Source organism: Agrobacterium larrymoorei (assembly GCF_037722385.1).
GTDB lineage: Bacteria > Pseudomonadota > Alphaproteobacteria > Rhizobiales > Rhizobiaceae > Agrobacterium > Agrobacterium larrymoorei_C.
Genome location: NZ_JBBKAQ010000001.1, coordinates 748,599 through 806,269, shown reverse-complemented (window position 1 = coordinate 806,269; position 57,671 = coordinate 748,599). Strand labels below are relative to the sequence as shown.

Annotated in this window: 51 protein-coding genes and 1 riboswitch (2 of these 52 cut by a window edge); of the genes, 29 read left to right on the top strand and 22 right to left on the bottom strand. The window is 57.4% G+C overall.

Going from position 1 to position 57,671, the window contains the following annotated elements; all coding sequences use genetic code 11:
• The 11 genes from WKI41_RS03560 to WKI41_RS03510 form a co-directional block, all read left to right on the top strand.
• Window positions 1-1,993, top strand: the 3' portion of a protein-coding gene (locus WKI41_RS03560) for a TonB-dependent siderophore receptor (protein ID WP_340192116.1). 200 nt of this gene lie to the left of the window's left edge; only the last 1,993 of its 2,193 coding nucleotides appear in the window; its start codon lies beyond the left edge, outside the window; its stop codon occupies window positions 1,991-1,993.
• A complete protein-coding gene (locus WKI41_RS03555; protein ID WP_340192115.1) occupies window positions 1,987-2,862 on the top strand; it encodes an ABC transporter substrate-binding protein in 876 nt (291 codons plus the stop codon). The genes WKI41_RS03560 and WKI41_RS03555 overlap by 7 nt, the downstream gene beginning before the upstream one ends.
• A 369-nt stretch (window positions 2,863-3,231) precedes the next feature.
• Window positions 3,232-3,963 carry a helix-turn-helix transcriptional regulator gene (locus WKI41_RS03550; protein ID WP_340192114.1) on the top strand — a complete coding sequence of 244 codons (732 nt, stop codon included), beginning with the start codon at window positions 3,232-3,234 and terminating at the stop codon, window positions 3,961-3,963.
• A 208-nt stretch (window positions 3,964-4,171) separates the two neighbouring features.
• On the top strand, window positions 4,172-5,860 hold the full coding sequence (locus tag WKI41_RS03545) for a putative bifunctional diguanylate cyclase/phosphodiesterase (RefSeq protein ID WP_340192113.1): 1,689 nt from the start codon (window positions 4,172-4,174) through the stop codon (window positions 5,858-5,860).
• 228 nt (window positions 5,861-6,088) lie between these two features.
• Window positions 6,089-7,879 (top strand): methyl-accepting chemotaxis protein, encoded by a 1,791-nt coding sequence (locus WKI41_RS03540; RefSeq protein ID WP_340192112.1) that lies wholly within the window; start codon window positions 6,089-6,091, stop codon window positions 7,877-7,879.
• A gap of 304 nt (window positions 7,880-8,183) precedes the next feature.
• The gene (locus WKI41_RS03535; RefSeq protein ID WP_340192111.1) at window positions 8,184-9,506 is read left to right on the top strand and encodes a solute carrier family 23 protein; all 1,323 of its coding nucleotides are present in this window, start codon (window positions 8,184-8,186) and stop codon (window positions 9,504-9,506) included.
• A 223-nt stretch (window positions 9,507-9,729) separates the two neighbouring features.
• Window positions 9,730-10,326 carry an aldehyde dehydrogenase iron-sulfur subunit PaoA gene (paoA, locus tag WKI41_RS03530; protein WP_425340972.1) on the top strand — a complete coding sequence of 199 codons (597 nt, stop codon included), beginning with the start codon at window positions 9,730-9,732 and terminating at the stop codon, window positions 10,324-10,326.
• Window positions 10,323-11,273 carry an FAD binding domain-containing protein gene (locus tag WKI41_RS03525; protein ID WP_340192109.1) on the top strand — a complete coding sequence of 317 codons (951 nt, stop codon included), beginning with the start codon at window positions 10,323-10,325 and terminating at the stop codon, window positions 11,271-11,273. Before paoA ends, WKI41_RS03525 begins: the two co-directional genes overlap by 4 nt.
• Window positions 11,274-11,276: 3 nt before the next feature.
• Window positions 11,277-13,475, top strand: coding sequence for an aldehyde oxidoreductase molybdenum-binding subunit PaoC (gene paoC, locus WKI41_RS03520; RefSeq protein WP_340192107.1), 2,199 nt, complete (start codon window positions 11,277-11,279; stop codon window positions 13,473-13,475).
• Between the two features lie 47 nt (window positions 13,476-13,522).
• A complete protein-coding gene (locus WKI41_RS03515; RefSeq protein WP_340192106.1) occupies window positions 13,523-14,449 on the top strand; it encodes an XdhC family protein in 927 nt (308 codons plus the stop codon).
• Between the two features lie 85 nt (window positions 14,450-14,534).
• Window positions 14,535-15,137: a nucleotidyltransferase family protein gene (locus WKI41_RS03510; RefSeq protein WP_340192105.1), complete on the top strand. Its 603-nt coding sequence runs from the start codon at window positions 14,535-14,537 to the stop codon at window positions 15,135-15,137.
• A gap of 108 nt (window positions 15,138-15,245) precedes the next feature.
• On the opposite strand, the gene WKI41_RS03505 is transcribed toward WKI41_RS03510, so the two are convergent.
• Window positions 15,246-16,856, bottom strand: a complete 1,611-nt coding sequence (locus WKI41_RS03505; RefSeq protein ID WP_340192104.1) for a phytoene desaturase family protein — start codon at window positions 16,854-16,856, stop codon at window positions 15,246-15,248.
• A 317-nt stretch (window positions 16,857-17,173) separates the two neighbouring features.
• On the opposite strand from WKI41_RS03505, the gene WKI41_RS03500 reads away from it, so the two are divergent.
• The 6 genes from WKI41_RS03500 to WKI41_RS03475 all read left to right on the top strand — a co-directional run bounded on the left by WKI41_RS03500 (window position 17,174) and on the right by WKI41_RS03475 (window position 23,054).
• Window positions 17,174-18,709: an ABC transporter substrate-binding protein gene (locus WKI41_RS03500; RefSeq protein ID WP_340192103.1), complete on the top strand. Its 1,536-nt coding sequence runs from the start codon at window positions 17,174-17,176 to the stop codon at window positions 18,707-18,709.
• 108 nt (window positions 18,710-18,817) lie between these two features.
• Entirely contained in the window at window positions 18,818-19,828 is a 1,011-nt protein-coding gene (locus WKI41_RS03495; RefSeq protein ID WP_340192102.1) for an ABC transporter permease, read from the top strand.
• Window positions 19,829-19,883: 55 nt separating this feature from the next.
• Window positions 19,884-20,729, top strand: coding sequence for an ABC transporter permease (locus tag WKI41_RS03490; protein WP_340192311.1), 846 nt, complete (start codon window positions 19,884-19,886; stop codon window positions 20,727-20,729).
• A complete protein-coding gene (locus tag WKI41_RS03485; RefSeq protein WP_340192101.1) occupies window positions 20,726-21,601 on the top strand; it encodes an ABC transporter ATP-binding protein in 876 nt (291 codons plus the stop codon). The genes WKI41_RS03490 and WKI41_RS03485 overlap by 4 nt, the downstream gene beginning before the upstream one ends.
• Window positions 21,598-22,443 (top strand): ATP-binding cassette domain-containing protein, encoded by an 846-nt coding sequence (locus WKI41_RS03480; protein WP_340192100.1) that lies wholly within the window; start codon window positions 21,598-21,600, stop codon window positions 22,441-22,443. The genes WKI41_RS03485 and WKI41_RS03480 overlap by 4 nt, the downstream gene beginning before the upstream one ends.
• 44 nt (window positions 22,444-22,487) lie before the next feature.
• Window positions 22,488-23,054 carry a VOC family protein gene (locus WKI41_RS03475; protein WP_340192099.1) on the top strand — a complete coding sequence of 189 codons (567 nt, stop codon included), beginning with the start codon at window positions 22,488-22,490 and terminating at the stop codon, window positions 23,052-23,054.
• A gap of 141 nt (window positions 23,055-23,195) precedes the next feature.
• On the opposite strand, the gene WKI41_RS03470 is transcribed toward WKI41_RS03475, so the two are convergent.
• The 7 genes from WKI41_RS03470 to WKI41_RS03440 all read right to left on the bottom strand — a co-directional run bounded on the left by WKI41_RS03470 (window position 23,196) and on the right by WKI41_RS03440 (window position 30,337).
• Window positions 23,196-24,062 (bottom strand): sugar phosphate isomerase/epimerase family protein, encoded by an 867-nt coding sequence (locus WKI41_RS03470; protein WP_340192098.1) that lies wholly within the window; start codon window positions 24,060-24,062, stop codon window positions 23,196-23,198.
• Window positions 24,063-24,150: 88 nt separating this feature from the next.
• Window positions 24,151-24,807, bottom strand: coding sequence for a nucleoside/nucleotide kinase family protein (locus WKI41_RS03465; RefSeq protein ID WP_340192097.1), 657 nt, complete (start codon window positions 24,805-24,807; stop codon window positions 24,151-24,153).
• Window positions 24,808-24,852: 45 nt separating this feature from the next.
• Window positions 24,853-25,710 (bottom strand): sugar phosphate isomerase/epimerase family protein, encoded by an 858-nt coding sequence (locus tag WKI41_RS03460; RefSeq protein ID WP_340192096.1) that lies wholly within the window; start codon window positions 25,708-25,710, stop codon window positions 24,853-24,855.
• A gap of 1 nt (window position 25,711) precedes the next feature.
• On the bottom strand, window positions 25,712-26,707 hold the full coding sequence (locus WKI41_RS03455; protein ID WP_340192095.1) for an ABC transporter permease: 996 nt from the start codon (window positions 26,705-26,707) through the stop codon (window positions 25,712-25,714).
• Window positions 26,704-27,717, bottom strand: a complete 1,014-nt coding sequence (locus tag WKI41_RS03450; protein ID WP_340192094.1) for an ABC transporter permease — start codon at window positions 27,715-27,717, stop codon at window positions 26,704-26,706. The genes WKI41_RS03455 and WKI41_RS03450 overlap by 4 nt, the downstream gene beginning before the upstream one ends.
• Window positions 27,710-29,200: a sugar ABC transporter ATP-binding protein gene (locus tag WKI41_RS03445; protein WP_340192093.1), complete on the bottom strand. Its 1,491-nt coding sequence runs from the start codon at window positions 29,198-29,200 to the stop codon at window positions 27,710-27,712. The genes WKI41_RS03450 and WKI41_RS03445 overlap by 8 nt, the downstream gene beginning before the upstream one ends.
• Before the next feature lie 159 nt (window positions 29,201-29,359).
• A complete protein-coding gene (locus tag WKI41_RS03440) occupies window positions 29,360-30,337 on the bottom strand; it encodes a substrate-binding domain-containing protein (RefSeq protein ID WP_340192091.1) in 978 nt (325 codons plus the stop codon).
• Between the two features lie 242 nt (window positions 30,338-30,579).
• Between WKI41_RS03440 and WKI41_RS03435 the strand changes: the two genes are divergently transcribed.
• Window positions 30,580-31,650, top strand: coding sequence for a LacI family DNA-binding transcriptional regulator (locus WKI41_RS03435; protein WP_340192090.1), 1,071 nt, complete (start codon window positions 30,580-30,582; stop codon window positions 31,648-31,650).
• Window positions 31,651-31,712: 62 nt separating this feature from the next.
• Here the strand turns inward: WKI41_RS03435 and WKI41_RS03430 are convergent, their stop codons facing one another.
• From WKI41_RS03430 to WKI41_RS03395, 8 genes are all read right to left on the bottom strand, one after another.
• Entirely contained in the window at window positions 31,713-32,516 is an 804-nt protein-coding gene (locus tag WKI41_RS03430; RefSeq protein WP_340192089.1) for an NAD-dependent epimerase/dehydratase family protein, read from the bottom strand.
• Window positions 32,513-33,385: an aldose 1-epimerase gene (locus tag WKI41_RS03425; protein WP_340192310.1), complete on the bottom strand. Its 873-nt coding sequence runs from the start codon at window positions 33,383-33,385 to the stop codon at window positions 32,513-32,515. Before WKI41_RS03425 ends, WKI41_RS03430 begins: the two co-directional genes overlap by 4 nt.
• 1 nt (window position 33,386) lies before the next feature.
• Window positions 33,387-34,574, bottom strand: a complete 1,188-nt coding sequence (locus WKI41_RS03420; RefSeq protein ID WP_340192088.1) for a galactarate dehydratase — start codon at window positions 34,572-34,574, stop codon at window positions 33,387-33,389.
• A 13-nt stretch (window positions 34,575-34,587) separates the two neighbouring features.
• Entirely contained in the window at window positions 34,588-35,805 is a 1,218-nt protein-coding gene (locus tag WKI41_RS03415) for a mandelate racemase/muconate lactonizing enzyme family protein (protein WP_340192087.1), read from the bottom strand.
• Window positions 35,802-37,550 (bottom strand): dipeptide ABC transporter ATP-binding protein, encoded by a 1,749-nt coding sequence (locus WKI41_RS03410; RefSeq protein WP_340192086.1) that lies wholly within the window; start codon window positions 37,548-37,550, stop codon window positions 35,802-35,804. Before WKI41_RS03410 ends, WKI41_RS03415 begins: the two co-directional genes overlap by 4 nt.
• An 8-nt stretch (window positions 37,551-37,558) precedes the next feature.
• Entirely contained in the window at window positions 37,559-38,680 is a 1,122-nt protein-coding gene (locus WKI41_RS03405; RefSeq protein WP_340192085.1) for an ABC transporter permease, read from the bottom strand.
• Window positions 38,681-38,690: 10 nt separating this feature from the next.
• Window positions 38,691-39,677 carry an ABC transporter permease gene (locus WKI41_RS03400; RefSeq protein WP_296077472.1) on the bottom strand — a complete coding sequence of 329 codons (987 nt, stop codon included), beginning with the start codon at window positions 39,675-39,677 and terminating at the stop codon, window positions 38,691-38,693.
• Between the two features lie 185 nt (window positions 39,678-39,862).
• A complete protein-coding gene (locus tag WKI41_RS03395; RefSeq protein WP_340192083.1) occupies window positions 39,863-41,812 on the bottom strand; it encodes an ABC transporter substrate-binding protein in 1,950 nt (649 codons plus the stop codon).
• Window positions 41,813-42,021: 209 nt separating this feature from the next.
• Between WKI41_RS03395 and WKI41_RS03390 the strand changes: the two genes are divergently transcribed.
• From WKI41_RS03390 to ribB, 5 genes are all read left to right on the top strand, one after another.
• Complete coding sequence (locus WKI41_RS03390) at window positions 42,022-42,735, top strand: ribonuclease activity regulator RraA (protein ID WP_340192081.1); 714 nt, start codon at window positions 42,022-42,024, stop codon at window positions 42,733-42,735.
• On the top strand, window positions 42,735-43,454 hold the full coding sequence (locus tag WKI41_RS03385; RefSeq protein ID WP_296077470.1) for a FadR/GntR family transcriptional regulator: 720 nt from the start codon (window positions 42,735-42,737) through the stop codon (window positions 43,452-43,454). Before WKI41_RS03390 ends, WKI41_RS03385 begins: the two co-directional genes overlap by 1 nt.
• Before the next feature lie 120 nt (window positions 43,455-43,574).
• Entirely contained in the window at window positions 43,575-44,456 is an 882-nt protein-coding gene (locus WKI41_RS03380) for an SMP-30/gluconolactonase/LRE family protein (protein WP_340192080.1), read from the top strand.
• Window positions 44,457-44,488: 32 nt separating this feature from the next.
• Entirely contained in the window at window positions 44,489-45,421 is a 933-nt protein-coding gene (locus WKI41_RS03375) for a dihydrodipicolinate synthase family protein (protein WP_340192079.1), read from the top strand.
• A gap of 209 nt (window positions 45,422-45,630) precedes the next feature.
• Window positions 45,631-45,775, top strand: a riboswitch (FMN riboswitch).
• 112 nt (window positions 45,776-45,887) lie between these two features.
• Window positions 45,888-46,523 carry a 3,4-dihydroxy-2-butanone-4-phosphate synthase gene (gene ribB, locus WKI41_RS03370; RefSeq protein WP_340192078.1) on the top strand — a complete coding sequence of 212 codons (636 nt, stop codon included), beginning with the start codon at window positions 45,888-45,890 and terminating at the stop codon, window positions 46,521-46,523.
• Between the two features lie 75 nt (window positions 46,524-46,598).
• Here the strand turns inward: ribB and WKI41_RS03365 are convergent, their stop codons facing one another.
• The 4 genes from WKI41_RS03365 to WKI41_RS03350 form a co-directional block, all read right to left on the bottom strand.
• Window positions 46,599-47,387, bottom strand: a complete 789-nt coding sequence (locus WKI41_RS03365; RefSeq protein ID WP_296105181.1) for an SDR family oxidoreductase — start codon at window positions 47,385-47,387, stop codon at window positions 46,599-46,601.
• Window positions 47,388-47,401: 14 nt separating this feature from the next.
• Window positions 47,402-48,880: a sugar ABC transporter ATP-binding protein gene (locus WKI41_RS03360; RefSeq protein ID WP_296105179.1), complete on the bottom strand. Its 1,479-nt coding sequence runs from the start codon at window positions 48,878-48,880 to the stop codon at window positions 47,402-47,404.
• A gap of 106 nt (window positions 48,881-48,986) precedes the next feature.
• Window positions 48,987-49,913 (bottom strand): sugar ABC transporter substrate-binding protein, encoded by a 927-nt coding sequence (locus WKI41_RS03355; RefSeq protein ID WP_340192077.1) that lies wholly within the window; start codon window positions 49,911-49,913, stop codon window positions 48,987-48,989.
• Window positions 49,914-50,043: 130 nt separating this feature from the next.
• Window positions 50,044-51,024, bottom strand: a complete 981-nt coding sequence (locus tag WKI41_RS03350) for an ABC transporter permease (protein WP_296105176.1) — start codon at window positions 51,022-51,024, stop codon at window positions 50,044-50,046.
• A 232-nt stretch (window positions 51,025-51,256) separates the two neighbouring features.
• On the opposite strand from WKI41_RS03350, the gene WKI41_RS03345 reads away from it, so the two are divergent.
• From WKI41_RS03345 to WKI41_RS03325, 5 genes are all read left to right on the top strand, one after another.
• On the top strand, window positions 51,257-52,066 hold the full coding sequence (locus tag WKI41_RS03345) for a transketolase (RefSeq protein WP_340192076.1): 810 nt from the start codon (window positions 51,257-51,259) through the stop codon (window positions 52,064-52,066).
• On the top strand, window positions 52,066-53,022 hold the full coding sequence (locus WKI41_RS03340) for a transketolase family protein (RefSeq protein WP_113325934.1): 957 nt from the start codon (window positions 52,066-52,068) through the stop codon (window positions 53,020-53,022). Before WKI41_RS03345 ends, WKI41_RS03340 begins: the two co-directional genes overlap by 1 nt.
• A gap of 134 nt (window positions 53,023-53,156) precedes the next feature.
• A complete protein-coding gene (locus WKI41_RS03335; protein ID WP_340192075.1) occupies window positions 53,157-54,626 on the top strand; it encodes an FGGY family carbohydrate kinase in 1,470 nt (489 codons plus the stop codon).
• Window positions 54,627-54,644: 18 nt separating this feature from the next.
• Complete coding sequence (locus tag WKI41_RS03330; RefSeq protein ID WP_340192074.1) at window positions 54,645-55,598, top strand: sugar-binding transcriptional regulator; 954 nt, start codon at window positions 54,645-54,647, stop codon at window positions 55,596-55,598.
• Window positions 55,599-55,626: 28 nt separating this feature from the next.
• On the top strand, window positions 55,627-56,412 hold the full coding sequence (locus tag WKI41_RS03325; protein ID WP_340192073.1) for an SDR family oxidoreductase: 786 nt from the start codon (window positions 55,627-55,629) through the stop codon (window positions 56,410-56,412).
• Window positions 56,413-56,578: 166 nt separating this feature from the next.
• Here WKI41_RS03325 and WKI41_RS03320 read toward each other — a convergent pair whose 3' ends face one another.
• Window positions 56,579-57,190, bottom strand: coding sequence for a TetR/AcrR family transcriptional regulator (locus tag WKI41_RS03320; protein ID WP_340192071.1), 612 nt, complete (start codon window positions 57,188-57,190; stop codon window positions 56,579-56,581).
• 148 nt (window positions 57,191-57,338) lie between these two features.
• On the opposite strand from WKI41_RS03320, the gene WKI41_RS03315 reads away from it, so the two are divergent.
• Window positions 57,339-57,605 carry a hypothetical protein gene (locus tag WKI41_RS03315; RefSeq protein WP_113325931.1) on the top strand — a complete coding sequence of 89 codons (267 nt, stop codon included), beginning with the start codon at window positions 57,339-57,341 and terminating at the stop codon, window positions 57,603-57,605.
• A gap of 47 nt (window positions 57,606-57,652) precedes the next feature.
• On the opposite strand, the gene WKI41_RS03310 is transcribed toward WKI41_RS03315, so the two are convergent.
• On the bottom strand, window positions 57,653-57,671 hold the 3' portion of the coding sequence (locus WKI41_RS03310; protein WP_144622093.1) for an ABC transporter transmembrane domain-containing protein. 1,760 nt of this gene lie beyond the right edge of the window; 19 of the gene's 1,779 nt are visible here — the last part of the coding sequence; the start codon falls outside the window, past its right edge; the stop codon is at window positions 57,653-57,655.

The following is a 57,671-nucleotide window of genomic DNA, read 5'->3' as shown; positions in this document are numbered from 1 at the left end:
GCGCGGCTACGTGGCGACCGAATCCGCCTCTGCCACGAAGACAAGCACGCCAATTGCAGAGACGCCGCAATCGGTATCCGTCATCACGCGCGGTGCGATGACCGACCGGGCCGTGCAGACGGTTGCGGATAGCTTGCTTTATAGCGCGAACGTCAACGGCCAACGATACGGAAATGATCCTCGCTCCGATTACTTCAGCATTCGAGGCTTTAGCGCCGATCTCTATCTGGATGGTTTGCGAGTGCCGCAAATCGCCAACCAGACAGGTGGCTACGCCGGCTTTCGCGTCGAGCCGTTTTTCCTCAACCGCGTGGAAGTCCTGCGCGGACCAAGTTCAGCGCTGTTCGGACAAACAAATGTCGGCGGCGTCGTCAACATGATCAGCAAGGATCCGTCGGATACGCCCGCTGGACAGGTCTATAGCCGTTTCGGGAGCTACAGGCAGAAGGAAGCCGGGTTCGACATCACGGGCCCGCTCGGTGCCGACTCCGATGTCACTTATCGTCTAGAGGGCGTGATACGCGACGCTGAGACCATGAATGATTTCGGCAAGAATGACCGTGTTGCCATCAGCCCCACGATCAAATGGTCGCCGGATGACGATACGAGCTTAACGATCTATGGTGCTTACATGAAAGACGAAGCAGGCCAAGTGCCGTCGCTCCTTCCAGCATCAGGCACCGTTTATCCCAACCGTTTTGGCACGACGTTGCCGCGGAGTTTTTCAGACGGCGACCCGTCGTTAGCAATCTATGACAAGGAGACGGCCTATATTGGCTATCGCTTCGAACACGCGTTCAATGAAGATCTCACGCTGCGGCAGAATTTCCGGTACTCGTATCTGGATGTGAATTACCAGAACCTGTTCAGTACAGGCGTCGCCAATGACCAGACCATGTCGCGTATGGTTTACAACGCTCAGCCGACGTTGAACGCTTTGGCTCTCGATACAAACCTCGAGTATAAATTCGACAGTGGATCTGTAAGCCACACGCTCCTCGGCGGCGTTGATCTCCAATGGCAGAACCTCGTCAACAGAACTGGAACGACCCCGAATGGACCTGCGCTAGATCTATTGAATCCTGTTTACGGGATCGGTGTGCAGCCAGCACCATTGACCGCCCGGCTCGACCAGACGCAACAACAGTTGGGCGTCTATCTTCAGGATCAGATGGAGTTCGGTAACTTGCGCGTTACAATCGGTGGAAGACAGGATTTCGTCGATAACGATTCCGATAGTTTAGCTCTGGGTTCCGGCGTTACCACGCGCTACCCCCGAGACAATTCAGCCTTCACCGGCAGGGTTGGTGCCGCCTACGTCTTTGACAACGGCTTCGTGCCCTACGCGCTCTATTCCACATCCTTTTCACCTGTTCTGACGTTAGCGCCCACTCCGTTGAAGCCAACGGAAGGTGAATTGAAGGAGATCGGTGTGAAGTACGCGCCGGCGGATGAGGACTTCAGCGTGACGTTATCTGGGTTTGAAGCGACGCAGCAAAACGTTGTCAATCGGGTTGGAGGAAATTATTACCAGACGGATGAAGTGCGCGTGCGCGGGATCGAAATAGAGGGAACTGCGACGCTGTGGGATCGCGTGAACCTGACTGCTGCGGCCAGCTATCAGGATCCGGAAGTCACGAGGAGCCAGACTGCAGCGCAAATTGGAAAGCTGCCCTATACCGTTCCCAAAGAGCAGCAGTCTCTGTTCGTAAGTTATGATATGCCAACGCCTGATGGCTGGGATGGAAAGTTGACGGTTGGTGGTGGCGTCCGCCACGTGGGAAAGACAGCAGGCGATACGGCGAACTCATTCTTTGTTCCCGGATACACGCTGATCGATGCCTTTGCTCGCTACGAACATGACCGCTACTCCTTCCAATTGAATGGTTACAACCTTGGTGACAAGACCTATGTCGCCGGCTGCAACACGCCCAACCAATGCTACTATGGGCAAGGTTTGACCGTGGTCGGAACAGTGAGCGTGAAGTGGTAAGAGACATCCGCAGGCGGTCTTTCCTGAGCGGCGCGGCGGCATCGTTGGTTGCGCCGCGGGCTTTTGCTGCTGGTGCAGAGGCACGCGTTGTAACCCTTGAGTGGGCGGCGACCGAGATCGCTCTTTCTCTGGGGGTGTCGCCGGTCGGATGTGCGGAGATCGCAGGCTACAGGGAGTGGGTCAATGTTGCAGCGCATGGTCTTGCCAACGCTGTCGACGTCGGCCGGCGGCAGCAGCCAAACCTTGAGGCCATCCGAAAGCTGCAGCCGGATCTCATCCTGTCCTCGCGCTATCGACATGCGACCATCGCTGAAGCCCTAGGCGCCATCGCGCCACTTCATCTGCTCGATGACCAGTCAAACACTGGCGATATGCTTGCAAGCGTTTATGAGAGCACAAGGCAGGCGGGCGAAGCCTTGTCGCTTTCGAGCGAGGCTGCGGCGCTGCTGACGCGTTTCGACGATGATGTGCAAGCGCTGAAATCCGAATATGCCAGCACCGTGTCTGCGCGAAAGGTGGTTGTGGCGCAGCCGCTACCTGGCGTTCCTCGGTTGCGAGTATTTGCCCCCAACGCTGCCATCTGCGGAATTCTGAAGAGAATAGGCTTCAGCGACGCCATGGAGATGCCGCCGCAGCCTTTCGGCTTCACGACGATCGATATAGAGGGTCTCGCCGCTTTGGATGCGGAGACCACCTTGGTCGTTCTTTCGCAAACGCTTCCTCAAGAACTTACAGCGTCTTCCTTGTGGCCATTGTTGCCCATCGTTACCAGCGGACATGTTCTCCACACGGGTCCTCAGTCCTGGCCCTTTGGATCATCCGTCTCCTTGATCCGATTGACGAGGGACATTGTGGGCAAGTTCTCCTGAATATTGAGGATACCAATACTCTGATTGGAGATTAGGCGTTCTTGATTCAGCAGACATCTTCCCGGCGGCGCTCCTTTAGCTTGGGTAGATGTGTGCTCTTACGGTTTGTACTATCACTCAAGCCAACTCTTTAACCAATCGTGCCGACCAGATATTGCTGCCGTTCTGGTAAGAAGGCGCCTCTTGCTGCTACTGCTCCGCCACCGCTGGCGAGTGATCAAAGTTTAATCTTCGGCTTCTCATTTAATGGGTTGAGACGACATCTTCTAGTGTGCATATTCCGCTCGCCTACCTGTTCAGTGCAGGTGGTTGATTTGCCTTTTGTTAACTTCTGACCTCCTTTTTTGGAGTTCAGGTCCGGAGCCCTCAATGCCGTTTTCTCGCACGCTCGCATCCACACTGTCTTTCGACAGCGCTGTGGATCTGAGTTCCGTTCCTGTACGACGGCATCTGCCCTACCATCCGTTTGTCGAGCGGCTCCGGGCCTCTGTGCCGTTCGATTTTTTTGCCGTGTCAGGGCTCGATCTGGACGGCTATAGATTCGGTAGTGGTCACTCAATCGATACTGACGTTCCGCCTGCTTATCTTGACGCCTATTACGGCGATGGTCTCTTAGCCACAGATCCGTTCGTCAAAGCGTCATCCACGACGGCAACAGTGGTGATCGAGGAAGAGATTTACGAGCAAGACCCGCCACCTCAGCGGCTTCTGTACCTTGCTCGAACTTTTGGTGTGCTTAATCGTACGCTCTTTCCGATAAGACGCGGGAAGCATGTCTTCGGCGCCGTGACGTTTTCGCGCTCTACTCCCTTCACACGTGAAGAGCTCGATTTTCTGGGAGAGATCGCCGGTCCACTGCATAACATCATCACAAGGCCCATTATGGAGAGGTTCGCAGCCCAAGAGATGAAGCTCACCGAAGGTGAACTTGATTGTCTGAGATCTGCCAGCCTGGGAAAGACGAGCGAAGAGATTGCTTCAGCACGGGGGTTCACCACGGACACTGTCAACAGCTATATCAAAGCCGCTACGCGCAAGCTCAGTGCAAAAAATCGTGTCCACGCAATCGCCGAAGCGATTCGACGTGGTCTCATCGAGTAGTTTCTCATTCCGCGCGCGCTATTTCCGGGACGCAACCTAAAGCAATCAAAAATTGTATTTTAGTAAAATAAGATAATGCTCCATTTCTGGTGTTTTGCTCGCAATCTGAGCAAATGATCTATGTCGAATACTCGTATTAACGATTTTTTCATATCTCACCCCTAAATTTGGAGTCGCAATAAGGGGAAGGTGTTGGCCGCCCCGACAGGTGACTATCTGCTTCCGTTGCCCTTCCGCGCCCTGCCCAATCATCGCCCGGATCGCGCATGACAGAGTCCCCCGCGATGGCGCGAGGACCGGTTGCTTTGTCGCGTCCAGTCGAGGCCGATGTAGGCTCTGGATTGGCACGGAGCAGGCCCGATCGGGAGGTGTCATGTCTGATTTTCGGAATCGATGTTCTGTTACAATTGTGGTTTGGGCGGCGGCCTTCTTTATGCTTGCCGGATGCGCGGTGGTTTTCGATGCGCATGAGTCGCTCGACGCGCTGATCCGCGCGCATGACGCCTATCAATTCGACGAAATTTTCATGGCCAGCAGTATCGGAGGTGGGCTTGGCCTCGCTTACTCGCTGTTTCGCGTCAGGGAGTTGGCAAACGAGGTGCGTCGCCGCAACAACGCGGAAGCCAGGGTCGATTGGGCAAAATTCCACGATTGTCTCACGGGGCTCCCCAATCGACAGATGCTCAATGTTCAGTTCGCTGCCGGTGTCGCGCCGGCAAGTAATAGAGCGTCCGTAGCCTACAGCATCGACCTCGCTGGCTTGGAAAAGGTCAATGACGAGTTAGGGCAGAGTTTTGGCGACGCCGTCATACAAGCCACGGCGGCACGCTTGTCGCAGTTACAGCCATTTGGCTCGGTATTCCATCTAGGCGGGGACCGTTTCGTCCTCCTGGGTAAGGACGACGGGATGGTGGCATCGCAGGCTGAGAAAATTATCGACACGATCGGTCAGCCAATCCCCGGGTTGAGCAAGCCGATCGAAATTTCAGCAAATGTTGGATACGCTGCGATCTCTACTGCCTTAGAGAACGAAGCTGCAATTATTCGGGCAGCGGAATGCGCGATGTATGTAGCAAAAAAGGAAGGTCCAAATGTCGCGGCGAAGTTTGCGCCTGAGATGGCCATTGCACGGCGCAAGCGTGAACAGTTGGAGGCCGATCTAAAGGCAGCTATCAATACGGATGCAATTATCCCCTATTACCAGCCTCTCGTTGACCTTAAGACAGGGAGGGTCGTCGGATACGAGGCGCTTGCTAGATGGCAGACGGCGAACGGCGAGTTTGTTCCTCCATCCGAATTCGTCCCACTGGCAGAGGAGATTGGCGTTATTGCACGCCTGACCGAAAGCCTGTTGCTGCGTGCATGCCGAGACGCGTTGCTGTGGCCTTCCGATACTATACTTGCATTCAATGTATCTGCTACGCAACTGACGGACCGACAACTTGGTCTTCGAATCATCAAGATTCTGGATGAGACTGGTCTTCCAGTCCAACGCCTTGAGCTTGAAGTCACTGAAAGTGCAATCATCCAGGATGCCGAAAGCGCTCTTTTCGTTCTCAACAGCCTTTCCGGTTGCGGCATTCGGATCGCTCTCGACGACTTCGGCACAGGCTATTCCAGCCTTTCGCAACTGGCTCGCTACCCTTTCGAAAAAATCAAGATCGATCGAAGTTTCATTGCGGGCTCCCAGCACAGCGAAAAGCAGAACAATATACTGAAAGCGATCATTTCCCTCGGATCGAGCCTCGGCATGAGCATCGTTGCGGAAGGCATCGAACGTGAAACCGAAATGCGACAACTGAGGGATCTTGGTTGCGACATTGGGCAAGGATTTTTCCTTGGTCGGCCAACAGCGAGCATCACCGGGCCGCCCTGTGTTCAAGCGCTGATCTCTTAAATCTTCCGAAAAGCATACTGGGCAGGAAATTTTCCGAGAGGGTAAGCATGCGCGACTGTGTGTGCGTGCAGCTTGTCCTGTCCGAACACGACGATGCGAGCGAGCCAGAAGGCTGGCATTGCGCAGGTAGCGGGCCCCAAACCCACATTTATCGAACGTTCCTAAATCGAGACAAAACAGGCGCCTTGGGGCCTGCCTCTACCTCTAACTATGAAAAGGTTTTACAGCATGTTTGGCTACTCCAGTGCGACCCTTATGCAGACAAATTCTCTAGATCACATCACCGCCAACATCATGATCGCTGATGCTGGTCTCAACATCCGCTACATGAACAAGGCCGTACAGGAGCTCTTGAAGGAAGCCGAACCTGACTTGAAAAAGGAGTTGCCGCGGTTTGAGTTCGAAAAGCTCGTCGGCAGCAATATAGATATTTTCCACAAGAATCCCTCCCATCAGCGCAACATGCTGGCTCATCTTCAAAGCCAGCACAGGGCGACGATCTGGGTTGGGCATAGAGCCTTTGATCTCATCGTGACGCCTTTGCGCTCCAGCGGGAAGATCACGGGCTTTGCTGTCGAATGGGCCGATGCGAAAGAACGTCTCCAAAACCTGGACTATAAAGCGCAGATGGAGGCTGTCAGCCGCTCGCAGGCGGTTATCGAGTTTTCTACCGACGGCGGGATCGTGACAGCCAATGAGAATTTTCTTAAAGCGCTCGATTATCGATTGGACGAGATCAAGGGCCGGAACCACAAAATATTTGTCGAGCCATCTTACGCTCAATCCCGCGAGTACGAGGAATTTTGGGCGGCGCTACGTCGGGGCGAGGTTCAATCTGCCGAATTCCCTCGTTATGGTAAAAACGGCAAACTCGTCGTGATCAATGCGGCCTACAATCCAATCCTTGATGCCAAAGGCAAGGTCGTGAAAGTAGTGAAGTTTGCGACCGACGTGACGCAGCGTGTCCACGCCGTCAACACCATCGGGGCAGCGCTGACGAAGCTTGCCAGCGGCGACCTGTCTTTCAGCATCGATCAACCCTTTGCTCCCGACTTCGAGGAATTGCGGCGCACGATGAACGACGCGCTCAGCCAGATGCGCAACACCCTGACTGCCGTTGCTCATTCAACAGACCAGATCGATGTAGGGACGCGCGAAATCAGCCAGAGCGCCGAAGACCTTTCCCGCCGCACCGAGCAACAGGCAGCCTCACTCGAAGAGACGGCTGCGGCTCTGGACGAAATTACAGTCAATGTAAATAACGCCTCGCGGCGTGCCGATGACGCACGACAGGCCGCTATTACAGCTAGCAATAACGCTACGCGCTCGGGGCAGGTGGTTGCAGATGCTGTCGCTGCCATGTCGCGGATCGAAAGCTCCTCCAACCAGATATCGAATATTATTGGCGTAATTGACGAAATTGCTTTTCAGACAAACCTTCTGGCACTGAACGCCGGCGTCGAAGCAGCTCGCGCAGGCGAGGCTGGCAAGGGATTTGCAGTGGTTGCTCAGGAGGTGCGTGAACTTGCGCAACGATCTGCCCAGGCTGCGAAGGAGATCAAGGGCTTGATCCGCAATTCCAGTGAGGAGGTGAGCACCGGCGTCAAGCTCGTCAGCGAAACGGGTGAGTCCTTGCGCACCATCCACGAGAACATCACGGCAGTGAACCAACATATGGAAGCGATCGCTAGCTCCGCAAAAGAGCAGGCCGTTGGTCTTTCGGAGGTCAACTCCGCCGTCAATCAAATGGATCAGGTAACGCAGCAGAACGCTGCGATGGTTGAGGAGACCAATGCCGCAGGTGCTACGCTTGCGCAAGAGACAGCTCGTCTTCGTGCGCTTGTCGAGGGCTTCCAACTTGGAAACGGTTCTCCCGCAAGAGGCCAAAAGACGGTTGCCATCGCCACAACCGGAGACCGACCGGTTGCTTCACCGGCCAGAAAGATGTTGACGAGGCTCTCAGGTGCCGTCGGCGGCCACGGGAAGGCGGTAGCAGAAGCCGGCTGGGATGAGTTCTAAGGGGCTCGCCCTTACTAAAGCGGCTACGGATTGAATGCTCTTGAGCGAGGACGGAGAGAGGGAACACCCCTCATGAGCACCGTCCTCGCACCTATTGGGATCACGATCGCATTTACCTTTTCAGAGAAGGGTGGGAAATGATGCATCGCCAATGACAGGCGACATTAATCGCGCTACCCAGATGAGACTCCCTGTGACGATTCGATACCAGTCCGGGGGCCAAAATTACTAAAAGATGAAGTTTTCGCGGCTATCGCTTTCACGAAAGTGTGCCGAAAGACAGCTGCGAGTGTCGGGGGCATTGATGAGAAATACCGGTGGTTACTTTCCACGTTGGCGGCTGAAGAGCGAAGGGCGGATCATGCCGGACGAGCGATTGCCCGCCGGACAAACCGCGGTGCTCGGCCTGCAGCATGTCGTGGCGATGTTTGGCTCGACGGTTCTTGCGCCGCTGATCATGGGCTTTGATCCGAATGTCTCGATTTTGTTTTCCGGCATATCGACGCTGATCTTCTTCATTGCCGTGGGCGGCCGGGTGCCGAGCTATCTTGGTTCGTCCTTCGCCTTCATTGGACCGGTGCTGGTGGCAACGGGTGCTGCCGCAGGTGCTGTAAGCCCGAATATCGCCCTGGCACTTGGCGGGATCATTGCCGCCGGGGCGCTCTATGCACTGATCGGCGTCATCGTCATGATCGCTGGCCACAACTGGATCGAAAAGCTGATGCCGCCGGTGCTGACCGGCGCGATCGTCGCGGCAATCGGTCTGGTTCTTGCGCCGATCGCGATTGCGAGTGCCTCCGGTACGGGTCCGGGCAATCCAGATGGCGACCAGGTTTCGCGTTGGATCGCAATCCTGACAGTCGCATCGGTCGGCGCTATTGCGGTCTATGCTCCAGGCATGGCGAGACGTTTGCCCATTCTACTTGGCGGCGCGATCGCCTACATCGCCTATCTGGTGGTGGCAAATGGCTTTGGCCTCGGCAAGCCTGTTGATTTCTCCGGTGTAGAAGCGGCGTCTTGGTTCGGCATGCCAAGCTTCACGACACCTGTCTTCTCCGCGTCGGCCATTGCGCTGATTGCGCCTGTCGTCGTCATCCTCGTTGCCGAGAACCTCGGGCATATCAAGGCGATTGGGGCGATGACCGGACGCGATCTCGACCCCTATCTGGGGCGCGCCTTCGTCGGTGACGGGATTGCAACGATCTTCTCTGGTGCCTTTGGTGGAACCGGCATGACGACCTATGCCGAAAACATGGGTGTTATGGCCATTACCCGCATCTTCTCGACGCTCGTTTTCGTCGTCGCTGCATGTGTGGCCATCATCCTTGGCTTTTCGCCAAAGTTCGGCGCGCTTATCCAAACGATACCGGGACCTGTCATCGGTGGTCTTTCTGTGGTTGTCTTCGGGCTTATCGCAGCGACGGCGGGCCGCATCTGGGTCGAAAACAAGGTTGATTTTTCCGAGCCAAGAAACCTGATTACCGTCGGTATCGCGCTGGTGCTAGGGGCTGGGAATTTCAAGCTGAATATTGGTGGCTTTACGCTCGACGGTATCGGTACCGCAACGATCGGCGCTATCGCATTCTACCACCTGCTTGGACTGGGCAAAGCAGGACACCGGAAGTAGCAAAGGTGTTCATCGCAAGCGTAGTGAGTTTGGTACGTGTTGGGACTAAACCGTCCCAACACAATGGCTCGCTACGACGCATGTTTTTGAATTTCCACGCGACTGCCTTTTCGTTGCCGCACCGATATCGACCGGCGGTTCGAAAAAAACCGTTTGATGCTGCTTTTTTAATGGCAAGGCAATTTAGCAAAACAAAATCCTGATTGGAACCTTAACGTCCACAATGGCTTGTCCCGTTGACGACACCGATTGCGGTGGGGAGGCGCAACTTTGTTGTGCCGCAGACGCGAAGGACAGAGCCTTGCAAAGCAGAACTGACGTATCGTTCGAGGTCAATGGCAAAACAGAAAGCCTGACACTCGATAATCGCACCACCCTCCTTGACGCTCTACGCGAGCACTTGCATCTCACCGGGACGAAGAAGGGATGTGACCATGGCCAGTGCGGTGCATGTACCGTCATCGTCAACGGCCGCCGCATCAACGCCTGTTTGACGCTCGCGGTCATGCATGAAGGCGACGAGATCACCACGATTGAAGGTTTGGGTAAGCCGGATGATCTGCACCCGATGCAGGCGGCGTTCATCAAGCATGACGGCTTCCAGTGTGGCTACTGTACGCCGGGCCAAATCTGTTCCGCCGTCGCTGTTCTTGAAGAGATCAAGGCGAACATTCCAAGCCATGTGACGGGTGATTTGACACAGTCTGCCGCCTTCTCGCCCGCGGAAGTGCGTGAACGCATGAGCGGAAATCTCTGTCGATGCGGTGCTTACTCCAACATTCTCGAAGCCATTGAAGATGTTGCAGGAGTAAGTGCATGAGAGAGTTTTCCTACGAGCGCGCAACGTCGATCAAAGGAGCTGCCGAAGCGGCTGCACAACATGAGGGCGCGAAATTTATCGCCGGTGGGACCAATCTTCTTGATTTGATGAAGCTTGAAATCGAAAGGCCCACCCACCTCATCGACGTCAACGGCCTCGGACTGGACAAGGTGGAGCCCACCTCCGACGGAGGCTTGAAGATTGGTGCTCTTGTCAGAAACACCGATCTGGCCGCGGATGAGACTGTCCGTCGCGACTATCCCGTTCTGTCGCGAGCGCTCGTCGCGGGCGCTTCTGGCCAATTGCGAAACAAGGCAACGACCGCGGGTAACCTGTTGCAACGCACGCGCTGTCCCTATTTCTACGATCCAAACCAGGCCTGCAACAAGCGACAGCCGGGTAGCGGCTGTTCCGCCATCGGCGGCTATACGCGCCAGCTTGGGGTCATCGGCGTCAGCGAAGCTTGTATTGCCACACATCCAAGCGACATGTCGGTTGCCCTACGCGCGCTCGACGCGAAGGTAGAGACCGTCGCGGCCGATGGAACCGAGCGTTCGATACCGCTCGGCGAGTTCTACCGACTGCCGGGTGACACGCCACACATCGAGACGGAGCTGAAGCCAGGCGAGCTTATCACCAGCGTCGTCCTGCCAAAACCCGATGGAGGCAAGCAAATCTATCGCAAGGTTCGCGACCGCGCATCCTACGCCTTTGCACTGGTGTCGGTCGCGGCCGTCATCGCGCCGGACGGCTCCGGCAAAGTTGCCGTCGGCGGTGTTGCCCACAAACCCTGGCGCGTTGAAGAGGCTGAACGCGAACTGCCAAACGGTGCTCGCGCCATGTCGGCGGCCTTGATGGCCGGCGCGCGTCCGACGAACGAAAACGCATTCAAGATTGATCTCGTCGAAAGAACGCTCGGCGCAGTTCTGGCAGAGGCGAGGGACTAAGCGATGAAATTTGAAAAGCCAGCAACCACCAACCCGATCGATCAACTGAAAGTCGTCGGTAAGCCGATCCATCGCATTGATGGTCAATTGAAGACAACCGGTCAGGCAACCTATGCCTATGAGCGGCATGAACCAACCGTTGCTTATGCCTATGGATACCCAGTCGGTTCAGCGATAGCCAAAGGGTACGTGACGTCTATCGACAGCTCGCTTGCAAAAGGTGCACCTGGTGTTTTGGATGTCGTCACCACGCTTGACGTCGGAGACCTTGAGAAAGGCGAGTACAACACCGCCAAACTTTTTGGCGGAAGCGAAATCCAGCATTATCACCAGGCAGTCGCGGTTGTTGTGGCCGAGACGTTCGAGCAGGCGCGCGCAGCTGCAGCTTTCATTCGCGTGGACTACGCGCCGGCGAAAGGCCGATTCGATCTGAGGGCAGAGATGGACAATGCAAAGACCCCTGATCCAAAAACGGAACCGGAAAGCTCGGCTGGGGACTTCGACGCTGCGTTCGCACAAGCGCCTGCAAAGCTGGATGCCGAGTACACAACGCCGGATCAATCTCATGCGATGATGGAGCCCCATGCTTCGATTGCCGCATGGGAGGGTGACAAGGTCACAGTCTGGACTTCCAGCCAGATGATTGACTGGTGGCGTGGCGATCTCGCCACAACACTTGGCGTCGACAAGGAGAACGTTCGTGTGGTCTCGCCCTTCATTGGCGGTGGTTTTGGCGGAAAGCTTTTCCTCAGAGCGGATGCCGTACTCGCGGCGTTTGCAGCGAAGTCGGTGGGACGTCCGGTCAAGGTCACGCTTCCACGTCCGATGATGCCCAACAACACCACCCATCGCCCAGCCACTATTCAGCGTATCCGTATCGGTACAGAGCAAGACGGCAAGATCACGGCGATCGCGCATGAGAGCTGGTCCGGCGACCTGCCAGATGGTCAGCCGGAAGTGGCTGTGATGCAAACACGATTGCTCTACGGCGGAGCAAACAGAATGACGGCGATGAAGCTGGCAACGCTCGATCTGCCGGAGGGCAATGCCATGCGGGCACCGGGTGAGGCTCCGGGCCTGATGGCATTGGAAATCGCAATCGATGAGATGGCCGAGAAGCTGGGGATGGATCCGATCGAATTCAGGATCAAGAACGACACCCAGGTAGATCCGGAAAACCCTGATAGGCCCTTTTCCTATCGCGATCTGATCGGATGTCTGAAGCGTGGCGCGGAGACGTTTGGATGGGAGAAGCGTTCCGGCCCGGCTGAGCGCCGCGAAGGAAACTGGATGGTTGGGATGGGCGTCGCGGCGGCATTCCGCAACAATCTGGTCATGCCCTCCGGTGCAAAGGTCAAACTTGGAAGCAACGGAAAAGTTACCGTCGAGACCGACATGACCGATATCGGCACGGGCAGCTACACGATCATTGCTCAGACTGCGGCAGAGATGATGGGTGTTTCGGTAGACGACGTGGTCGTCCGGCTGGGGGATTCAAACTTCCCCGTTTCCGCCGGCTCGGGTGGACAGTTCGGTGCAAATTCCGCGACGTCGGGCGTTTACGCGGCCTGCGTCAAGCTCCGCGAAGCTGTCGCAAGTACGCTGGGCTTCAACTCATCCGACGCCGTCTTTGAAGGCGGGATGGTGCGATCAGGCAATCGTACCGTCGCGCTCGCAGAGGCGGCTGGTGACGGTGGGCTTGTTGGCGAAGACACGATGGAATGGGGCGATCTGACAAAGACGCATCAGCAGTCTACATTCGGCGGCCACTTCGTCGAAGTCGGCGTTGACATGGCAACCGGGGAGACGCGCATCCGGCGCATGTTGGCAGTTTGCGCCGCTGGGCGTATCTTGAACCCGATTACTGCACGCAGCCAGGTCATCGGTGCGATGACGATGGGTGCAGGCGGTGCTCTATCCGAGGAGCTTGCAGTCGACACGCGGCATGGCTTCTTCGTCAATCACGATCTCGCCGGATACGAGGTGCCGGTCCATGCTGACATTCCGCATCAGGAGGTTATCTTCATGGATGAAACTGACCCCTATTCGTCGCCAATGAAAGCGAAGGGCATCGGAGAACTTGGCCTTTGCGGCGTGTCTGCAGCTATTGCCAACGCGATCTATAACGCAACCGGGATCCGAGTCCGTAACTACCCGATCACCTTGGACAAGCTGATCAAGAAGTTGCCTGAGCTTGCATAATCGAACGCCGGTGGCCTTTGGCCACCGGTTCATTTTGAGGGAATGATGTGAGCACTTCCGTTTCTACCGTATCGGCAGTACCCGTAAGGGCAAACAACTCCGACGATCCAGCGGAGATACTTCGCTTTGCCTTGGACGCCTTTGATCGCGGCCCAGCAGCTCTTGCCACGCTCGTTGAGATACGAGGCGGAGCCGCGCGTTCCCTCGGCGCTCATCTGGCTATTGCGTCAAATGGCGACTACTGCGGGTATCTGTCTGGCGGCTGCATCGAGGCGGCCGTTGCGGCCGAAGCGTTGGAGGCGATGGGGGAGGGTCGTGACCGGGTGGTCAAATACGGCGAAGGATCGCCGTACTTCGACATTGTTCTTCCCTGTGGAGGAGGTGTGACGATCGCGATCCATCTGCTTCGCGCCTCGGAGTCGCTTGAGTCCGTTCTTGATCGACTGACGAACCGGCAAGCAGCCTGCCTGTGCTACGATCCAATTTCACAGACGCTGACACATTGCAAAATCGTTCCAGCCCGTTCAGGCTGGTCGGAGAAATCCTTTCTCTCGGTATATCGCCCCCAAACGCACGTTGTCATTTCCGGTCAAACGGCGGAAGCTGATGCGGTCTGTCGCCTAGCGCAAGCCTCCGGCTATCAGGTACAGCTACTGTCCTCTTTGAAGGACCCGAACGCGATTGAGATCGACAAATACACCGCCGTGGTGCTTCTCCACCACGATCTTGATTTGGAGGCGGCTATCTTGAAGCGCGCCGTGATGTCGCCCGCATTTTACGTCGGCGCGCTGGGGAGCACTCGCACGCACCGTCGGAGAACCGAATTTTTGCGCGAAGCAGGCATCTCCTCAGAAAGCATCGAGCGCATTCACGCACCGATCGGTCTCTTTGGGCCTACGCGTGATGCTGCGTCGTTGGCACTCTCTGTGTTGGCGGATGTCGCTGCCGCAAGATTGGAAATTTTTCCCTCATGAGGAGCTTCGCGCCCGCTTCATCCGTCAGTGGAAGAGGTAGTGGTGAGCCAGCGAAGGCTACAGGCGATAAGCGAGCTCACGCGCGATGAGACTTGGTGGAATACTTCTTGCTGCGGGTCGATCGAGCAGGATAACGAGTGGTCATCATAAGCTCTTGGCGGAGTTCGAGGGGGTGCCCCTGATTCGCCGATCTGCTGAGACAATGCTTCGCTCAGGGCTTTCTTCCGTCGTAGTTGTGACGGGACACCGATCAACCGAGATCGAACGCGTGATTGACGACCTTCCTTTGTCGGCCGCCTTCAATAAGGATTTCGCATCAGGAATGGGAACGTCGCTCAGCTGCGGGTTTAAGCATGAAAGTTTAGCTTCGTGCGAGGGTGCTCTCATCATGCTCGCCGATATGCCGGCAATCACCAGCAAGCATATCGACCAGCTCATCGCGACTTTCCGTGCGTCGGGCGGGCGTCATGTTGTGCGTGGAGCATTCGAAGGCCGCGCTGGGCATCCTGTTGTGATCCCAGCCTATCTGTTTGAGAGCTTGAAAAACCTGACAGGCGAGGAGGGTGCCAAGGCAGTATTTCTAAGCGCAGGGGTAGAAACCCATCTGGTCGATATTGGCCGTGCTGCTTTAAATGACGTCGATACAGTCGACGCCATTAGGTTAGCTGGCGGCTCGCTCAGGAGCTAAGTGGGCAAACTTCGCGCCTCTGGCGAACTTGTGTGGCGTGGAAAGCCTGTTGACGCTGGGGTTTGCGCATCACCTGACTGGAACCGCTGCAGCAGCCCGGCTCGCCTGCTATCCGGCAAGCATCTTTGCAAGCATAAAGCCAGAGCCGGCCCCCGTTCCTGCACCTGGCCAAGTCGCTGCCCCACACATGTAAAGGCTGTCAACGGGGGTCTTGTAGCGCGAATAGCCTGCAACGGGGCGAAAGAGAAAGTTCTGATCAAGATGATGCGACCCGGACAAACTATCACCGCCAATGAGATTGGGATTTTCCGCCTGTAAATCGAGGGGTGACCATACGGAGCGCCCACGAATTTTGGACCGGATGCCCGGCGCGTAGTTTTCGATGATGGAGATGACACGCTCGGCGTAGGCGTCTTTTACCGACGCCCAGTCCGTGGCGTGGATCTCGCCTGCAGCGTCGCCCTTGATCTCTGCCGGAAGCACGCGCACCTGTACCCACAGCACATGCTTGCCATCAGGCGCGCGGCTTGGATCGAGCGCGGTTGGCTGACCGACGACAAGAGCCGGCTCTTGAGGCAGAAGACCGGAGATTGCTTCGTCGTAAACTTTCGTCATCATCGAAAGAGTGGGCGCTATGTGGACATAGGCATAGGATTTCAATTCAGGCGAGGCTGCCCAATCCGGCAAGCCGTCCAGCGTCAGATGGATCATCATTGCGCCGGGTCCGGAGCGATAGGACTTGATGCCTTCGGCAAATTTCGGCGGTAACGGACCGGTCTTCACGATACCGTCGAATAGAAGTTTGGGGTGAATGTTGGAGACGATGGCGCGTTTCGCCGTAAGTCTGCGTCCATCTGCAAGTGTGACGACTTTTTTTGTGTCGTTGAAGACCTCGACCGAGGTGACAGGAGAATTGAGGAAAACCTCGCCACCCTTGCTTTGCAACAGGCTCACCATCGCCTTGATGATGACGTCCGCGCCGCCTTCACCGATCACCATTCCAAAGGCCTGATCAGCCATTGTTTCCAGATAGGGAAAGAGTGCGCCACCGGAAGCATCTGGGGGGAAATCTAGATGGAGACCCCACGTCGCCATGGTGACCTTCAGCTTCTCATTGTCAAAATGGCGATCGAGAAAACCGCGCGGCGAGGACAGGAGCAGGCGGAGCAGGTCGGTTAGCAAGGGAATGCCGCCGGCTCGCCACGCCTTCCAGACAGACTTAGCGCTTTGAAACGATGGCATGGGAGCGCCGAGCAGTCCAAAGAGATGCGGAGCCTTGGCGCCGAATTCTGCGGACATAGCTGCGAAGCTTTCGGCATCTTTCGCAGAAAGGGCAGCAATTGCGGCTTTGTTGGCTGCGAGGTCAGTGCCGATGCCGAGATGGGTTCCGTCTGGAAAGACGCTGGCGAAGCACTTGGCGGCGGGGACGAATTTCAAGCCATGCGCTGCTAGGTCTTGAGCGTAGGTCTGATGAAAAGCGGAGCCGGCGAACATCGAAAGGTTCATCGCGGCCAGATCGTGTCGGAAGCCAGGTTCGACCAATTCCTGCGTCTTCACCGCCCCGCCGGCACTGTCTTTGGCCTCGACCACTGCGATCTTCCAGCCTTTCGCGGCCAGATGAACCGCCGCTGCCAGCCCGTTGTGACCTGCGCCCAGAATCACCGCATCGAATTCAGCCATCTCGTTCCACCAGTGTTTTGATTTTATTTCTGTATGCATACATTTTCTCGATAATGCATCAAGCTTAAAATAAAACCCGCTTGGAGGGCTTTTGTCCGTCAAGAGTGATTCAGTGTTTTTGCTGCTGACCACCCTGGCCCAACTAGTGTTTGGACTGCTTCCATTTCCAGCATTACCAGTAGAAGTGCGATCGGCGCCGTCTCGGAAGGGCCGTCAAGAAATATCCCGTTTCATATTATTTTCGAAAAATGGGGGATGCGGCTCTTGTCAAAATCCTGGTTTTAATTTTAAGTTTAAAACAATAACTAATCCGGGAAACACCGGAAGTCCTTCAAGGGGAACTTTAGGAGTCCAAAATGACTGACATAACGCGTCGTGGCGTACTGGGACTAGGTGCGGCTACCGTTCTGACCGGCATTCTTGCCGGACGAATTCCGGTTCAAGCTGCAGAAACAAATACTCTGACAATTGCCTTCAATTCTAACCTGCCATCCTTCGATGGGACGGTCGGGCTTTCCGGCGTGAATCCGGCCATCCAGGCGATCTATCGCTCCATATACGATCAATATATCGGCCAGAAACCGGATCTTTCCTTTGAGCCTGGGTTGCTGACTGACTGGGGCTGGAACGACGATAAGACCAAGGTCTGGATGTATGTGCGCGAAGGCGTGAAGTGGCACGATGGCTCGGACTTCACCCCGGAAGATATAGTTTGGTCCCTGACCCGCGCCGGCAAGCCAGACAGCGGCAATCCTGTCGCGAGCGTCTGGGCCAGCATCGGCAACTATAAGGTCGAAGGCAAGCGGATCACAGCCGATGTTCTCAACTTCGATCCGACCATCTTCAAGTGGATGGCATTCCTAACCGGCTATGTGTTGCCCAAGGCCTATTACGAAAAGGTCGGGGCAGAGGGCTTCGAAAAGAAGCCTGTCGGCACAGGCCCCTACATGTTCGACGCCTATGAGGGCAACTCTTTCCTGCGCCTCAAGGCCAACCCGAACTACTGGGGCGGCAAGCCTGCGTTCGAAACCGTCATTTTCAAATTCGTCACCGATCCGACGAGCCGTGTGGCCGAAATCGAATCCGGTTCCTCCGATGTCACGCTCGAAATTCCCTATGAAGAATTCGATCGACTGAAGGCGAAGAAGGGCCTTGCTGGCGTCTCTTCGCCGATCTCCGATATCGGCATGATCTTTATTACCAATGTCGAGCCGATGCTGGACAAGAACGTCCGGCTTGCAGCTCATCACGCCATCGACAAGGCGGGTATCGTCAAGAAGCTTCTGCGTGGCTACGGCGTTCCGATCGACACACTGGAAGCTCCAGAATACGAAGCTTACGACGCCTCTATCAAGGTGGCCTACGACCCGGAGAAGTCTGCTGAGCTTCTCAAGGCTTCCGGCTACTCCAAGGAAAAACCGGTCAAGTTCAAGATCCAGACCACACGCGGCCTGAAGCCCAAGGATTACGAGATGATCCAGGCGATCGTCGGCATGTGGCGCAAGGTAGGAATAGAGGCCGAGATCGAAGTCTACGAGGTGGCCAAGCACTTCGAACTGCGCGCTGGCCACAAACTCGCGCCTGCTGCCTTCTACAATTGGGGCAACGCGATCGGCGACCCGACGACATCGACTGGCTTTGCCATGTTCTCCAAGTCGCCACACTCGGCCTGGAAGAGTGACGATGTCGACGCGCTAATCGGCCCTCTTTGGGCCGAGAAGGACGAAGCCAAGCGCATCGCCGGGTGGAAGGCCGCCGACAAATACATTGCTGAGCAGGGCTATGTCATCCCGCTTCTGCAGTATGTGCAGCCGATCGTCTTCAAGTCTTCGCTGAAGGTCACGCCGAATGTTTCGAGCGCGCTTCAGCCGACGCTGGTCTCCAAGGCCTGACGAGAGAGAGCAGCGTCGCGTCTCGTTCGTCGTGGCGCTGCTCACCCCTGTTCGCAGAACCGCGCGTCTGGCAGTCGCCAACGCTGACGGCAACAGGAAGGTTTGATCATGACCGTTTCCGAGCTTCTCAATCGTCTGGTGATGGCGGTGCTGACACTTATGGGTGTTGCCGTCATCGTATTCTGTCTGCTGCGCATCGTTCCAGGTGACCCCATCGCCATGATGATTTCGCCAAGTGCGACCCCCGCCGATATTGCGGCATTGCGCGCCCATTACGGTCTTGATCTTGGCCTGCCACAGCAATTCGTCATCTGGTTTGGTGATGTCTTGAAGGGCGACTTCGGCACGTCGATTTCGCAACGTCGCGATGTCATGGAATTAATCGGTGGTCGCTTGCCGGCAACGCTGGAGCTTGCGTTTGCCGCACTCGTTTTCGGTGTGCTCGCCGGTGGCATGATTGCCGTACTCGGCGCGCTCGCACGAGGAACGAAGCTTGATCCTGCGCTGGATTTTATAAATGGGCTGTTTCTTGCTGTGCCAGATTTTGTCTGGGCGTTGGCGTTCGTTCTCTTGCTGGGCGTGTTTTGGCCGGTCTTCCCTCTGTCCGGTCGTATCGATCCGGCACAGACGACGGACTTCCACACGGATTCCTATCTGATCGAGAGCCTCGTCACATTCAAGTTCTCGGCTTTCGCGGACGTCCTCGCCCACATGGTGATGCCCATGCTGGCGCTCGGCCTGCCTTTGGCAGCCATTGTCGTGCGCACGCTGAAGGAAGCGCTCGCAGAGGCTATGGTGCAGGATTATGTGCTGCTGGCGCGACTGAAAGGCATGTCGCCCTTGCGGCTCGTGCTTCAGGAGGCGCTGCGCAATGCCGTCGGACCAACGCTAACCCTCACCGGCGTGCAGTTCACCTTCATGATCGGGGGGACGGTCATCGTCGAGCGCATCTTTTCCTATCCGGGCCTCGGCAACATGGCAATTGATGCGGTCATCAACCGCGATCTACCGCTGATCCAGGGAATCGTGCTGACCTTCGGTGCCATCTTCATTCTGGTGAATATCTTGGTCGATCTCATCGCGGCATGGCTGAACCCGAGGAGTGCCGCGCATGGCTGAGATGTCCAAGATCGTGACCGACATGGAAGCACCTTTCCGCTTGTGGAGCCTGCCGATGAAAACGATCAAACCGCTTTTGCGGGAGCCGCGGGTGGTGATTGCCGGCGGCTTCCTCCTCATCTTGATGCTCATCGCGGTCTTTGCGCCCCACATCGCACCCAAAGACCCGCTCGAGCAGGATCTGATGCTGGGCAACATGCCACCTGTGACCTATCCAGGTGCAGAGCCCGGATACTATCTCGGCACGGATGACCTTGGCCGTGACGTTCTTTCCCGTGTGCTCTACGGGTCAAGGGTCGCGCTGACTGTTGCATTCGTGGCCGCCAGCCTGTCTGCCGTCATAGGAACGCTTCTTGGCCTCGCCGCCGGTTGGTATGGCGGGTGGGCGGATCGCATCATCTCGCGCCTTGTCGATATCTGGATGGCCTTTCCGCCGGTCCTTCTTTCCGTGTTGCTGGTGGCGGTCATGGGCTCGGGCCTGCACTCGGTTATCGCCGCGATCGTCATCATCGACTGGACGCGCTTCTGTCGTGTCGTACGAGCCGAAACCATAACGCAGTCACAGCTGGATTATGTGATGGCTGCTCAAACAATTGGTTTTTCGCGCAGTCATATTCTATGGCGTGAGATTTTGCCGAATGTGGCGCCTGTCCTCATCGCGTTGGTCAGCCTTGAAATGGGTATCGCCATCATCGTTGAAGCAATCCTTTCCTTTGTTGGGCTCTCGCTTTCTTCGGACATCCCGACATGGGGTGGCATGATCGCGCAGGGCCGCCAGATGATCCACCAAGGTTGGTGGGTGTTCGTCTTTCCTCTTGTCGCGCTCTTTGCCACCGTTCTCGCTTTCAACCAGTTGGGCAACGGTTTGCGCAAGGCGCTTGATCCGGTGATGCGCCGATGACCCAGTCGCTCGTTGCTATTCAAGGCCTAAACGCCATCTCCACCCGTGACGCTGGCGCGCCTGTGCTGCGTGACGTTTCGCTCACCCTCAAAAAGGGTGAGGTGCGCGGTCTCGTGGGTGAATCCGGTGCTGGCAAATCCACGATTGCCAAAGCGCTGCTTGGCATTTTGCCATCCACCGTCAAGGTCACCGGCGGCTTCATCCGCTTCGAGGGGCACGACCTGCTTGCCATGGCGCGCCGCGAACTTGCCGATATCATGGGTCGCGATATCACGCTGATCCCGCAAGACCCGCAAACGGCACTCAACCCGGCGCGGCGGATCGAAGCGCAACTGACCGACGGTTTAAGGCTGAGGCTTGGTATGGGCAAGACCGATGCCCATCAGCGCGCACTTCAACTTCTCGATGAAGTACAAATCCGTGATCCGAAGCGGGTGCTTGAGGCCTATCCGCATGAACTCTCCGGGGGCATGCGCCAGCGCATTCTGATCGCTTCGGCCTTTGCGTTGAACCCCAAGCTCGTTGTCGCCGATGAGCCAACGACCGCGCTTGACGTCACCGTTCAAAAGGAAATCCTGCGCCTCATTCGTCGTATGCAGGAAGCCCACGGAACGGCAGTGATTTTCGTCACCCATGACCTCGGCGTCGTAGCAAAAATCTGTGACAGCGTGACACTCCTCTATGCCGGCAAGGTGATCGAAGATGGTTCCACCCGAGATCTGCTGATGGCACCGAAGCACGCCTACACCCGTGCATTGATCGCTGCAGGTCCACGCTACGATCGACCCAATGCAGGGCTTGAGCCTGTGCCCGAAGCTGTGTTCCGTCAACTGCGCGCTGAAGTCGGCATCGCCGAAAGGAGCATTAGATGAGCGATCTTCTCTTTGAAGCCAAAGGCGTCGAAGTGACATATGGCGCGAGCAAGCGGGTTTTCGGTCGGGGCCGGACGGGCGTTCGTGTCCTGCACGGCGTGGACTTGTCGATCAGGCGTGGGGAGACGGTTGGCATTGTCGGGGAGTCTGGCTCAGGCAAGACGACGCTTGGCCGCGCGCTTCTGAAACTGGTGCCGGTGTCGGCCGGCACTATTCGTTTCGACGACCATGACATCACCCACGTTGCCCCGGAGACTATGCGGCCGTTGCGCCGACGGATGCAGATGATCTTCCAGGATCCGATGGCATCTCTCAATCCGCGTCATACAATTCGGCGCATTCTCACCGAGCCGCTTTTTCTGCATGGCCTCGCGAGTGACCGTCGTGACGCGGAGCGACAGGTGCGTGCCGTGGTCGAACGCGTGTCGCTGCCCGCCGTTGCACTGGATCGCGCGCCGCATGAACTATCGGGTGGTCAGCGTCAACGTGTCGGCATCGCCCGCGCAGTGCTCATGAAACCGGATTTCGTCCTCGCCGATGAGGTTGTGTCCGGTCTGGACGTTTCGACGCAGGCGCAGGTGCTGAACTTGCTGAAAGAACTGTCGCAGGAAATGGGCCTCGCCATGGCCTTTATCAGCCATGACCTGTCGGTTATCCGCGCGATATGCGACCGCGTGACGGTCATGCGCTTCGGCGAAGTTGTGGAGGAGGGGACATGTGGAGCTGTGTTCGACGCTCCGAAAACGTCCTACACGCGCTTGTTGCTTGACGCCATCCCGCTTCCCGAAATCGAAGATGCGTGGCTGACACGGCCGCTACCGGTGCTTGAGCCAGCCGCGTGAGGGCCGCATTGCACTTGAGGACACAGGCTAAAAGGAGATCTGTCATGACAGCTTCCACCCAAAAAGGCCTACCAGGCCTCGTTGGCCACGACCATACCGGACTGACGGTCCCCAACCTCGATGAGGCCATCGACTTCTTCGACCGGGTGCTTGGCTGCATCCACGTGCTCACTTTCGGCCCGATCGGCGATCCGGAAGGGAGCTTCATGACCGCAGCACTCGGCGTTCATCCGCGAGCGCGTATCGAGCGCGCAGCAATGATCCGCTGTGGCAACGGTTCAAATCTTGAACTCTTCGAATATTCCGCACCCGATCAACGGGATCTGAAGCAGAAGAACAGCGACATCGGCGCTTTCCACATTGCCTTTTATGTCCAAGACATTGCTGCCGCCAAGGCGTATTTGGACGAGATGGGCGTGGAGACCAGGCTCGGCCCTTTGCCTATTCAAGATGGCCCTATTGCAGGCCAATCCATTCTCTATTTCCAGGCGCCCTGGGGTCTGCAGTTTGAGGCGATTAGTTACCCGAACGGCATGGCCTATGAGAACACAAGCCCGGTCCTGCTGTGGAATCCCCAACTGCCAGCCACGTCAGCGGGAGAAGGAGCGTAGAGGCCCGAAGCCGCGGTACGCGCCTTTGCCTTTTGTAAGCTTGTACCAAGACATCGCGCCGCGCGCCATCTTGGCGCACGGCAGGATCACGCCGATAGGCACGTGGGCTTTGGGCAAAAACCAGCCTGGCTTTATGTGCGATCAGCCCAAAACGAAACGGGAGAAGGCGAGGGAATTCTTTGCATCCTCGTCCATTTTTGCGGTATCGGCACCTTCGGTAAGATCGCGCCAAACCTTGATGTCGGAGCCGATTGTCCCACCCGTCTTGACGAAGGGTTCCATAACGACCGCACCTGTATAGTTGATTTCACGCAGCGCAGCGCCGATCTCGTGCCATGGCATTCTGCCCTTGCCTGGAACGCGGCGATTGCTCTCGCCGGTGTGGAAATGGCCGAGTAGTGGACCCGCAGTGCGAATGGCATCGGCGAAGCTGTCTTCCTCAATGTTCATATGGAACGTGTCGAGCATGACCTTAACGTTGGACTTGCCGACATCCTTGACAAAAGCGACACCTTCGGCAGCGGTGTTGAGCACGTGGTTTTCGAACCGGTTCAGGACTTCGATGCAGAGATTGATGCCGAGGTCGTTGGCGAAGTCTGCAATTCCATGGATACCTTCCACGCCACGCTCACGGTCGCCTTCTTTATCCACCGGCTGCGAATAGTCGATCGGCCAATAGGAGTGCAGCGCTCCGCCGATGGTGTGAATGTCGAGTTTGGACACATTCGTCAGCGTCTTTTCGAAGAAGGCCTTGCCCGCTTCGCGAACCGCTTTATCCGGCGACGACAAGTTCTTCGACTTGGATGGGCCGATGCCGGCCGTCAGGATGATGCCATTATCGCGCGCACTCTGCTTGATGGTCGCCAGTTCGGCATCGCTATAGTCGTTGATATGGTGGGCGGCGACTTCGATCACGTCGAAACCGAGCTTGGCGACCTTCTCCACGTAAGGGCCGAACTTGGCGCTCCACTCATGTTCCCAGTAGGAGTAATAGATTCCGTGTTTCATAGCAGCCTCTCGGTTATGTCGTTTGGTGTTTGTGTTGTTGGTCGAAATCGTGTCTGGGACGGAGTAGGGGCTTGGGCTTGCGTCCGCGTCACTCTCTTCCGGGATTTTTCAGCCTGAGATCCGGTTCTGCGGCTGTCTCCATGATGAAGAGGCCGTTGGGCAGGTCATTTTCCTCTACCTTGCGGTTGATCTCGGCTTCATCGAGCCCGAAGCCGCGCCAACGTGTCCGTAGCCGCTCGCGCAGGTCCTCTTCCCCCACCTCGACAAAGACGGTGAAGTCGAAGATCGGCTTCAGGCGGTCCCATGGCGGCTGTTTGGCCAAGAGATAATTGCCTTCGCAAACAATAATATCGACCGATTGCGGGATGAGACGGCCACCGGCACGGGCAATTTCGATGGAGCGGTCGAAGACCGGAACGGCGACGATGTCGTCTTCGTTGGCCTTCAGTCGCTCCAACATGTGCCGCAGTCCATGAACGTCGAAGGTATCGATCGCACCTTTGAAGGCGCGCCTGCCCATCGCGTTCAGGACTGCATCGTCATAATGGTAGCCATCCATCGGGAACAGCGCCGCAGACACACCGCTTTCGCGGGCTAAAATGTCCACCACACGTTCGGCAATGGTAGATTTTCCAGAGCCCGGCGCACCGGCAATGGCCATCATAAGCCGCTTTCCCTGCTTAGCGGCGAAACGCTTCATGGCGAGGCTTGCGATGTCACGAGCGTTATCGTCGATGGTGGTCAAGGGCTTGTCTCGCACTATAAGTTGAAGAGGCTTTTTACGTGGCTGTCAGTGGGCGGCAAACACGCCGTACTGGACTGCCTTGTCGCGCAGGAAGGTCAATCCCTTATCCAGGACGACCTCCGCACTTGAGGCGACCGGTCGCCAGGTCGATGTTGGGCCAGCCATGAAGTCCGGCAAGCCGCCGAAGCTTTCAAGAACCAGAAGGCCTTTGAAATTGATGGCAGCAAGCGCGCCAAAAAGCTCATCCCACGCGATGGTGCCGAAACCGGGCGTGCCGCGATCGCTTTCCGACATATGCATATATTTCAGGTGATCGCGCGCCGCGACGATACCGCTGGCAAGGCCCTTTTCCTCTAGGTTCATATGGAAGGTGTCGAGATGGACGAAGACGTTGTCCATGCCGATCCGTTCGACGAGGTCCACCACTTGTTGTGCGGTGTTGAGGAGATGGTTTTCATAGCGGTTGACCGCCTCGATGCCGAACTGCAGGCCAAGCGATTTCGCATGCTTTGCGACAGCGCCCAAAGCGCGGGTTAGATTGTCGTATTCACCTTGAGTCGGCGGAAAACCGGTGCGCTCGGTGGTACCACCAAAGGTAACGCCAGTCAGTGCCTCCGCTCCAATCTCCGACGCCTTGTCGAGAGCAGCCTTCAGGTGATCGATTGCCGCATCCGGGCGAACCGACGCCCAGGCGTGCTCGGGAAGAACCAGAGAACACGTTGCCCGCATCCGATGCTGTTCCAGGAGCGCGCGGGCATGGGCCGTGTCAACTGAGGCAATGTCGAAGAATGGGATCTCGATATAGTCCTGAGCGTAGTTTGCTGCTCCTGCGATTGCGCGCTCGGCGCTTGCACTGTCCCATACGCTTGTCCACATCATTGCGTGAACACCAAATCCTTGCATCTTATGCTTTCCTTCTGCGCGATGTGGCGAATCTTGACGCCAATGTCCTTGCCGCCATGACGACAATCATCAGCACGCCCCATAGCGCCGTGGCAAGGTGCTGGTTCGCGCCCATGAGGTTGAGGCCGGAAGACAGAAGTTGGAGTACGATGAGCGCAACGAAGACCGGCAGGACTCGACCGAACCCGCCAAAGGGATTGATGCCGCCGAGAAACGCAGCCAGCACGGTAATCAAAAGATAGGATTCGCCATGCCCGACGCGAACGGAATTGAAGCGGGCAAGCATGATGACACCGGCAATCGCGCACATGACACCCGATAGTGTGTAAACGAGGATAAGGATACGGCGGGTGTTCAGCCCAGAATAGCGGGCAGATTCGATGTTAGAGCCGATCATCAGCAGTCCGAAACCGAGCTTGGCGCGCGTCAGCAACACATGCCAGAGGCCGACGCAGACAATGAAGATCAACAAAGGAATGGGCAAGCCCAGAACCGAGCCATGACCGATGGTGGAAACATAATCAGGAAAGCCTGAAATATCGCCGCCGCGGGTCAGAAACTCGCCGAGACCGCGAAGGAAGATCATCATCGAGAGCGTGACGAGGATGGGATGCGCCCGCGTATAGGCTATGGCGGCACCCGTTAGCGCGCCAGCCGCTGCGCCGGTGAGAAGGGCCGCGAGGCAAGCAAGAAGAAATGCGCTCGGCGGTGCGTTAACGCCGCCGTGGGTCTGCAAAACCCAAGCCGCAGCGAGTCCGGACAAATTAGCGGCAAATGTGATCGACAGATTGATCCCGCCGGTAAGGAGCGGCAGGAGCATGGCGAGCGTCAGAAGACCAAGTTCGGGCAACTGGAAAGCCACAGAGCCGAATGTTCCAGCCGACAGGAAGTTATCCGCGAGCGTTCCGAAGACGATCATGACCGCGGCGAAGGCGACCAATGGCCCCGCCATGTCCGCGCCGAATGTCGCGTTGAACTTTTGTGTTAAAGAGGTCATCGGCGAGTGCTTCCCTGTCTAGAGCTCATCATGGCGGAGGGCAGAAGCTTATCGAAGCGGGTCGAGGAGAGCGTGATGGCGATAAGAATGATGGCGCCGACAACCATCTTGAAGGCGAAGGGCGAAACACCCATCAGGTTAAGGCCGTTCTGAGTGATCGAAACCAGAAGAACGCCCAGCACGCAGCCGATGACCGAACCCTTGCCGCCGCCCAGGCGCGCGCCACCGAGGACGGTTGCGGCCAAAACGTCGAGCTCACGCCCGTAAAGCGCGTTCGGCACGACTTCTTGGGCGTAATGCGCTTGCATCAGTCCGGCAATACCAGCCATCAATCCGAGCCAACCAAAGGAGAGATAATGCATCGCACCGATGTTGATGCCGAAGCGGCGGGCGCCTTCCGGATTGTCGCCGAACGCATAGAGCTGGCGACCGATTGTGGTGCGCGAGATCATGAACCATGTCGCGAGACAGCAGAGGACCATGACAGCGACGGGCAGCGTCAATTCAATCCATGAGCCATCGCTCATTTCGTGTTCGTAGAAGACCACACGGGTAGAAAGCCATTCCGGCAGATCATAGATCGAGACGCCCTTGGTGAAGAACATCAACAGACCGAAGAAGATGTTGAATGTGGAGATCGTCGCGACGATCGAAATGATCTTCAATCGCCAAACGAGAAACGCATTGATCAGTCCAAGGCCGATGCCCACCGCACCCGCAATGATAAAACCTTCCGCCCAGTTGCCGCCGCCAAGTGCCGTGAGAGCAAGTACCGTGACATATTGTACGACGGAGGCAGCGACTGCAAAGGAGATGTCGATGCCGCCAGAAATCAGCACAACCAGCAGGCCGACGGCGAAGATGATGTTGACGGCGGAGACGTTCAGTACGTCGAAGGCGTTCGAGACGGTCAGAAAGCGATCGGTGCCAAGCGACAGACCCGCGCAAAGCAGGATCGTCACGACGATAAGCGCAAATTCCGTGGTGTTTCCCAGGATAAGCCTACGCATATATGGCAGTCTCCAGTTCAGTCATAGAGATGGCACGTGGATCATAAACCGCGCGGAAGCGTCCCTCCACCATGTGAACGATCCGGTCTGAATTGAAGTAGACCTCCGGCGCTTCGTCCGAGATCAGGATGATGGAGAGACCCTCCGCCGCCAGCTTGCGGACGATCTCGAAAATACCGGCACGCGCGCCGACATCTACGCCGACGGTCGGCGCGTCAAGGATAAGGATCTTCGGGCCGATCGCCAGCCACTTGGCAATGGCGACCCGCTGCTGGTTGCCGCCGGACAGCGCGCGGATTGGGTCTTCCGGCTGACCGATCTTGACGCCGAGGGAGCCGATCCAGTGCTTGACGACCGAAGCTTTTTTCGACGGCGAGATCAGTCCACCGCTCAGCAGTTTGTCCAGCGATGCCATGACCAGATTGTCGGCGATCGATTGCGGCTGGTTCAGCCCCAGCGACAACCGGTCTTCTGAAAGATAGGCGACACCTGCCTGAATGGCGTCGCGGTTCGAGCCGAACTTGACAGGCTTGCCTTCAAGACGGATTTCACCAGCATGGGGCCGATGCATCCCAAACAGCGTCAGCGCAAGTTCGGTGCGGCCCGCGCCGAGCAGTCCGGTAATGCCGAGCGTTTCCCCGCGCCTCAGATCGAAGGACACATCTTCGAATTCCCCACGCCGGCTCAATCCACGCACCGACAGCACCACTGGCTGTGCGTCATGATCTTCCGCAATTACGGTGTTGTCGAAGAGACGACCGGTCATCAATTCGGTGACGCGCGATTGTGTCATGCCCTCGACGGGATATACGCCAACGAGCGATCCATCGCGCAGCACGGTGATCCGGTTGGATATTTCCAGCACTTCTGCCAGACGATGCGAAACAAATACGACGGCTACGCCAGACGCTGATAGATTGCGCACGATGTCGATCAGATAATCGGTTTCGGATTGCGTCAGCGAGGCGGTCGGCTCATCCATGAAAACGATACGCGCTTCACCCACCAGTGCTCGGGCGATGGCCACGATCTGACGCTGGGCGATGGGCAGTTCCTTGAGCGGACGGTCGAGGTCAATCGCCACACCAAGCCGCGCTAGAGCCTGTTCAGCAGCTCGCCGGATTGCCCCTTTGTCCACGAGGCCAAATGTGCCCTTCATGGCGTGCTGAAAACCGATATTTTCGGCGACGGTCATTTCGTCGAATAGCGCAAGATCCTGCCAGATGACCTGAATGCCGAGAGATTGCGCGAGCGCGGGCGTCATCGCCGCAATCGGCTTGCCGTCGAACAGCAGTTCGGCGCCTGTCTGGGGCTTGTACACACCAGTAATGACCTTTATGAGCGTGCTCTTGCCGCAGCCGTTCTCGCCCGCCAGACAATGCACCTCGCCAGGATTGACCTCAAAGGACACGTCCTTGAGCGCGCGAACGCCACCGAAGGTGACGCTGATATTCCTCAAGGACAAGAGCGGTGTGTCGCTCATGGCGCAATGATCTCCCTTTGCCGCACTGAAGCAGGCATTCTTCATTTTCTTGATTTCGAGAAGGCCGTCGCATTGCCGATGGTGCGCAGTACGACGGATTGCCGACCAGCAGCCCGTGACCCATCTTGCGTCACGGGCGCAGTCGCGGGAATGGGGTGCTTAAAGACCCATGCCGACAAGCTTGTCGATGCTTTCCTTGTCGATCTTCAGTAGCTGATCGACAACGATCGTGTTGCCTTCCGGATTGATCTTGCCAAGACCTGCGATGTCATCGCCAGCTTTCGGTGTTTCTCCCTTGGAGAGACGATCGGCAAGCGTGACGAAGACCTCACCAGCCTGCTTGGGGTTCCACATGAAGCCACCGGTCAGAGCGCCGCTCTTGATGAGCTTGGCGCCCTGTCCGGGAGAGAAGGGACCGATAACGAAGACCTTGCCATCCTTGCGGCGTTCCTCGACAGCACGCCCGGCGCCGATGGGACCCTGCGAACCGAAGGCCAGGAAACCCTTCAGATCCTGATTGGCCGACATGAGGTCGAGCGCGGTGGAGCGGCTCTTGTCGAGATCTTCGGCAACACCATAACGATCGCCGATGAGCTTCATGTCCGGGTAGTTTGCCTTGATATATGCGATTGCAGCGTCAGCCCAGGCATTGTGCAGAGGAACAGTCAGAGAGCCGACAAAAACGGCGTAAGAGCCCTTGCCGCCCATCTTTTCAGCGAGAAGCTTGCCATGCGCTTCGCCGAAGCCTTTGGCAGATGCCAGTTCGAAATCCCAGTCGGCACCCTGCTGCTTGGGGGATTCGTGCGTGATAACCTTGATGCCGGCTTCCTGTGCCTTCTTCAGCACCGGTTCGAGCACCTTGGCATCGTTTGGCACCACGCCGATGACATCAACCTTCTGGGCGATGAGGTCTTCGATTGCACGAACCTGAAGAGCAGGGTCTGCGCTGGTCGGGCCTACCATGAAACCGTTGACGCCGAGCTTGGCGCTTTGCTCCTTGATGCCCGCTTCCATAGCGTTGAACCAGGGGATACCGCCAATCTTAACAACAACGCCTACCTTGGGTCCTTCAGCAAAAGCTGTGGACGCGAGCAAGGCAAGAGACAGACCCAATGCGGCTGAAATGATTTTCTTCATGAATGTTCCTCCTCCAAAAGACGTGTACAGCAGGTGTCCCGCCACAGCTTTTCACAGCCGCATGCGAGTGTTTTGATCTCGGATATTCGAGATGTTCCTCCTGCTACTCCCATAGCAAACATCGCTTGCACAATCGATATTTCCAATTTGCACAATCGATGGTGCATTGACGTTAGGCGCGTTTTTTTCTTTCGTCAAGAGGAGCTTTGCTCTACACATCGATTTCGAAAGGAGGACGATGAATGGCAGACCTGAGCTCGAAGAAGGCGACGATTTATGACCTGTCTGTATTGTCGGGCGCTTCGGCTTCGACGGTCAGCGCAGTGCTGAATGGAAGCTGGCGAAAGCGGCGTATTTCAGAGGAAACCGCCGGAAAGATCCTCTCGCTTGCGAAGGCCCAACGCTATACCGCCAACCTCCAGGCAAGGGGTTTGCGCAGCTCTAAATCCGGTTTGGTGGGGTTGTTGGTTCCAGTCTACGAAAATCGCTTCTTCTCGTCGATGGCTCAGGCTTTCGAGGCCGAGGCGCGTAAGCGCGGTCTCTCTCCGATGGTGGTGTCGGGACGGCGCGATCCCGAAGCGGAGCGTAAGACGGTCGAGACGTTGATTGCATACTCGATCGATGCGCTCTTCATCGCCGGTGTCGCCAATCCTGATGGCGTTCACCAGGTGTGCGCCGGTGCGGCCCTTCCTCATGTCAACCTTGATCTTCCCGGCAAGCTTGCATCCTCCGTCATCTCCGACAATAGGCACGGTGCGGAAATTCTGACGAGGGCGATCCTGGAACATGCCGCACGAAATGGCACGCTTTCGCCGAATGAGGTGGTCCTATTCGGGGGACATGACGACCACGCCAGTCTTGAACGTATTTCCGGCTTCCACGTCGCCAAAAATGCTTATTTCCAAAAGGAATGTAGTGGCGACGATGTGGAGAAGACGGGCTACTCTCCACGAATGACTGAGCTTGTTCTGGAGCGCTATTTCGAGCGCAAAGGCAGTCTCCCGCGCTGCTTCTTCGTCAATTCATCCATCAACTTCGAGGGCCTGCTGCGCTTCATGGGGCGGCATGACCCGGCAGTCGTGGCTGACATCGTGGTGGGCTGTTTCGACTACGATCCGTTTGCTTCCTTCCTGCCGTTCCCAGTCTACATGATAAAACCCGATATTTCGAAGATGTTCGAAGTCGGTTTCGAGCTTTTGGACACCTCGCCAGGCGAGCCGCAGGTAACGATCATCGAGCCACAGCTTATTCCACCTCGCACGGCGCTGACTGGCCCGCTCGACGATGTCAGTGAAATCTCTCCCACGACCTGAGGGGACAAGGCGGACTTAATCCTAACGCCACAGTACAAACAGATGAAAATATATTTTCAGTCTCAAACGTTCCGCTCGTCTTTCATGATGGGGAGTTCTGTGAAGAGACCACCTTGTTTTGTTACCAACGGATGGTTGGCAGGTGGAATGCCCTGAGCTTCGATTGCTGTACGCCAGTTTTCGGCGGAGTCTTTTGGTTGCCAGCCGAGCCAGCCGACGTTTGAATTGTCCCACCAGCTGGCAGGATTTGCCGAAACACCCCAGATGACTGGGCAGCCCAGCACAGGAACCTTGAAGACGCGTTCGGTAAGGGTGGCGAAATCCTCATAGGATAGCCAGCTGGATAGCATTCGATAGTCCAGCGGTTCTTTCGTACAGGAGCCAATACGAACCGAAGCGGTTTCCTGACCGAACTTGTCGAAGTACAGACGCGCAAGCAACTCGCCATAGCCTTTCGACACGCCATAGAGTCCGTCTGGCCGAAGCGGTTCATCCGCTCTGAGCCTCTGCGTTTGCGGATAAAAGCCGACCGTGTGGTTCGAGGAGGCAAAGAGAATACGCGGATGTCCATGGGCGCGGGCGGCCTCGTAGAGATTGTACACTCCGATAATGTTGGCGTGGAGTATCTCATCGAAAGGCCGTTCCACAGAAATTCCGCCCAGATGGAGAATACCGTCGCAATCTGCGACCATGGCCTGTACCGCCGATGCATCCGCTAGGTCGCATTGAACGCATTCCTCGCCATCGTGCTCGGGCGTCAAAGCAACGACATCGGCCAGACGTATGACATTTGCGATGCCGGATAAGCGTTTGCGCATGACCCGGCCGATTGCACCAGCCCCGCCTGTGATCAGAAGACGTTTCATGAGGGCTCTCCGTGTTTGATAGAGGTGATGGACATTTTGATGTCGCCGGAAAGATTTTCGCCTGGGGCGAGCATGACGAGACCTGATGCTTGTCTTTCGCTCTCTGGCAATCCCAGTACGCCGGCAGCTGCGGAAACCGGCTCAAGGCAGAGATAGCGCTCCGTTCGATGGACCGCGATGTGAGCGAAGATCTGGTCGGCAGAGATGACGATCTTGGCTTTACCGCGTACCAACTCTGCCTTGCTCCAGTTGCGAAAGTGCAGCGTGTAGCCTGACGAGGCCGGGATCGTCTCACCGTCACGATGAACGGGTACAGAGCCGATTGGCATGCTCAACGGATCGAGCGGATAGGCGGCCTTCGCGTCGGTATGTGCCTCATCGTCGAGGCTGGCCTGAATATAAGGATGCCATCCGATGACCGCCGGAGCGGTACGATCTGCGCGGTTCAGAAGCTTCAGTCTCAACGACAATCCTTGATCGTCGAGGATGAACGTCTGCCACGCGGTGAACGAAAACGGCCACTCCGTATCGGCCTCGTAATCTAGCCTAAGCGTCGCGCGATCGGTCGCTTTCTCTTCGATACGCCAGACGCGCCGGTGGGCCGGGCCGTGCATGGCATCACCCGCAAGCGCCGGATGAGGAAGGATGGTGTAGTCTTTTCCAAGATGACAGAAGGCTGCGCCAGCCACTCGGTTATGATAGGGAAACAGAGGATAAGCCCCGGCCTTCGGCCAATTCCAGGGATCGAAATCCGTCTCATGCGTCGGAACGAGAATGTCGCCGAGTTCAGCATGGATCAGATGCGTCAAGCGACCGCCCCATCGGGGAGCAAAGCGGGCGGAAATCGGCCCGCTTGCGATTTCAACCATATCAGGCAAAGGCATAGGATCCGTCGGGACGCTTGGGAACGCGCCGCTGCCAATGGATGTAACCGTCTTCCTGCATGGCCTTTTCATCCATTTCGACGCCCCAGCCCGGTCTTTCGGGGCGAAGTTCGAGATAGCCGTCCTTTGGCAGGTACGGATCAACGACATAGCGTGTCGTCTCCTCCTGCTTGTGGACCTCGGTTCCGCCGTAGATGTATCCTTGTCCCTTTGGAAGACGATATTCGAGGATTTTGAAGTTCTGCTGGGCAGCGGAGAAATGCACATTGACGGCGGTCGCGAGCGGTCCCATCGGGTTATGCGGGGCGATGCCGACGAAATGGGCTTCTGCCAAGGTGGCAATTCGGCGCATTTCCGAGATGCCTCCGACAACGCAGATATCCGGCTGGATCAAATCGGCGCCCTTGACCTGCAAAAGGCGAAGGAATTCGTTGCGATTGTACAAGCTTTCGCCAGTGGCAAGGGTGCAGTTCAGCCCCTGTTTCAGATCGCCATACATCTCGATGTTTTCAGGACGTAGCGGCTCCTCGTAGAAAAGAGGATCGTATGGTGCCAACGCGTTTCCTAGCTGACGCGCTGCTGCTGGCTCGAAAATCTTCGCATGCGCGTCGAAGGCGATTTCGTAGTCGGAACGGACGGTTTCGCGTAGCGAGCGGAAATACTCGGCGGAGCTGCGCACGACCTCACCCCAGCGATGGCTGTGCATGTCGATCCGCCATGGGCTGAGCTTGAAGGCGGTGAAGCCCCATTCAGAATTTAGCCCGTCAAGTTCCTCTTTGGCTGCCGGAACGTCGGGCGCGGTGTAAACGCCGGCATAGACCTTGATCCGGTCACGCACTTCGCCACCGAGGAGCTTGTAGACGGGCACACCGGCGGCCTTCGCCGCGAGATCCCAAAGGCAATGATCAAGGCCCGAAATGGCAGACAGACCGAGCGCGCCGGGAGGGAACCGGTTTTGCTGCAGCATGAGGTTATAGAGATACTCCACCCGCGTGGGGTCCTGACCGGCGATGAAGCCGTAGAGATAATCGAGGATGGGTGGCAAGGCGAGATCAGGTCCGTGGTTATAGCACTCGCCCCAGCCCGTCAGGCCGTCGTCCGTGTCGAGTGCAACGATGACGCGGGGCCTGTCCTTGTCGCGGGTGACGAACACCCGCATCCGATCAATCTTCATTTTCGTCTCGTCCTTACGCTTTGAAATATTGACGCCGTGCAATGCGTGTCTGCACGTAGAGCCTTTCGCCATAGGTGCCAGGATTGTAGGAATTAGCATTTTCCTGCACGGGGATGGAGAGGTTGCCTTCGCTTGGAAAGCGAGCGACGAACTCTTCATCGATGTCGCAGCCAAGCCCGGGTGCATCCGGTACCGTCAGGAAGCCATCAGACTGAACGGGGTGCGGCAGGATGGTCTTGAAGCGCCCCTCCCAATCGTCGTCGATCCGTTCCAGGATCAATGCGTTCGGTATCGATGCAAGAACATGCAATGCCGCATATTCGGCAACCGGACCCAGCGAACCCGAATGCGGCGCCATCTGGATGTGGTGCGCCTCGGCCATCGCAGCGATTTTCTTCATCTGCGTAATGCCGCCCGCGCGTCCGGTGTCCGGCTGAATGATATCGACGAGTTCCTCCTCGATCAGCTGCCGCTCTCCGAAGATCGTTGCCGTTCGTTCGCCAGAGGCGAGCGGTATATGGGCGGCGTCGCGGATGCGGCGATATCCGGTAACGTTATCTGGCGCGATCGGGTCTTCCACCCACATCAGCTCGTAAGGCTCAAGCGCCCGCACCAGACGGCACGCATCCGCAGGCGTCATCCACGGTGGACCGTGCAGGTCGATGGCGATGTCCATTTCGTCGCCGACTGCCTCGCGAAGCATCGCGACCTTCTTGACCGGGCTGGACACCCCGCCGCATTTGATCGCCTTGATGCCGCGGGCCTTAACGGCCAGCGCACGCTCCACCGTATTGGCATGCGAGTAGATGGGAATGCGGTCTCTAAGCTTGCCACCCAGCAGCATCCAGACGGGAACGCCAAGCGCCTTGCCCTTGATGTCCCACAAAGCCATGTCGACACCCGTCATGGCGCCAGCGCCAACCGTGCCCAACATTCCGTGACCCATCATGGCAATCGCCATTTTCTGCCACAGCTTTTCGATATGCATCGCATCTTCGCCGATGAGGATGGGCGCCAGATCTTTGATTGCCGTTTCGATGACGCGCGGCCAGCCGGAGCATTCTCCAAGGCCGGTTATCCCTTCATCGGTCTCGATTTTGATGAACAGCCAGTTGCGAGTGCCCTCCAACTTGTGATCGGTGATATGGCTGGCATGGCCGTCCGACGCCCATTTGGAGGGATCCGGCTGCCCGGCATGCATGAGAAAGGTGCGGATCGCGGTGATCTTCATCGTTGTACACTCCCATTCTTGGTCGCAACGAGGGCAGGGGCGATATCAGCTGCAGGCTCGGTGTAACGGAACCGCCGCGAGCGGTCTCGATCTCTCGGATCTGGGCGCGGGATGGCTGAAAGCAGCGCTTGCGTATAAGGGTGATCGGGCGCGTTGCAGATCTTCTCTGCGTCGCCGACTTCCACCAGCTTGCCGCGATACATGACGCCGACCCTGTCGCACATGTAGCGGATGACGCCGATGTCATGGCTGATGAAGATGTAGGCGAGGCCAAGCTCGTCTTGGATCCGCATCAACAGATCGAGGACCTGGAAGCGCACCGACACGTCGAGGGCAGAGGTGGCTTCATCGGCAACGATGATGCGTGGTTTGAGGGTGATCGCACGTGCGATGCCGATGCGCTGACGTTGCCCGCCGGAAAAGGCGTGCGGGTAGCGCTCGCGACCGTTTGGATCAAGTCCGACCTGCTCCATCAGCGTACAGACCCGTTCGTCCAGCTCACGGCCTTTAGCTATCCCGTTGACGAGGAGCGGCTCGCCAATGATCTGAGCAACTGTCATGCGGGGGTTGAGAGATCCGAAAGGATCCTGGAACACCATGCGCAGCTCCCGGCGCGCGGCTTTCAGTTCCTCACCTTCGATTTTTGCAAGATCGATAACGCGGCCATCGGCCTTTCGGTACAGCATCTCGCCGGATGTCGGGTCGTAAAGCCGCATGATGGAGCGCCCCATCGTCGTCTTGCCCGAGCCACTTTCACCGACAATGCCAAGCGTCTCGCCAGGCAGCAGTTTGATCGACACGCCGTCCAGGGCCTTCATCGCGCCGAAGTGCATCGTCAGGTCGCGTATTTCGAGAAGCGGTAGCGCGGTGGTATCGAGTGGCGGGCGCTTCAGCCGAATTTCCGCCTTCTGCTCCAGCTTCAGCACCGAGCCAATCAACATTTTGGTATAGGGATCGCGCGGCTCGTGGAAGATCTGCTCCACAGGGCCGTATTCCTTGACGACGCCATGATGCATGACAAGCACATCGTCGGCGATCTGCGCCACCACGCCCATATCATGGGTGATGAACAGCACCGCCATACCGTTGGCCTTCTGCAGCCTGGCGATGAGATCAAGGATTTCCGCTTGCGTCGTCACGTCGAGAGCGGTCGTTGGCTCATCGGCGATCAGGAGGCGCGGTTTACAAGCGAGCGCCATGGCAATCATAGCGCGCTGGCGCATGCCGCCCGAATACTGGAAAGCGTATTTGTCGATGGCAGTCTCGGGGTTTGGAATTTCCACTTGCCGCAGCAGCGAGATTGCTTCGACGCGCGCTTGGGCTTTGCTCATCTTCAGGTGCAGCCGCAACGCTTCCATGATCTGGTCGCCGACCGTGTGGACCGGCGAGAGTGAGGACATCGGTTCTTGAAAAATCATGGCGATGTCGGCGCCGCGCACGGAGCGTATCGCCTTGCCGCGCGGATCAAGCTTGGCGAGATCGACTACTGCACCATCGGCACGGCTGAGAAGAATAGATCCCGACGCGATGTGACCGGGGGCATCGACGATCTGAAGAATGGAGCGTGCGGTCACCGACTTGCCGGAGCCGCTCTCGCCCACCACGCAAAGTGTCTTGCCGGGTTCGATGGAGAAGGAGATATCATTGACGGCTTTGAAGACGCCGGTTCGCAGAGGAAACTCAGTGACGAGATTCCTGACGTCGAGGAGCGGCTTGCGCGGCGCGATGTTCGGGATGTCTGTCATCGGTGATCTCACTTGTTGTACGGATCGGCGGCGTCGCGCAGGCCGTCACCCAGAAGGTTGAGCGCCATGACCGCAATGACGACAGCCACACCGGGTAGGAAGAGCCATGGGGCAGTGGCGATAGAGCGGATATTCTGTGCTTCACGCAGAAGGACGCCCCAGGATATCGTTGGCGGCTGCAGGCCAAGACCAAGGAAAGACAGCGAGGTTTCTGCGAGGATCATTGCCGGTACGGCAAGCGTGACCGATGCAATGATATGGCTGGAAAAGCTTGGAAGCATGTGGCGAAAAATGATGCGCCGTTCTGGCACGCCATCCAGGCGCGCGGCGGAAACGAACTCTTCCGTTCGAAGGGAGAGGAAGCGGCCACGCACCACGCGAGCGAGCTGCGCCCAACCGGTAAGCGACAGGATGACGGTGATCATCATGTACTGCATCGTCGCCGGCCAGTTTTGCGGAAGGGCCGCGGCAAGCGCCAGCCAGATCGGGATTGTCGGCAGCGACAGCACGAAGTCGATGACGCGCTGCATCACGAAGTCGATGCGCCCCCCGTAATAGCCGGAGATACCGCCGAGTACGACGCCGAGCAAAAGCGACAGAGCGACGCCGACGAGGCCGATCGACAGCGAAACCTGCGCGCCTTGGACCACTCGGCTAAACACATCGCGTCCCAGACGATCAGCGCCAAAGATGAAAAGCGGCCGGTTCTTGTCGGTGGAGGCTAGCAGATGAATGTTGGAGGAGAACAGTCCCAGCACGTTGTATTCGTAACCGCGGCCGAAAAATTGCAACGGCACCTTCTTGGTGGTGTCTTCCGTGAAAATGGCTGCAAGCGTGTTCGGATCACGGGTCAGCTTCATCGGATAGTAATAGGGTCCGATCTCAAAGCCGTTCGACGTATCGAAAAGATGAACGCGTTGAGGCGGATGGAACGTTGCACGCGCATTTTGCAGGACGGGATCGTTGACCGCGAAGAAACCCGGCACGAGTGCCACCGTGTACATCGCAATGGTTATGAAGAGTGAAGCCATGGCGAGCTTGTGCCGCTTGAAGGCCCACCAGATGAGCTGCCATTGCGAGGCGACGGCGGCGCGATCGGCGCGACCAGCGGTGATAGCGATATCGGTCATGGGCGCGCTCCTATTCGAGGCGGATTCGGGGGTCGACGAGGGCCAGCAGAATGTCGCTGATCAAGGAGCCGATCAGCGTCAGTGCGCAGATCAGAAGGACGAAGGCACCGGCGAGATACATGTCCTGCGCCATCAGCGCCTGAAGCAGCAAAGGCGCGGCTGTCGGGAGGTTCAAAACGATCGCGACGACAACGGAGCCTGAGATCAGGTTCGGCAAGAGCCAGGCGATGGTAGAGATGAACGGGTTGAGCGCGATACGAAGGGGGTATTTCGTCAGCAGACGGAACTCCGAGAGACCCTTGGCACGAGCGGTGGTGACATAGGGCTTGGGCAGTTCGTCCAGCATGTTGGCCCGCATGACGCGGATGAGGCTTGCAGTCGAGGAGACCGCAAGAATGATGACCGGCAGCCAGATATGCTGCATCAGGTCTATCATCTTGCCAATGCTCCAGGGCGCGGCCTGATATTCGTGCGAGAACAAGCCGCCGACATCCTGCCCGAACTCCACGGCCGCGACATACATCAGCACGAGCGCCAGTAGGAAAGAGGGTATCGAGAGACCGAAGAAGCTGAAGGCGGTGAAGAAATAGTCGCCAATCGAGTATTTTTTGACCGCAGAATAGACGCCGATGGGAAGCGCAATCGCCCAAGTGGCCAGAAGGCTTGCAATGGCGAGCACGAGCGTCAGCGCCATGCGTTCCCAGATCAGACCGGATACCGGCTGTTGCCATTCAAAGGAGATGCCGAAATCGCCGCGGGTGACGATGCCCCACACCCACTTGAGATATTGCACGATCATCGGCTGATCGAGACCGAAACGTTCGCGTAGCAGTGCAGCAGTATTCTGATCTACCACCTCATTGGAGGATGCGAGCGTTGCGACGTAGGTCGTTACATAGTCGCCCGGCGGCAGCTGGATCAGGACGAAGGCGAGGAAGCTTACCGCAAAGAGCGATGGGATCATCCATAAAAGGCGTTTAACGATGAAGGCTAGCATAAGTCTCTCGCAAGCAGGGCCACGGCTGACGCTTTCCGACCGATTGATCTTCGTCGAAAGGACGGCGGGTGGCGGATCAAAGGGGTGCCGCATTTTCAAGATGCGGCACCGTCCATCGTTCGCGTGAAGCGATTGCGACCTGTCAGATCAGCGTCTCACGCTTCATGGGCTTGGGTAGTCTTGCCTTAGCTGGTGAAGAAGAACTGCTGGGGCAGGGCAGGGCCGGGGTTCGGCCACGTCCAGCTGTCGGGTTCCGTTTCCGGAACGTTGCGCAGATTGTTGCGAATGATGCCGAAACCGCCGACAGCCAGGCAGACACCGATCGTCTCAAACTCGTCCGCTGCGATATCGAAGATTTCTTTCATCTTCTCGCCGCGCTTTTGCAGGTCGGCAGTCGAGCGGGCTTCGTCGAAAAGCTTGAAACGCTTCTTCTGGCTTTCAGGCGGCTCCTGACCCTTCTGTCCGTTCGACGTGTACCACAGCGCCCACGGTATGGCGTAGCGCGAGCCCTGCGGATGGAATGCGAAGAAGTCGCGCGGATCGAGCATCGGGTCGAGGCCGCCGGGGCCGGGCCAGACAGCCGCATCATGGGCGTTGTCATCTCCACGCGTATAGTAGAGCGCGCGCTCGATGGTGTTGACCTTGATATCCACGCCGATCTGCGCCCATTGAGCCTTTACCAGTTCAAGCGTATCGACAAGATCCGGATAGAGCGTCGGGATGACATCGATGGCGAAGAAAACAGGCTGACCGTCAGGGCGAAGCCTGATGCCATTGTCGTTCTTCTTGTCGTAGCCAGCCTTGTCCAGCATGGCATTGGCTTTATCCTGATCATACTCGGTCAGCTGGCGTGCAAGCTTCTCGTGGTACCACGGATGAGTAGGACGAGGCCCTGTCTGGTATCCTTCGCTCTGACCGAAATAGACGATATCGATAATTTCCTGACGATTGAGCCCGAGCGACAGCGCTTGTCGGAAGGACCTGTCGGCGAACATCTTTCGCATCGCCGGATCTTTGTGGGTGATGTTGAGATAAATCTGGCACTGCTGCGCTGCAGAGGGCACCAGCGTCATCAAGCGGTAGTCGCCCTTTTTTGCGTTTTCCGAAAGGGTGGGCTTATTGGCCAGCGTGCTGATATGGCGTTCCTGAATGTCGATCTTGCCGGAGATGACGTTCAGCATCAGCGACTCGACATCCTGGGAAATGCCGAAGTTGACCTCATCCACATAAGGCAACTGGTTGCCCTCGGTATCGACCTGCCAGAAGTATGGGTTGCGGGTCATCACAACACGCGTCGCGCCGCCAGAATAAGGTTCCTTCACGACCCAAGGATCAAGCGTGGGCTTGTCCACATTCGACCAACGAGATGGAATTTCGATATCGCCGCATTTGCTGCGGAAGAATTCGGTCCAGCTGGCTGCACCTGCCGCCTTGGCCTCGGCTTCGATGCCGGTGTTGTATTTCGGCAGGAATTTGCTGCAATAGTGCTTGGCAAACAAGGTCGGGTGCTGTCCCAGAGGTGTCGCCAGGTTTTCAAGATAGAGCGCGTTTGGCGCCGCAAACTTGAACTTGACGGTGTAGTCGTCGATCTTGGTCACATCCACGGCTTTCCCGCCGATGGAGACCTGGGCCGGTGTGGAGCCATAAAGCTCCTTGTTCTTCACCACGTCTTCGATTGCAAAGACCACGTCATCGGCCGTGAAGGGATGACCGTCCGACCATTTGGCTCCCTTACGCAGATAGAAGGTGAACTCCGATGCGTCGGGATTGATCTCCCATTTTTCGGCCAGGTTTGGCAGGACTTCGGTGAATTCCAGGTTCCAGCGCACGAGACCTTGGTTGCCGACCATGCGCAGAATGCCGTTATGGTCCGAGGAGCCGCGAAGGCCACGTCGCAAGGTGCCGCCATAGGTGCCAATCTTTTCATGCGGAGTAACGACGAGAGGGTTTTCGGGCAGTCGATCTTTCAGCGGTGGCAGCTTTCCGTCTTTGACCAGGGCTGCAAGTTGCGGCGCTTCCCCGTTACTTGCTGCCCTGGCAACGCCGCCAGCAACTGAGAGAGCGACGGCCCCGCCCACACCCGCCAAAAACGTACGACGCGTTACGCCGTGCGAAAATCCTTGCTTCTCGCGCATTCCGAAATCCCTCCCAAAGATGATACCGGCGCCACGCAGAGCGACATGCCGGCCACGGCCTCCCCGACCGAATTGTCCGATCTCCTCATCGGATGGAGGCACCATAATCGGTTTTCAGATGATTACAAGTATTGACAGATTATTACAACTTTTTTATGGTTCGCCCAATCTTGGCGCGTCGCGGCAGGCTGTGTGGTTTGGGGGAGAACATGGATTTCAAGGAAGAAACGCGCGAGAAACTGAGGAACGTTTCCACCGCGACGCTCACCACCATCCTTCTGAAGCGTGGATTACGGAACGTTTTCATTCGCGGCATCCACAAGATCAACAAGGCAGCTCCACGACTGGTCGGCCCTGCTTTTACATTGCGCTATATTCCCGCACGCGAGGACCTCGATCATGTCGGCGTCTTCACGGACAGAAGCCATCCGCAGCGGCGCGCCATAGAAGAATGCCCGCCCGGCCACGTCCTGGTGATGGATAGCCGCAAGGATTCTTCCGCCGCCTCGGCGGGAGGGATCCTTATGACCCGACTATGGCAGCGTGGCGCGGCAGGCGTCGTGACGGACGGGGGCTTTCGAGACACGCCTGATATTGCCAACCTGCCATTTGCCGCCTATCACGCGTCACCTTCGGCTCCTACCAACCTGATCCGCCATCACGCGCTGGACATTAATCAGCCCATCGGCTGCGGCGATGTCGCAGTTTATCCCGGCGATATTCTGGTGGGTGATGACGAAGGCGTAGTCGTCATCCCATCTGCCATCGCCGAAGAGGTGGCGGACGAAGCGGTCGAGCAGACTGTGTTTGAGGACTTTGTCGAGGAGAAGGTTCGGGCCGGCCGAGGCATCTTCGGGCTTTATCCGCCGGATCCGGAAGCACAGGCTGAGTTTGAAGAGTGGAGAAAGGAAAAGGGGCGTTAATGGATGGTCCGGTCGCGACAACGTCAGCGAGAAGCGATACGCGCTTCAGCGATATCATCTATGAGAAAATCGTATCGATGATCTCGGATGGGCGTTTTCCGATCAATGAAAGACTGCCCTCCGAACAAAACCTAGCCACTCTTTTCGGTGCGTCACGTCCAGTCGTGCGCGAAGCGCTGGAGCGGCTTCGCAATGATGATCTGATCGTATCGCGCAAAGGGTCTGGCTCTTATGTCCGACAAAGGCCAGATAGCTCGATTTTGCAGCAGGTGCCGGTGGGCTCTCTGGCTGATGTACAGCGTTTCTTTGAGTTTCGGGCGGGCCTGGAGGCATCGGCGGCCGAGCTTGCAGCTCGCAACTGGCAGCCGGTCGATCGTAATCGCATTTCCGATGCAATATTGGCCCTGGAGAACTGTCTGGAGCGGGGAGACCTTGGTGCCGATGAAGATTTCGCGCTGCACGAGGCAATCGCTATTGCGAGCGGCAACCAATATCACGCGACCGTCCGAACGCTGTTCAGGCCTCACTTTTCGATCGGCCAGTCGGTCACCAGAAGTCTGAGTTTGAAGAGGCCTCCGCATCACGTGCGTGACGTGCAGGCGGAGCATACGGCGATCGTCGAGGCTATTTTCGCACGCAACGAACAGGCCGCTCATGATGCGATGAAGAACCACATCCTGATGGCGCGTGCCCGCATGTTCCAGGGTGTGGGACGTTAAGAAGAAATCGCCGGGACGACGATAAGCCCGGATGGAACAATATGAATGTGTGCGGTTCGAAGCCACACGCTAAGGCGGAGCTTTGTCTTGTTAGGCAGTTCCGGGGGAGAGGAAGAAAGCATGACGTCACCAAGGATTTTCGAACCGAAAATTCGCTCGCTCATCGACACTCCGCTTTCGGTCGGAGAATCGCCCGTTTGGGACGAGCGAACCGCCGCGCTCTGGTTCGTGGATATTCTCGCGCCGGCAGCTTTTCGGCTGAGAGCAGACGGAGGTCTCGATCGTTTCGACATGCCAGCGGCGGTTGGTTGCCTTGGTCTTTGCGAAAACGGCATGGTGCTTGTCGGACTGCAGACCGGCGTTCATCTCCTTGATCCGGCAACAGGTCAGCTTGAATGCTTCTGCGACCCTGACGAAGGCAGGCCGGACAGCCGCCTCAATGACGGTAAGGTCGGGCCGGACGGCCATTTCTGGGTGGGAACACGAGACGAGGCCGTCCCTCAGACCGGCAATGCCAGGCTCTATCGCGTCTCACCCGACCGCAGCTACACATGCCTGATTGATGGGGGATTGTTGACGTCCAATGGTTTGGCCTGGAGCCCCGACGGCCGGCGCATGTATCACTCCGATAGTAGCGGCCTTATGCTCCAAGCGTTTGATTTCGATCCTGCCGATGGTGCAATCGGAGCTGCAGAGCGTCTCCACGATTTCGCTCCAGGCGAGGGCAGGCCGGATGGTGCTGCGATCGATAGCGAAGGCTACTATTGGAGTGCCGGCGTGCAGGGCGGCCGCTTGAATAGGATCTCCCCTGAAGGCCAGATCGTCGAAATCTACCGGATGCCTTTCGCCGGTCCCACCATGCCTTGTTTCGGCGGACCGGATCTCAAGACGCTCTATGTCACCAGCCTGACAACCGGGGAAGGGATAGCGAAGACACCCGGCACTCTCATTGCCTTCGAGGCGCCCGTCGCGGGCGCTCCCGTCCACCGTTTCGCGCTTTAGCCGCACATCCTTTTCTTCTGGAGATTTCTGACATGAACCGCTTCGACATGCGCGACCGATTGCACGGCGTATCAGGCGTACCGATTACTGCCTACGGCACAGATGGTGAGATCGATGCACAGGTGACCGCCACGATTTACGGCCGTGTTGCGCGCGCCGGTATCCACAATATCGTCGCTGCGGGCAACACCGGCGAGTTCTACGCCTTGACGACCGATGAAATTCTGAAGGTCTATGAGGCCGCCATCGCAGGTGTGGAAGGCGTCGCGCCGGTAACGGCTGCCATCGGCAGGTCTCAGCGCGAGGCTGTTGCCATGGCACGGAAAGCAAAATCCATGGGTGCCTCGGCGGTGATGTCGCATCAGCCCGTGGATCCTTTCGCTGCACCCCAGTCCCAGATCGACTATTTCCGCGGGCTTGCAGACGCAAGCGAACTCCCGCTTGTCGCCTATGTGCGGGCTGACGGGTTCAGCGTTGACGATATGACGCGCCTTGCCGCTCATCCCAATATCGCCGGTATAAAGTTTGCGACGACCGACGTGATGCTGCTGTCCCGCGCAATTGCCGCGTCCGACCCAAACGGCGCGCTTTATGTCTGCGGACTGGCAGAAAGCTGGGCGCCCGCCTTCGCCGCTGTGGGCGCGAGGGGTTTCACATCCGGGCTGGTCAATGTTGCCCCAGAGTTTTCGCTACAGGTGCATGCGGCGCTCGCAGCTGGCGATTTTGCCGCTGCCCGTTCCGTTGTCGAGCGGATCGAGTTGTTCGAACGGCTGAGAACAAAACATCGCAATGGTGCCAACGTGACGGTGGTGAAGGAAGCCGTTGCCATGCAGGGCTTTCATGTCGGACCGGTCCGTGCGCCAGGTCTTCCAGTCCTCGATGCTGCTGACAAAGATGCATTGAGATCTCTCATGCAGTCCTGGGGACTATTGGGAAGTGCCGTTGCGACGGGTTCCACCCTGTGAAGGGGCCGTGCCGTGGATGGGGAGAGATGCTCCTCGCCGGATCTCCTTCGCTACCGTACAAGGACGAAACTTCTGAACTGAAGGGACGGGAGTGGAAGATAACGAACTCAAGCTGTTCGCAGAGCCGCGGCAATCTAACTATCCGATATCGCCTCCAATCAATGCATTATTTCCAGCTTGAAATACCGCTCCTGCTTGCCGTATGATTGTCTTGTTCTCAGGGCGGGGCGCAATTCCCCACCGGCGGTATCGGGATTTATCCCGGAGCCCGCGAGCGCTTCCGGTCTCCGGAAGGTCAGCAGATCCGGTGCGATGCCGGAGCCGACGGTATAGTCCGGATGGAAGAGAACAAGGTAAAGAGGACCCGCATCCAGTGGGGCCTAATTACGTTGTTCGCCCAAGGGAAATTTGGCGTTTGACCAAACGCGAAAGTGCCGGAAACGGCATAACCCTTGAAAGGCAAGACATGACGATTTCTAAAATTGAAGATGCGATCGCAGCTATCTCTCGCGGTGACATGGTCATCGTGGTGGATGATGAGGATCGTGAAAACGAAGGCGATATCATCGCCGCTTCGGAGACCATCACTCCCGGCCAGATCGCATTCATGATGAACCACGCTCGTGGTCTCATCTGTGTTGCCATGGAAGGCGAGCGACTGGACGAGTTGGAGCTTCCTTTGATGGTTCCGCGCAATACGGAGTTCCACAAGACCGCTTTCACCGTATCGGTGGATTACATTCCTGGCACTACCACCGGCATCTCCGCACAGGACCGTGCCAAGACCGTGCAGGCGCTGGTCACCAAGGAGACGAAGCCGGAAGATTTTGCTCGGCCTGGACACATCTTTCCGTTGCGTGCCAATCCGAAAGGCGTTCTCGGCCGCGCCGGCCACACGGAAGCCGCCGTGGATCTCTGCCGACTCGCAGGAAAGGCACCCTCCGGCACCATCTGCGAAGTTGCCAATGACGATGGCACCATGGCTCGACTGCCGGATCTCGAGGTGTTTGCCGAACGGCACGGTCTTTTGCTCGTGACGATCAAGGATCTGGTCGAATATGTGAATGCCCGACAAGGCGAAGAGCGCAAGCAGGTTGCTTGAGGCGTGAGATCACCAATGCAAAATGCGCCCCGTTGGGCGCATTTTCATTGTGTAATCTGAATTTAAGACTGCCCGTTACCAGCAGCAGAACCCGCCATCGACCAGAAGATCGACGCCGGTCACGAAGCTTGCTGCATCAGACAGCAGGAAGATGGCCGGCCCAACCATTTCATCGACATTGGCCATGCGCTGCATCGGCGTCTGCTCTTCAAACAGTTTTGTTTGGTGGACCATTTCGGGACGCGTATTCATCGGCGTCGCCGTATAGCCGGGAGAGATCGTGTTGACGCGCAGCCCGCGTCCAACCCACTCCATCGCCATGGATTTCGACATGTGGATGACGCCCGCCTTGGAGGCGTTATAGTGGCACTGCATCAGCCCGCGATTGACGATCACACCGGACATGGACGCTATGTTGACGATCGAGCCGCGTCCGTGCTTCAGCATGGCTTGGGCCTCAGCCTGGCAGGAAAGGAAAACGCCCTTCAGGTTGATATCCATCATCGTCTGGAACTGGCTTTCGTCCATTTCCTCGGCAGGATTGGCATTAGCGATGCCTGCAGCGTTGACGGCAAGCGATAGCGCCCCGAGATCCGCCTCGGTTTTGGCTACGGCGTCTGCCAGCGCCTGCTTGCTGGTGACATCTGCGGCAATCTGAACAGACTTGCGACCGGCCTTTGCAATGAAGTCAGCCGTTTGTGCAAGGCCGTCGTCTGTGCGGCGGTCGAGCAACGCGACATCGGCGCCGGCCTGTGCCAAACCCATGGCGATGCGCTGGCCGATACCAGAACCCGCACCCGTGACGAGGGCCACCTGACCGGAAAGATCGAAAAGCTTGGGCGCGTTGAGCGTGATCGTGGACATGCAGGTTTCCTTTTTCAAATTGTCGCCAGTTCCATGACGGACACATCGTTGGCTTCGTCACGGTTGAGAATACCGGCCTGATTTCCTTGGGCAAGAACGAGGATGCGGCTGGAAACGCCGAGAACTTCCTCAAGATCGGAGCTGACCACGATCACCGCTACGCCCTGTTTCGCCAGATCGACGATGATGTCGTAAATGCCAGCGCGTGCGCCGACATCGATGCCACGGGTTGGCTCATCCAGCACGACCACGCGCGGGTTGCGCGCGAGCCACTTGGCGATAACGACCTTTTGCTGATTACCGCCGGAAAGATCCGACGCCGGCTGTTCGCCTTTGCCCTTGACGCCAAACTTCGAAATGGCGGCATTTGCGAAGCGGCGCTTGAGCCCTGGTGTGACCCAACGCGTTCCGAGCAAGTCGAGATTGGCGTAGATAATGTTTTCGCCGATTTCATGCTCGACCACCAAGCCTTGAAGCTTGCGATCCTCCGGCACCATGACGATGCCATGATCGATGGCATCCGACGGTGATTTGAGGTTGAGCGGTTTGCCATCGAGAAGAATCTGTCCCTGCGAGGTGGCATCCGCACCGGCAATTGCCCGCACCAATTCGGTCCGGCCCGCGCCGATGAGACCTGCAATACCAAGAATTTCCCCGGCACGCACATCGAAGCTAACATTGCGAAAGGCGTTGTTGACGCCTGTCAAACCTTTCACCTCAAGCACGACCTTATCGCTTGCATCGGGGAGCGTTGGAAACATGCGTTCCAGCGAACGGCCGACCATGCTCTCCACGACCGTGCGGACGGGCGTCGCACTATCGGCGAATTCGTTGACCCGTTCTCCATCACGCAAGACGACAATCCGGTCGGTGATCTGTCGGATCTCCTCCATGCGGTGAGAAATGTAGATGATGCCGACGCCTTCGGCGCGCAGCTTTCGGACCTGTTCGAACAGCGCCTGCGTTTCCGCTCCGCCAAGAGCCGCCGTCGGCTCGTCGAGGATGAGGAGCTTCGCATCCAGTGCCAGCGCCTTGGCGATCTCGATGAGCTGCTGGTTTGCGGTGGAAAGGCCTGCGACCTTGCGGGAGGCGGGAATGTGGAGATTAAGGCGGGCCAGCTGCTCCTGCGCGCGACGCACCATCTCGGCACGGTCGACCTTGCCATTTCTCATCGGCCAGCGCCCGATGAAAACATTCTCCGCAATGGAGAGCTCAGGCAGAAGCTTCAGTTCCTGGTGTATCAGCACGACGCCCTTGTCGATCGCCTCACGGGGCGAAGCAGGGGCATAGGGTTGGCCGAGCCAGGTCATAGTGCCTTGCGATGGTTCGCGCGATCCGGCGATGATGCCAGATAGGGTCGATTTACCCGCGCCGTTCTCGCCCAGGAGTGCGACGACCTCGCCGGCATAGACGTCGAGATCGACATTCTTCAAGACCTCAAGCGGACCGTAGCGTTTGCTGATGCCACGCAGCGAAAGAACCGGCTCACGCATGCTGGGGACCTCCCAAAACTTGCAATCGAGACAACCGGATGGTCGCAAAGCGCCATGTCCGGTTCAAAGAGATGGGGTGCCGCCGATAGGCGGCACCCCAGTGTAATCAAGGATGGTTGGCGATAAAGCCGTCGACATTTTCCTTGGTGGTCAGGGTCGCGTCCATCAGCTGAACTGGTGGGACCTTCTCGCCGCCGACAATCTTCACGGCCATCTCGACAGCCGTGCGGCCCATCTTCTGCGTCTGCTGGGTAGCCGTTGCATTGAAGACGCCGTTCTTCAGAGCTTCGAGGGCTGCGGTGTCGCCGTCAAAACCGCCAACAACAATCTTCTGCGATGGATTGGCGACCTTGATGGCCTGCGCTGCGCCAAGTGCCAGACCGTCAGCCTGAGCGAAGACGATGGAGACATCCGGGTTGGCCTGGAGCATGTTCTGCATGATCTGGAAGCCTTCGTCCTGGCTCCACATGTTCGACCACTGCTCAGCAACGACTTTCACATCTGGGTTCGCCTTGACGGATTCCATGCAGCCCTTGGTGCGATCCACTTCAGGCGTCGTGCCTTTCTGGCCGTGAATGATGACCATCTTGCCCTTAACGCCAGCCTGCTTGATGATGTAGTCGCAGACCGACTTTGCAGATGCGACAGAATCAGTCGCCAGGAACGTATCGCCGGGCGCACCGTCTGCATTGCGGTCAACGTTGATGACCGGCACGCCGGCCGCCTTTGCAAGCTTTACCGGAACGGTCGCGGCAGCAGCACCGGCAGGGATGTAGATCAGCGCATCGATGTTCTGGGTCAGAAGGTCCTGGATCTGGTTGACCTGCGTCGGGCCATCACCCTTGGCGTCAACTGTCACGACTGTGATGCCGCGCGTCTTGGCTTCTGCTTCCACCGACTGCTTGATCTGGTTGAAGAAGTTTGCCTGAAGATTTGCGACAGCAAGGCCGATTTTCTTAACTTCGGCAGCATTGGCGGGACCGAGTGAGAGGGCAAGTGCTGCGGACGCAAGCAGAATACGAGACAGTTTCATGTTGTTTTCCTCCGGTTTTGGTGATGGCTTTCGGGAGACTTTGCCTCCTCCCCTCGGGCCGGTTTCCTCTCCCTCCAGGAAGGGAGATGGTCTGTTGAGGGCGGAGTTGATCCCCGCCTGAACTTGAAGGTCAGCCTCTTCTACGGCGCAGGGTCTCTGCACCGACGGCCAGAACGATGACGACACCGATGATGACCTGCTGAAGGAAAGGCGAGACGTTGAGAAGGTTGAGGCCGTTGCGCAGTACGCCGATGATGAGGACGCCGATAAGCGTGCCGCCGATGCCGCCGGCGCCGCCTGAAAGGGATGTGCCGCCAATGACGACCGCTGCAATCGTATCAAGTTCGTATCCGAAGCCGCTGGACGGCTGCACGGAGTCAAGGCGCGCGGCGAGAACGATACCGGCAAGACCTGCGAGAACGGCGCAAACGACATAGACGCCGATAGTCACTAGTTGAACATTGATGCCTGCCAGGCGTGCCACTTCGGCATTGCCGCCGACGGCATAGACAGTGCGACCTTCGGCACGATAGCGCAAAAATGCCCAGGAAACGGCGACGACAACCAGCATCAGAAGCACGGTCGCGGTCAGCACGCCGAAATGCCGATCAATCGCGAGCATCATGAACCAATCAGGAAAACCAACGATCTGCTGGCCGTCGGTGATCATGTTGGCAAGACCACGCGCAACCGACATCATGGCAAGCGTGGCGATGAATGCGGGCACGCGAAACACGGTTACGAGTATGCCGACAACAAGCCCGCAAACGCCAGATGCCAGCAAAGCCAGCACGATGGCGGCTCCCATCGGCATCCCGGCCACATTTGCCGTCCATCCCATGATCATCATCGACAGGGCAAGAACCGATCCTACCGACAGATCGATGCCGCCGAGCAGAATGACGAATGTCATGCCGACAGCCATGATGCCAAGAACGGTGATTTGATCGAGGATGTTCAAGCCGTTGCGCAGCGACAGGAAATTATCGCTGGCGAAAGAGAGAAACACACATAGAAGCAGCAGACCGACGAGAGGTCCCGTGGCGCCACTCAGCCAGGCGAGCGGATTTTTGATCTGGACGTTCGCGTCCTTGCGCTCCAACACGGTCATGGCTCCTCCCACTGGTCATTCGTCAGAACTTTTAAACCGATAAGAATAAATATTCACAGTCGGCGTAAAATTCATAATTCAGTTTTTGGATGCTTGTCAATAGCGTCGATACAGGCATCCGGCTAAATGAAATTTGCGCGCCTTCTGTTTTTGCAACTTGACACTTTGGCCTCTTATGCAATTATATAGCCATCTGTATAAATATTCATGCGTGCATCTTGATGAGGAATTCATGGAGCCGAAAGAACTAGAGCGCGTAGCGCGCCAGATCCGCCTGCGCGATGTGCAAGCCGTTTTCGAAGCCGGTGCAGGTCATGTGGGTGGCGAAATGTCTGCCATCGATATCATGACGGCACTGTATTTCCGCGTCCTGCGCATTTGGCCGGATGATCCGAAGAACCCGGCGCGCGACCGCTTCGTCCTATCAAAGGGACATACGGCCTGCGCGCTTTATGTCACGCTCGCCAAGCGCGGCTTTATTCCGGAAGATGAAATCTCAACCTTCCTGCAGCCAAATTCACGCCTGAACGGCCATCCCAACTGCAATAAGGTGCCGGGCGTCGAGACCAACACTGGGCCACTTGGTCATGGCCTACCGGTCGCGGTCGGAATGGCCAAAGCTGCCAAGCTTTCTGGTGCCGATTACCACACCTATGTGATGACGGGCGACGGCGAGATGCAGGAAGGCTCCAACTGGGAAGCGATCATGGCTGGCGCCCAGTTTGGTCTCGATAATCTGACGTTGATCATCGATCACAATCGCTTCCAGCAGGGTGCGGCACTCTCTGACACCAACGATATTGCCCCGCTTCGACCCAAGCTGGAAGCATTCGGGTGGGACGTCTCTGAAATCAACGGTAACGAGATGGGTGAGGTCGTTCCCGCACTCGAACACCGTAGCGATCGCCCGCACTGCATCGTGGCCCATACCAACAAGGGTCATGGCATATCCTTCATGCAGGACAAGGTGGATTGGCACCACAAGGTGCCGAGCAAAGAACAATACGACATCGCCGTCAGAGAACTTTCGGAGGCACTATAATGAACGCGCCAGTATCTGCCCCCAAACTCTATGACTGCCGCGATGCCTTCGCCGAGACAATTGAGATGCTTGCCGCCAACGACGCGCGCGTTGTCGCCGTGTGCAATGACTCGGTCGGCTCGTCAAAGCTCGGCGGCTTCAAGGCAAAGTTTCCAGAACGTCTGATCAATGTCGGCATTGCCGAACAGAACATGGTCGGCGTCGGTGCTGGTCTTGCAAATGGCGGCCAGTTGCCCTTCGTCTGCGGCGCGTCCTGCTTCTTGACAGGCCGCGCTCTGGAGCAGATCAAGGCAGACCTTGCCTATTCCAATGCCAATGTGAAACTTGTCGGCATTTCGTCGGGCATGGCTTACGGCGAGCTTGGACCGACCCACCACTCCATCGAGGATTTTGCGTGGACGCGTGTTTTGCCGAATCTGCCGGTGATTGCGCCTTGCGATCGCATCGAAACTGCCGCCGCAGTGAAATGGGCTGCTGAGTATGCGGGCCCTTGCTTCCTGCGCCTTTCGCGTGTCGGCGTGCCGGATCTGCTGCCGGAAGGGCATGTCTTCGAACTCGGCAAAGCCAATCTCCTGCGCGACGGCACGGATTTGACTTTGATCGCGAACGGCACCTTGACCCACCGCATGGTCAAGGCCGCAGACATCCTGGCAGCACGAGGCATCAAAGCGCGCGTGTTGAACATGGCAACCGTGCGACCGATCGATGAAGCGGCGATCGTCGCGGCGGCAACACAAACAGGCGCGATCCTGACGGCGGAAGAACACTCGATCTATGGGGGGCTGGGTTCGGCCATCGCCGAAGTGGTTGTGGAGCAGGCACCGGTTCCCATGAAACGCCTCGGCGTTCCCGGTGTCTTTGCCCATACGGGCCCTGCTGAATGGCTGCTCGATGAGTTCGGGATGGCGCCACATGCAATTGCCGAAGCCGCTGAGGCGCTGATCAAGAGAAAATAAGTCTCCTCCCTGCCGCTCACGTCTCGTTAATGGCGTGGGCGGCATCCTGCCTTCACCTGCGTGGCGCTTAGATTGCCTGAAAATCCCGGCTAGTATCACGCGTCATGAATTTCCGCCGGGAAGAAAGCACAGCGATGCGCGCCATTTTGTCCGTCGATCAGGGTACGACAAACTCCAAAGCCATCCTGGTTTCGGAAGACGGAAAGATTCTTGCCAGAGGCTCGTGCCCCGTCGGTATTGCTTATCCACAGCCGGGCTGGGTGGAGCAAGACCCGAAACGCATCTGGTCTTCCGTTTTAGAGGCCATTGATATCTGCCTCAAAGCCGCGCCGGAGCCTGTTTGCGTCGAGGCTATCGCTATCTCCAATCAACGCGAATCCGTGACAGTCTGGGACGCCGAGACAGGTGAGCCACTTGGACCGGTCTTGAGTTGGCAGTGCCGCCGCACCGCGCCCACGTGCGCAGACCTCATCCAGAGTGGCCATGCCGAATGTGTCATGACGCTGACGGGCCTGCCCATCGACCCGATGTTTCCCGGCGCGAAAATGCGATGGCTGCTGGACCGCGCGCCCAAAGGCCGCAAGGTCAGGCTTGGCACGATTGATAGCTGGTTGATCAACTGCTTGACCGGCGGCCAAGTTCACGCCTGCGACGCCTCGAACGCAGCTCGCAGCCAGGCCCTTGATCTCAACCGACAGGTCTGGAGTGCTGAGCTCTGCACGCTTTTCGGCATCGATATGGATGCTCTCCCAGACGTTCGCGATAGCAGTGGAGATTTTGGGGTCACCAAAAGCGTGCCCGGCATTAAGGACGGGACGCCTATTCTGGCGGCGATCGGAGACAGCCATGCTGCACTCTTTGGCCACGGCGCATTTGATCCCGGTGACGGCAAAGTGACCTTCGGTACGGGCTCCTCAGTCATGACGACCTTGCCGCACTTCATCGCGCCGGAGCGAGGCATTACCACGACTGTTGCGTGGCGGCTTGGCGGCAAGCCCACATTCGCATTCGAGGGCAATATTCTGGTCTCCGCCTCCTCGCTACCATGGATGGTCGAGATCCTCGGGCTACCGGATGTCGCCGCACTGGTGGAACTGGCCTCGACGGCCGCTCCGGGCGGCCCTGGTTTCGTGCCCGCCTTTGTCGGCCTCGGCGCACCTTACTGGGATTCCGATTGCCGCGCCCTGTTTTCCCAGATCAATTTTTCCACAAGCCGCGCACAAATGGCGCGCGCGGTAACCGATTCCATCGCTTTTCAGGTCCACGACGTCTTCGCCGCAATGGGTGCACAGTCTCCGACAGGTTTCGGCCGTCTGTTCGTTGATGGCGGTCCGAGCCAGAGCCGCTTTCTGATGCAATGCGTGGCCGATATGCTGGATCATCCCATTATTCAGCGCGATGCGCCGGAAGCCTCTGCCCTGGGTGCCGCCTACCTCGCAGGACTTGCCCTCGGTATGTGGCCTGACCTCCAGACGGTCGCCAGCCTCAATGCCAGCGGCACAAAGATTACCCCGGTCACTTCCAACAAAAATGACAACCTCGCCACGTGGAAGGATGCCATTGCCCGCTCGACCTTGAGAATCCCGTCCGCTACAAGTGAATAAAAATTCATTGGGGGTGCCATGGGTAGGATAAACGAACTTCGTCTGATCTCGCGTGTCGCGCAGATGTATTATAGCGAGCACAAGCGCCAGGCCGAGATTGCCGAACATCTTCACTTGTCGCAGGCGACTGTTTCACGCATGTTGAAGCGCGCCGAGGCGGAAGGCATTGTGCGCACCAGCATCATCCCGCCTGTCGGAACTTTCAGTGAGCTGGAAACAAAGCTTCGAGAACGTTTCGAATTGCCCGAAGTCATCGTCGTGGATTGCAGCGAGGACCGTGACGGGGCGATCATGGCGAGGATCGGCGAAGCGGCAGCGCATTTTCTCGAAGTCACCCTTTCACAAAATGAAATCATCGGCGTGTCCAGTTGGAGCCAGACCATTTTCAAAATGGTCGAAAATATCCATCCGTTGAAAGGTGCGAAGGCCAAATACATTGTCCAGACACTTGGCGGCATGGGCGATCCATCGGTACAGACCCACGCAACGCAGATTACCACTCGCCTTGCACGGCTAACGGAAGCCGACCCGAAGCTTCTGGCTGTCCCGGGTGTAGCAAGCTCTCGCGAAGCGAAGCTCTTGATGCTGTCAGATCCTTTCGTGCGCGATACGATCGATCTCTTCGGCTCGATCACGCTTGCAATCGTCGGCGTCGGCGCAGTCGAGCCGTCAGAACTCCTTGCGCGCTCCGGCAACATATTTTCCGACAAGGAACTGGCAGACCTGTCGCAAGCGGGCGCCGTTGGCGATATTTCGCTGCGTTTCTTCGACAAGGAGGGCACTCCGGTCAAAACGCCGCTGGACGACCGGGTCATCGGATTACCCCTGGAAAACCTCGCCAATGTCGACCGTGTGATCGCGTTGGCGGGTGGGGCAAAGAAAACTGAGGCCATTGCCGGCGCTCTTAGAACCGGCGTCATCGATGTTCTAGTCACCGACAAATTCACCGCCGAACGTCTGGTCGGCTTGTAGCAAGTTCCAAGTTTCCTGAGGAGGAGAGATGAAACGTTTCGAAGGTCAGTCCGTCTTTGTCAGCGGCGGCAATAAAGGTATCGGTTACGGCATCGCTCGTCGCTTCGCTGAAGAAGGAGCAAAGGTTGCGATCGCTGCTGTAGAAAAGGACACTGCGGATATCGCAGCGAAGCTTGCCGACGAAACCGGCGCTCAAATCTTTGGCGTCACGCTTGATGTGCGTGATTCTGCAGCTGTTCGCGAGGCCTACGACGCGGCGGAGTCCGCGATTGGTGCTCTTTCCGTCTCTGTCCAAAATGCAGGCGTCATCACCATTTCCAAAGTCGAGGATCTGAGTGAGGATCAGTGGGACCTCAATATGGAGGTCAATACCAAGGGCGCGTTTCTCTGCTGCCAGGAAGCTATCCGCCGTTTTCGCCAGAGTGGAACGAGAGGCCGCCTCATCAACACCGCCTCCGGTCAGGCTCGCCAAGGCTTCATCTACACGCCACACTATGCAGCATCGAAGTTCGGTGTTGTTGGCCTTACCCAAAGCCTCGCCAAAGAGCTTGCCCCGGAAGGTATCACCGTCAACGCTATATGCCCTGGCATCATCCACACGGAAATGTGGGATTACAACGATCGCGTCTGGGGCAAAATGCTTGGGGACTATAAGCCAGGCGAACTGATGTCCGAATGGGTCGCTAACATTCCAATGCGCCGCGCCGGCACACCGGCAGAAGTAGCGGCGCTGGTGGCGTTCCTGGCCTCGGAGGATGCTGCCTATATCACGGGTCAGACCATCAACGTCGATGGCGGTCTGATCATGTCGTGATATTTCCCGCTCTCGGTTCTGATCATTTCGAAGAAAGGCCGTGCCACCGAGGGGCGGAATGTTGCCACGTGCTGGTAGTCTCGCCAATCGGGAGCAGTGATCTCAAGCATCGATCAACGGACGATCTCGGTGGTCTCGATCCTGCTTCCTCGCGATTTCGCTGAACTCAGGAGGAAGCCTTGGGAGCGATGCCGAACGAGGCCATCGCTGCTTCACACGCACGTGTGAACCGCATGGAGGGGCCTTCGTTTCCGGTTGCAAGCTTGCTGACGCGCGCGCCTTCCAAAAGCATGGCAAGCGTGTCAGCCAAAAGTTCCGGATCGCTGACACCCGTCGAACGACAAAGATCGGCAAGACGGGAATGCTGTTGCATCTTCAGGGATTCTATAACCGCGTGTGCCGGGTGACCCTGCTCTTTTAACTCCACGGCGGCATTGGCCAGATCGCATCCATAGGGCTCATTCGACAGACAGTGAGCGCGTGCTTCCACCCACGCCGCAAGCTGAGCTCTAGGGTCGCCAGGGTTCTCTGCCTCAAGATCTTCCCAAGCCTTATCGAGCGCTTGAGAACTGTGCTTGAGCGCTTCGCATACTAGATCGTCCTTGGAGCCGAAATGTCGATACAAGGTCATCTTATTTGTGGCCGCGGCCTCTGCAATGGCATCGACGCCAATCCCGCGTATCCCATGTTCGCGAAACAGTTGACAGGCCGTCGAGACAATCCTGTCGCGAGGTGGGATTTTCTCTTCCGGTAAGCGATCAGATTTGAGGGATTTCATGAGATTTAGTTTTTATCCTGAAGCACGGTTGACAGGGGTGTGACTGGTCGGTAACTATGCATTTGTTACTTACCGGTAACACCATGTGGCGAGATCGTCAAGTGACGGACCGCTTTCTGGATTTGGAACTCGTCGGAAGGAGACTGTTATGACCATTACGACAGGAGAAATGACCCTCGCTGAGATGTACAGGGATCCGATGATCCTCTCGGTAATGCGCGCTGATGGCGTTGCTCTGAGTGAGTTCAAAGAGATGATGGCCGCTGCCGCCACATCAATAAAGACGCGTCGAGAAAGCGTTTCAGATGGCAAGTTCCGGGCGACTGAAGCCGCAGCGTATGCAAGACGGCTGCAGGTTCCAAGTCTGCAGCCGTTGTTCGCTAGTTCACTGCAACAGTGCTGTGCACATTTGTAATGTCGGCGTCATTCTTGACCCGTGTGCTGAAACAGTCGTTGTAGGCGCTAGCCAATCGTCGCCAGC

Bases quoted from the DNA above. Each gene is read 5' to 3' on its own strand.
- WKI41_RS03550 (WP_340192114.1), top strand. From the start codon at position 3,232: ATGCCGTTTTCTCGCACGCTCGCATCCACACTGTCTTTCGACAGCGCT.
- WKI41_RS03540 (WP_340192112.1), top strand. From the start codon at position 6,089: ATGTTTGGCTACTCCAGTGCGACCCTTATGCAGACAAATTCTCTAGAT.
- WKI41_RS03535 (WP_340192111.1), top strand. From the start codon at position 8,184: ATGAGAAATACCGGTGGTTACTTTCCACGTTGGCGGCTGAAGAGCGAA.
- paoA (WP_425340972.1), top strand. From the start codon at position 9,730: ATGGCTTGTCCCGTTGACGACACCGATTGCGGTGGGGAGGCGCAACTT.
- WKI41_RS03525 (WP_340192109.1), top strand. From the start codon at position 10,323: ATGAGAGAGTTTTCCTACGAGCGCGCAACGTCGATCAAAGGAGCTGCC.
- paoC (WP_340192107.1), top strand. From the start codon at position 11,277: ATGAAATTTGAAAAGCCAGCAACCACCAACCCGATCGATCAACTGAAA.
- WKI41_RS03510 (WP_340192105.1), top strand. From the start codon at position 14,535: ATGAGACTTGGTGGAATACTTCTTGCTGCGGGTCGATCGAGCAGGATA.
- WKI41_RS03505 (WP_340192104.1), bottom strand. From the start codon at position 16,856: ATGCATACAGAAATAAAATCAAAACACTGGTGGAACGAGATGGCTGAA.
- WKI41_RS03500 (WP_340192103.1), top strand. From the start codon at position 17,174: ATGACTGACATAACGCGTCGTGGCGTACTGGGACTAGGTGCGGCTACC.
- WKI41_RS03495 (WP_340192102.1), top strand. From the start codon at position 18,818: ATGACCGTTTCCGAGCTTCTCAATCGTCTGGTGATGGCGGTGCTGACA.
- WKI41_RS03490 (WP_340192311.1), top strand. From the start codon at position 19,884: ATGAAAACGATCAAACCGCTTTTGCGGGAGCCGCGGGTGGTGATTGCC.
- WKI41_RS03485 (WP_340192101.1), top strand. From the start codon at position 20,726: ATGACCCAGTCGCTCGTTGCTATTCAAGGCCTAAACGCCATCTCCACC.
- WKI41_RS03480 (WP_340192100.1), top strand. From the start codon at position 21,598: ATGAGCGATCTTCTCTTTGAAGCCAAAGGCGTCGAAGTGACATATGGC.
- WKI41_RS03475 (WP_340192099.1), top strand. From the start codon at position 22,488: ATGACAGCTTCCACCCAAAAAGGCCTACCAGGCCTCGTTGGCCACGAC.
- WKI41_RS03470 (WP_340192098.1), bottom strand. From the start codon at position 24,062: ATGAAACACGGAATCTATTACTCCTACTGGGAACATGAGTGGAGCGCC.
- WKI41_RS03460 (WP_340192096.1), bottom strand. From the start codon at position 25,710: ATGCAAGGATTTGGTGTTCACGCAATGATGTGGACAAGCGTATGGGAC.
- WKI41_RS03455 (WP_340192095.1), bottom strand. From the start codon at position 26,707: ATGACCTCTTTAACACAAAAGTTCAACGCGACATTCGGCGCGGACATG.
- WKI41_RS03450 (WP_340192094.1), bottom strand. From the start codon at position 27,717: ATGCGTAGGCTTATCCTGGGAAACACCACGGAATTTGCGCTTATCGTC.
- WKI41_RS03445 (WP_340192093.1), bottom strand. From the start codon at position 29,200: ATGAGCGACACACCGCTCTTGTCCTTGAGGAATATCAGCGTCACCTTC.
- WKI41_RS03440 (WP_340192091.1), bottom strand. From the start codon at position 30,337: ATGAAGAAAATCATTTCAGCCGCATTGGGTCTGTCTCTTGCCTTGCTC.
- WKI41_RS03435 (WP_340192090.1), top strand. From the start codon at position 30,580: ATGGCAGACCTGAGCTCGAAGAAGGCGACGATTTATGACCTGTCTGTA.
- WKI41_RS03430 (WP_340192089.1), bottom strand. From the start codon at position 32,516: ATGAAACGTCTTCTGATCACAGGCGGGGCTGGTGCAATCGGCCGGGTC.
- WKI41_RS03425 (WP_340192310.1), bottom strand. From the start codon at position 33,385: ATGGTTGAAATCGCAAGCGGGCCGATTTCCGCCCGCTTTGCTCCCCGA.
- WKI41_RS03420 (WP_340192088.1), bottom strand. From the start codon at position 34,574: ATGAAGATTGATCGGATGCGGGTGTTCGTCACCCGCGACAAGGACAGG.
- WKI41_RS03415 (WP_340192087.1), bottom strand. From the start codon at position 35,805: ATGAAGATCACCGCGATCCGCACCTTTCTCATGCATGCCGGGCAGCCG.
- WKI41_RS03410 (WP_340192086.1), bottom strand. From the start codon at position 37,550: ATGACAGACATCCCGAACATCGCGCCGCGCAAGCCGCTCCTCGACGTC.
- WKI41_RS03405 (WP_340192085.1), bottom strand. From the start codon at position 38,680: ATGACCGATATCGCTATCACCGCTGGTCGCGCCGATCGCGCCGCCGTC.
- WKI41_RS03400 (WP_296077472.1), bottom strand. From the start codon at position 39,677: ATGCTAGCCTTCATCGTTAAACGCCTTTTATGGATGATCCCATCGCTC.
- WKI41_RS03395 (WP_340192083.1), bottom strand. From the start codon at position 41,812: ATGCGCGAGAAGCAAGGATTTTCGCACGGCGTAACGCGTCGTACGTTT.
- WKI41_RS03390 (WP_340192081.1), top strand. From the start codon at position 42,022: ATGGATTTCAAGGAAGAAACGCGCGAGAAACTGAGGAACGTTTCCACC.
- WKI41_RS03385 (WP_296077470.1), top strand. From the start codon at position 42,735: ATGGATGGTCCGGTCGCGACAACGTCAGCGAGAAGCGATACGCGCTTC.
- WKI41_RS03380 (WP_340192080.1), top strand. From the start codon at position 43,575: ATGACGTCACCAAGGATTTTCGAACCGAAAATTCGCTCGCTCATCGAC.
- WKI41_RS03375 (WP_340192079.1), top strand. From the start codon at position 44,489: ATGAACCGCTTCGACATGCGCGACCGATTGCACGGCGTATCAGGCGTA.
- ribB (WP_340192078.1), top strand. From the start codon at position 45,888: ATGACGATTTCTAAAATTGAAGATGCGATCGCAGCTATCTCTCGCGGT.
- WKI41_RS03365 (WP_296105181.1), bottom strand. From the start codon at position 47,387: ATGTCCACGATCACGCTCAACGCGCCCAAGCTTTTCGATCTTTCCGGT.
- WKI41_RS03360 (WP_296105179.1), bottom strand. From the start codon at position 48,880: ATGCGTGAGCCGGTTCTTTCGCTGCGTGGCATCAGCAAACGCTACGGT.
- WKI41_RS03355 (WP_340192077.1), bottom strand. From the start codon at position 49,913: ATGAAACTGTCTCGTATTCTGCTTGCGTCCGCAGCACTTGCCCTCTCA.
- WKI41_RS03350 (WP_296105176.1), bottom strand. From the start codon at position 51,024: ATGACCGTGTTGGAGCGCAAGGACGCGAACGTCCAGATCAAAAATCCG.
- WKI41_RS03345 (WP_340192076.1), top strand. From the start codon at position 51,257: ATGGAGCCGAAAGAACTAGAGCGCGTAGCGCGCCAGATCCGCCTGCGC.
- WKI41_RS03340 (WP_113325934.1), top strand. From the start codon at position 52,066: ATGAACGCGCCAGTATCTGCCCCCAAACTCTATGACTGCCGCGATGCC.
- WKI41_RS03335 (WP_340192075.1), top strand. From the start codon at position 53,157: ATGCGCGCCATTTTGTCCGTCGATCAGGGTACGACAAACTCCAAAGCC.
- WKI41_RS03330 (WP_340192074.1), top strand. From the start codon at position 54,645: ATGGGTAGGATAAACGAACTTCGTCTGATCTCGCGTGTCGCGCAGATG.
- WKI41_RS03325 (WP_340192073.1), top strand. From the start codon at position 55,627: ATGAAACGTTTCGAAGGTCAGTCCGTCTTTGTCAGCGGCGGCAATAAA.
- WKI41_RS03320 (WP_340192071.1), bottom strand. From the start codon at position 57,190: ATGAAATCCCTCAAATCTGATCGCTTACCGGAAGAGAAAATCCCACCT.
- WKI41_RS03315 (WP_113325931.1), top strand. From the start codon at position 57,339: ATGACCATTACGACAGGAGAAATGACCCTCGCTGAGATGTACAGGGAT.